The organism is Buchnera aphidicola (Cinara piceae) (assembly GCF_900699035.1).
Taxonomy (GTDB): Bacteria; Pseudomonadota; Gammaproteobacteria; order Enterobacterales; family Enterobacteriaceae; genus Buchnera_F; species Buchnera_F aphidicola_AV.
Map to the genome: position 1 here is coordinate 1 of NZ_LR217739.1, position 57,671 is coordinate 57,671.

Sequence of the window (57,671 nt, forward strand, 5' to 3'; positions counted from 1 at the left end):
TAAATATATAAATATATATATAAATATATAAATATAAAAAAAATAGTTTAATAGGAAAAAAAGAAATGGTTTTTTGTAAAAAATTTGATATTATTGTAGTTGGAGCTGGACATGCTGGTACAGAAGCAGCGTCTGCTTCATCGAGAATGGGTCAAAACACTTTATTGTTGACACAAAATATTAATACGATTGGTGCTTTATCTTGTAATCCAGCAATTGGGGGTTTAGGTAAAAGTCAATTAGTAAAAGAAATTGATGCTATGGGTGGTTTAATGGCTAGAGTAATTGATTATTCTGGTATTCAATTTAAGATATTAAATTCTAAAAAAGGGCCCGCTGTACGATCTACGCGAGCACAGGCTGATAGAATTTTATATCAAAAAAAAATGCAATATTTTTTAAAAAATCAGAATAATTTGATTATTCTTGAAAAAGAAGTATCAAATTTAGTTATTAAAAATAATCAAGTATACGGGGTTTTAACTTGTGATGGTGATTATTTTAAAAGTTTTGTTGTAATATTAACTACAGGAACATTTTTAAATGGAAAAATGTATGTAGGTTCAGATATTTCATCCGGAGGTCGACGCAATGATCCTGCTTCATCGATATTAGCGAAGAATTTAAAAAATTTTCCTTTTCGAATAGGACGTTTAAAAACTGGAACTCCACCTAGATTAAGTTTAAAAACTATTAATCTTGATATTTTAGAAAAACAATTTGGTGATACACCAACTCCTGTTTTTTCTTTTTTAGGTTGTACTTCACAACACCCAAATCAAGTGCCATGTTATATAACATATACAAATTTAAATACACATGAAATTATTAAAAATAACTTAAGTAGTAGTCCATTATATAGTGGAGTTATTACGGGTATAGGTCCACGATATTGCCCTTCTATTGAAGATAAAATAGTTCGATTTCCAGATAAACATCGTCATCAAATATTTTTAGAGCCTGAAGGTATAAATAATAATGTAATTTATCCTAATGGAATTTCAACTAGTTTACCTTTTTCTGTTCAAAAAAAAATGATTTATTCAATTAAAGGATTAGAACAAGCATCTATTATTTACCCGGGATATGCAGTTGAATATGATTATTTTGATCCTAGAGATTTAAATATGACACTAGAATCCAAGATTATTAAAAATTTTTTTTTAGCTGGACAGATCAATGGAACTACAGGATATGAAGAAGCTGCAGCCCAGGGTTTAATTGCAGGGATTAATGCTGCATTACTTGTTCAAGGTAAAGAATGTTGGTTCCCAAAACGAAATCAAGCATATATAGGTGTTTTAATAGATGATTTATGTAATAAAGGTACTGCTGAACCATATCGTATGTTTACTTCAAGAGCTGAATATAGGTTGTTATTGAGAGAAAATAATGCTGATGAACGTTTAACAGAAATTGCTTATAATTTTGGTTTAATTTGTAAAAAACAATGGAAAATTTTTTCTAAAAAAAAATATGTTATCCAAAATGAATATCATCGTTTAAAAAATATTATTATAAAATCTAAATCCGTAAATTATTTTTTTAAAAATAAGAATATTAATATTAGTTTAAAAAAAAATTGTACTGCTTTTGATTTTTTACGGAGACCAGATATTACATATGATATTTTGATGGATTTTTTAAATAATTATATACCTAATAATTTTGTTTTAACAGACCACTCAGTTATAGAAGAAATTGAAACAAAAAGTAAATATTATGGATATATTCAACGTCAGGAAGACGAAGTAAAAAAATGTATGCGCAATGAAAATACTAGTTTAGTATTAATTAGTGATTATAATAATGTTATAGGTTTATCAAATGAAGTAATAAATAAATTAAATAAATATCGCCCTAATTCTATAGGACAAGCGTCTCGTATTTCAGGAATTACACCTGTAGCAATTTCTATATTATTAATTTTTTTAAAAAAAATGAAGTATTAATTAATTTTTTTGTAATTTTAAAAAATTATTAATATATTTTGGCAGGGTAATGAGATATATTTCCTGCCGAAATTAATGTTTATATAAAGAAAAAACGGATATTTTTATATTTTTTAAAAAGTTTAAATATCGATATTTTTTGCATATAAAGCATTTTTTTTAATAAATTTCCTTCTAGGTTTTACAGAATCCCCCATTAATGTACTGAACATTTCATTTGCTGCGCTTGCATCGTTCATAGTTACTTGTAACATTTTTCTTGTTTCTGGGTTCATTGTTGTTGTCCATAATTGTTCAGGATTCATTTCTCCTAATCCTTTATATCTTTGTATAGTAATAAATTTTCTTGTTTCTTTAATTAAAAGATTAATTATCTTGTCTAAATTATTGAATTTAAATTCTGTTTTATTAAATTGAATGTAAGCATGATTTAAAATCATATAATTAATTTTTTTAATGAAATTAAGAATTTTTTTATATTTTTTTGTTAAAAAAAAATTATTTTTTAAGTGATATGAATTAAAATTATTTTTGTTGCTAATGTTTAATATAGGCTCATAACAATTATTATTATTTTTTATATAATAAGAGTATATATTTTTTTTCTTTAGATATTTTTGTTTTTGTAGATTTTGTATTAAATCTTTTATCCAGATTTTTACTTTTTTTTTGTTTTTTAGATTTTTTAGCGGAATGATATAAATCATCATTTTGTAAATAAATAATGGAATTTTTTTATTTATTAAAAGAAACATTTTATTAATTTTTTTATATTCATTTAAAATTTTAGTAAATTTTTTTTGATTATTTTTTTTTTTGTTTTTTATTTTATAATGTATATAACTGTTTTTTTTGATTAATTGATATTGATATGTATATAATGATTTTGTATCTGTGAGATATTTTTCTTTTTTTCCTTTTTGTATTTTATATAATGGTGGTTGAGCAATATATATATGTCCTTGTTCTATAATTTCTGGCATTTGTCGAAAAAAAAATGTCAATAATAATGTTCTAATGTGTAATCCATCTACGTCAGCATCAGTCATTATGATAACATAATGATATCTTAATTTTTTAGGATTATATTCTTCTTTCCCGAAACCACAACCTAAAGCTGTAATTAATGTAATTAATTCTGGTGAATTTATTATTTTTTCAATTCGTGCTTTTTCTATATTTAGTATTTTACCTTTAAGCGGTAATATTGCTTGATTTTTTCTATTTCTTCCTTGTTTTGCAGATCCACCAGCTGAATCACCTTCTACTAAATATATTTCTGAAAATAAAGGGTCTTTTTCTTGACAATCAGATAATTTTCCAGGAAGATTTGTATTTTCTAATGCTCCTTTTTTTCTTGTAATCTCTCTTGCTTTTTTTGCTGCTTCTCTAGATCTTGCAGATTGCATTATTTTAGTAATAATAATTTTTGAATCTCTTGGATTTTCTAATAAAAAATCCATTAAATGTTCGTTTAACAGTGTTTCAACAACAGATTTTACTTCTGAAGATACTAATTTTTCTTTTGTTTGTGAAGAAAATTTGGGATTAAACATTTTAATTGAAATTAATGCAGTTAAACCTTCCCGAGTATCATCACCAGTAATTGTAATTTTATTTTTTTTATTTGCTCTTTCTCGATCAGAAAAATAATTTAATGTTCTTGTTAATGATGCTCGTAATCCCGATAAATGACTTCCACCATCTTGTTGTGGTATATTATTAGTAAAACAAAGTATTTTTTCTTGAAATGTTGAATTCCATTGCATAGCAATATTTACTTCAATATTTTTTTTTTGTTTTTTAAATATAAAAATTTTATTATGAATAGGTTTTCTATTTCGATTCATATCTTTTATAAAAGATTTAATTCCTCCTTTATGAAAATATTTAAATTTTTTTTTATTTCTTAAATCTTTTAATTTTATCAATAAACTAGAATTTAAAAAAGATAATTCTTGTAGTCTTTTTTGTAAAATATCGCATTGAAAAATATTTTGATTAGTAAAAATTTTTTTATTTGGCCAAAACCGAATTTTTGTTCCTCTTTTTTTTGTTTTTCCTATTTTTAATAAAGGTTTTTGAGGATTTCCATTAAAATATATTTGTTGATATTTTTTTTTATCACGATAGATATATAATTTTAGTTTTTCTGATAAAGCATTTACTACGGATATACCTACTCCATGTAACCCGCCTGATACTTTATATGAATTTTCATCAAATTTTCCTCCAGCATGTAAAACGGTCATAATTACTTCTGCCGCAGAAACCCCTACTTCTGGATGAATATCAACTGGTATTCCTCTTCCATTATCTCTTATTGATACAGAATTATCTTTGTATATAACAATATTAATTAAATCGCAATATCCCGCTAAAGCTTCATCTATTGAATTGTCTACTACTTCAAATACCATATGATGTAATCCTGTACCATCATCGGTATCTCCAATATACATACCTGGTCTTTTTCGAACTGCGTCTAATCCTTTTAATATTTTAATATTGGATGAGGTATATAAATTTGACATATCATATCCTATTTTGAGGTAATATTTTTTTTTATTTTATATTTTTATATAGATAATTAATTTTTTTGAAAATTTTTTATTAAAATATAAATAATATTTTTTATAAAAATTTTTATAAGAATCTAAAAATATTATTTGGTATAACAGATATTGTTATAATTTTAAAGGCATAATAATATATGTTATTTCTGTTTGTAAATTAGATTGAATTTGAATACTTGAAATTGGATTATTAAATGAAATAATAATTTTATTATTATTTATCGCATTAATAACATCAAGTAAATAAAAAACGTTTATAGAAAATGAGATATTTTCATATATATAATAAATAGAAAATGAATCATAAGATTTTTCATTTTCTTGATTACTTGATGTTATTTTTAGTAAATTTTTTGAAAAATTTAAACAAACACCTTTAAAAGTGGTATTGCATAAAATAGATGTTTTTAATAATGATTCTTTTAATTTATTTTTTGATATTGATATACAATATTGATATTTTTTTAAGACAATATCGCTATAGTTTGGAAAATCACTATTTATTAATTTTGTTATTAACAATATTTCATTTATTTTAAAAGATATATTATGATTACTAATTTTAACTTGTATTAAATCTAAATCTGAGAATAATATTCTAGATAATTCTAGTATACTTTTTCTGTTTATAATTATAGAAAATATAGATGTATTTAAATTTAAAGAAATTTTATACATAGATAACCTATGTCCATCTGTTGTGACTCCATATAAACAGTTATCTTTATATTCTAATAATATTCCATTCAAAGAAGCTCTAATATCGTTACGTGCTATTGAAAAATGTGTTAATTCAATCATATTTTTTAATATTTTTTGCGGGATAAAAAATTTTCTTAAATGTGTTATATTTTGAAATATTGGAAAATTTATATGTGAAATTACATTTAGTGTAAATAAACTACTAGATATTTTAATATGCATTTTTTTATTAATTAATTGAAAATGTAATTCTTTATTCTTTGATATGTTTCGACAAATATTTAATATTTTTTTACCGGAAATTGTAATACAACCTTCTTTATAAAAAAGAAAGTATTTTTTGTCTATATATGTATTTATTTCTATTTCTAAATTAGAACTAGTTAATTGTAATGTATTTTGATTAACTTTTATAATTATATTTTCTAGTATTGGAAATATCGGATTTTTTGTAATAATTCTATTATTTTTTTTAAATGAATTTAAAAAATCATCTTTTTTTATTTTGAATTCCATTTTTTATGAATTTAGTTGATTAAATAAATATAAAAAATCATAGTAAATTTGATTTTTTGTTTTTTTAAATTGGTTAATTTTTTTGCAAGCATGTAGTACGGTAGTATGATCTTTTTTTCCAAATGCAATTCCTATATCTGAAAAACTATAATTAGTTAGTTTTTTTATTAACATCATTGCAACCTGTCTAGATTGAACAATCGATCGTGATCTTTTTTTTGAAATCATATCTGATATTGTGATATTAAAGTATTCAGAAACAGTTTTCTGAATTGATGATATATCTATATTTTTTTTTTTATATTTCATTAATTTATTTAAAGTTTTTTTAGCTAAATCAATTGTTATTTTTTGTTTATGAAATAAAGAAGTAATATGTATTTCTTTTAAAACACCTTCAAGTTCTCGTACATTAGAATGTAATTTTTTTGCAATAAATTTTGCTACTTTATATGTTAGATTAATTTTATTTTTAAGAGCTTTATATACTAGAATATTGATTCTAGTATTTAATTCAGGCGGATTTAGTGATATAGTTAAACCCCATTTAAATCTAGATTTTAGACATTCATTTATTCCATTAATATAACTTGGATAACAATTTGCTGTCATTACAATTTTTTTTTGTTTTTCAAATAAAGTATTTATTATATTAAATAATTCTTCTTGAGATCTTTTTTTATTAGAAAAAAAATGAATATCGTCTATTAATAATACATCAATAGAACGATAATAATTTTTAAATTTTTCAATTGAATTATTTTTTAATGAATTTATCATATTTTGAATAAAATTTTCTGAATGTACATAGATTACTTTTTTATGATTATTTTCTATTAAAATTTTATTACCAATAGCATGAAGTAAATGTGTTTTTCCTAGACCTGTGTTACCATATAAAAATAATAGATTATAAAAATTTTTTAAATTATTTATAAATTTATACGATGCATAATGAGCTAATTGATTTGATTTACCTTTAAAAAAATTATGAAATTGATATTGTTGATTAATTCCAGTATAATTAAATAATTTTATTTTTGATTTTTTTTTTTTTCTTTTTTTTTATATATATTTTGATGATATGATGATATATTTGGTTTTTTATTTAATAAATGTACCATAATAAATAGAGGTTTTGTATTATAAAATATATATAGCAATTTTTTAAAATTATTTATATACTATTTTTATACTCTTTTATATATAGAATTATTAGGAGTATATAAATTTATTATATTGTTTTTTTATTACAGTTTGTAAAATTACTATTTATATATGAAATTGTATTAGTAAATATTGTAATTCTAAGGATTGAAATTATTTTTTAAAATTGAAAATATTATATAATTGATTGCTAAAAAATATTAAATTATTTAAATATCAGAAATAAAAAAATAATTAAATTTATATTTTTCATTGAAAATAAAATATATTTTTTAAAAATTATGAATTATAATATTCTATTTGAAAATACAAAGATATTATATTTCAATATTTAAAATATGTTTATTCAAACGGGTTTAATAAAAATTATTTTATTATTTTAAAAAATTAATAATTGATTATAAAATATATAACTGATATTTTATTAGCTGTTATCTGTATATTTTATTATTTTTTATCAAGGAAATATTTATATGAAACGTACTTTCCAACCATCTGTTATTAAACGTAATCGTACTCATGGTTTTCGCGCTCGAATGTCTTCTAAAGGTGGTCGAGATATTTTATCACGTCGACGTTCTAAATTACGTTCAGTTTTATGTGTTTAGAATTTTTTATAAAAACATAAAAATATGTTTCAATTATCTTTTAAAAAGAAATTGCGTTTATTATCTAATATTCAATTTCAAAATGTTTATATTCAAAAAAAGAGAATTTATACTAAAAGATTTGTTATGTTTATATGTTTAAATCATGTTCACTTTCCGAGATTAGGTATTTCAATTTCCAAAAAAAATGTTTCATATGCACATGATCGTAATAGAATTAAGCGGCTTATTAAAGAAAGCTTTCGTTTAGTTCAAAATAATTTATTATTAATGGATTTTATTGTTATTGTAAAGAAAAATATACATTTATTGAGCAATAAAAGTATTTTTTATTTTTTACAAAAATTATGGATATATAAAAATTAATAATTTATTTTTTTTCTTTACTAGTATAAGTAGATTATACCATGAATTCTTGTATATAATAGATATGTTATATATTATTTTTTAATATTTAATAATGAGAAATTTTTATGATATATTTTAAACGTATTTTTTTTTTCATATCTTGTATTTTTTTTCCTTTTTTTTTATTAAATTTTTGGAATACATATTGTTTTATAAATCCAAATAGTTTCAAGGTAGATAATACAATAATTCAATTTTCTAATAAAATTTTTAATGATCACAAAAATCAATTAATTAATATACAAAATGATATGATTTCTACGGATATTAATTTATTAGGTAGTCATATTGAATATACAAATTTATTGACTTATAAAAGTCATGTAGATAGTTTTTCTCCATTTTTTTTATTTCAGAATAAAAAAAAATTTATTTGTTGCATTCTTGAGGGTTTTTTAAAAAAAGATAATACTGGTTTTTTTTCAAAAAAAAAACAACTTATATATAAAATAAAACCCATATTATATAAATTAAAATCAGAAAAAAAGACAATCATACATAATATTCGGGTCTGGATAGAAAGGTTGAAAAAATATTTTTTAAAACATTGTATTCCTAATTTTGTTAAAAGATATATAATATATTTTTATTATTTTAATGAACGTTTTACTCCTTGTTGTTCTTTAGAGAATGGTATTAAATCTAATTCTTTTTATCAGGTATCTTCTCATTTTGGGGTGAGATCTAAAGTAGATAATACATTATCTTATATTGCTCAATATTTAGGATTAACTGCTGATTGTAGTTTATTAGATATAATTGTTTTTCCTTTATTCAAATTACTAGTTTTTTTTTATAGTATATTTCATAATTGGGGTATTACAATTATTGTAACAACATGTTTAATAAGAATAATGATATATCCTGTAACAAGACTACAATATATATCTATGTTAAAAATGAAATATTTAAATGTAAAAATAAATAAAATAAAAAAAAAGTATCATGATGATTCTAAGAAACAAAATGAAAAAATTTTATCTTTATATAAATTAAATAAAATTAATTTTTTGAGTAATTTTTTTCCTTTTATTATACAAACTCCCATATTTTTTGCTTTTTATTATGTATTAAGATCTTCAATTGAATTACAATGTTCATCTTTTTTTTTATGGATTCATGATTTATCTAGTTATGATCCATATTATATATTGCCGTTTTTGATGGGATTTAGTATTTTACTTACTCAACTTGATAACTTTGATTACAAAAATTTAATGCAACAAAAAAATTTTTTTTATTTTATTCCAGTATTGAGTTCTGTTTTCTTTTTATGGTTTCCTTCGGGTTTAATTTTACACTATATTACTAATAATTTTATTACTTTTTTTCAACAGTGGTTTATACGTATGAATTTTATTGATGAAAATTTATAATATTAGTTAGATAATAAAAAAATAATTTTATTTAATAAAATTATTTTTTTATATACGGAATTAAAATAAAATATGATGTTTCATGAAACTATTGTAGCCCCTGCTACTGCTTTTGGTCGATCTAGTATTGGAGTTATACGAGTATCCGGATCTTCTGTTATAAAAATAATAAAAAAATTTCTGAAAATTTCAATGACAGAACGATTTGCACATTATGTATCTTTTTTTGATATTAATGGTAATATTCTTGATAAAGGAATTGCTTTATTTTTTCATGCTCCCAGATCTTTTACTGGAGAAGATGTATTAGAATTTCATGGTCATGGAAATCCGTTTTTATTAGATATATTAATAAAAAATATATTATCATTTAATAATGTTCGTATGGCGAGACCTGGGGAATTTTCAGAAAGAGCTTTTTTAAATAAAAAAATAGATTTAGTTCAATCTGAAGCAGTATGTGATTTAATTAACGCTCAATCTGAGCTTGCTATTAAAGCAGCCTCATGTTCTTTATCTGGTTATTTTTCTAAAAAAATACTATATATTATAGAACAATTAAAATTATTATATTCTAGAATTGAAGCGGTTGTTAATTTTCCGGATGAAATAAATGAATTAGATTTATTTAAAAATATAAAAATAAATTTAATTGCAGTGATTAAGTTAATTCAAAATTTAATTGATATTTCATATCAAGGTAATATTTTAAAAAAAGGTATTAAAATTGTTATTTCAGGAGCTCCTAATGTAGGTAAATCTAGTTTATTTAATTATTTATCTAATGAACAATCTTCAATTGTTACTAATATTCCAGGTACAACTCGTGATATAATTTGTAAAGATATCTGGATAAATGGCATATCTTGTGAATTAATGGATACTGCAGGGTTACATAAAAGTAAAGATATTATTGAGCAAATTGGAATTAAATTAGCAAAAAAAAAACTGCATACTTGTGATCATATATTTTTAGTGCTAGATGTTACAAACAATCACTTGTTTAATGACAAATTGATTAATAAAAATATTAATCAATTAAAATTGAATCAAAATATTACTTTTATTTTTAATAAAATAGATCTTGTTAATCAAAGACCATGTTTAAAATTTATTGATAAAAAATTTAAATGTATTTATTTATCAATTAAATATAAAATTGGATTGGATTTTTTAAAAAATAGAATTAATGAAATATCTAGTTCATTAAATAATGTTGAAGGTGTTTTTTTGGCGAGACGTAGGCATTTATCAGAATTAGAAAAGGCATTGAAATATTTAATTAATGGAAAAAAATATTGGTTGAAAAATAAATATATTGAATTATTATCAGATAATATACGTTTATCTATAGATTGTTTATTAAAAATTACTGGAAATTTCAGTAATAATGATTTGTTAAATAAAATATTTTCTGAATTTTGTATTGGAAAATAAAATAATTATATCGATAAATAAATATTATTTTTTTTGATAAATATGCCCGGAGGCGGAATTGAACCACCGACACGGGGATTTTCAGTCCCCTGCTCTACCGACTGAGCTATCCGGGCATTTAAAAAATATTAAACATGAAAATACTAGTTTTGTCAATATTTTTATTAAATAAAATTTTTTTTATTTTTTTTATATAAATTTTTTATTTTTTTGAGTATATATTTTTATTTTTAAAAAATTTTAATATTTAAAAAATTAAATAAAAATTTAAATACCCCTTGAAATTCTTTGTTAAGGTCCATATATTCTTAAAATATAAGAGTTCATTATTATAAATATTATTTATTTTTTAAAAATATATAATATTAAATTGATTAAAGGGGATCTATAAATATGAAGCTTCGTCCATTGCATGATAGAGTGATTATTAAACGCAATGAAGCAGAATCAAAATCAGCAGGTGGTATTGTTTTAACTGGTTCTGCAGCTGGAAAATCTACTCGTGGGATAGTTTTATCTGTGGGTAAAGGCCGTATGTTAGATAACGGTAATATTAAGAAATTAGATGTAAAAGTTGGTGATATTGTAATTTTTAATGAAGGTTATGGAGCAAAAACTGAAACTATTGATAATGAAGAAGTGTTAATTCTTACAGAGAGTGATATTTTAGCAATTATAGATAAATAATATTATTATATTGACTTTCAATTTAAAATTTTAAGGAGACATTTCATAATGGCGGCAAAAGATGTAAAATTCGGTAATGAAGCTCGAATTAAAATGCTTCGAGGAGTTAATGTTTTAGCTGATGCTGTAAAAGTAACGCTTGGACCTAAAGGAAGAAATGTTGTTTTAGATAAATCTTTTGGTCCACCAAGTATTACTAAAGATGGTGTTTCTGTAGCTCGAGAAATTGAATTAGAAGATAAATTTGAAAACATGGGCGCACAGATGGTAAAAGAGGTTGCATCCAAAGCTAATGATGCAGCTGGTGATGGAACAACAACAGCAACGTTATTAGCTCAATCAATAGTAAATGAAGGTTTAAAAGCTGTAGCTGCAGGTATGAATCCTATGGATTTAAAAAGAGGAATTGATAAAGCAGTTATTAGTGCTGTTGATGAGTTAAAAAAATTGTCTGTTCCATGCGCTGATTCTAAAGCTATTACTCAAGTTGGTACTATTTCTGCAAATGCAGACGAAAAAGTTGGTAGTTTAATAGCAGAAGCTATGGAAAAAGTGGGCAATGATGGTGTAATTACTGTAGAAGAAGGTACAGGATTACAAAATGAATTAGAAGTAGTAAAAGGTATGCAATTTGATCGTGGTTATTTATCTCCATATTTTATTAATCAACCTGAAACAGGTTTAGTAGAATTAGATAATCCTTATATTTTAATGGCGGATAAAAAAATTTCTAATATTCGTGAACTTCTACCAATATTAGAAGCTGTTGCTAAATCTAGTAAACCTTTATTAATTATTTCAGAGGATTTAGAAGGTGAAGCTTTAGCAACTCTTGTAGTTAACTCTATGAGAGGAATTGTTAAGGTTTCTGCTGTTAAAGCTCCTGGTTTCGGTGACCGTCGAAAAGAAATGTTACAGGATATTTCTATTCTGACTGGCGGTTCTGTAATATCAGAAGAATTAGCTATGGAAATAGAAAAATCTTCTTTAGAAGATTTAGGACAAGCAAAACGCGTAGTAATTAGTAAAGATGCAACTACAATTATTGATGGTAATGGTAATAAAAATGCCATTAAAAGTCGTATTAATCAAATCAGACAAGAAATAAATGAAGCAACTTCTGATTATGACAAAGAAAAATTAAATGAACGTTTAGCAAAACTTTCTGGCGGTGTTGCTGTATTAAAAGTTGGAGCAGCAACAGAAGTGGAAATGAAAGAGAAGAAAGCTCGTGTTGAAGATGCTTTACATGCAACTAGAGCTGCAGTAGAAGAAGGTGTAGTACCTGGTGGAGGTGTTGCTTTAGTTCGAGTAGCAGAAAAAATTTCTCGTATTAATGGTCAGAATGAAGATCAAAATGTGGGAATACGTGTTGCTTTACGTGCTATGGAAGCTCCTTTACGTCAGATTGTCGCAAATTCTGGTGAAGAACCATCTGTTGTAACTAATAATGTAAAAGATGGACGTGGTAATTATGGTTATAATGCAGCTACTGATGAATATGGAGATATGATATCTTTTGGTATATTAGATCCTACTAAAGTCACTCGTTCTGCATTACAGTACGCAGCTTCTGTAGCTGGTTTAATGATTACAACAGAATGCATGGTAACTGATTTACCTAAAGATGAAAAATCTTCATCTGATTTAAGTACGCCTCCAGGAAGTGGTATGGGTGGTGGTATGGGCGGAATGATGTAATTGTTTTTTTTATGAAATTTTTTGTTATCCTTTTATAAAGAAAATAAAAATTATTTAGTATTACAAATTTTAATGATCTTCTTGTTCTCAGGTACTCTTGTTGTGGGAACAAGGGGTATTTTATTTTATTGATTATTTATATATTTTGAGATATATATTATGACAGCATATAGTGGTAATTCTTTAAAATCTGGATTAAAAATTTTAATAAAAAATAAACCATATGAAGTTCAATATAGTGAATTTATTAAACCTGGAAAAGGGCAAGCATTTGTTAGAATTAAATTAAAAGAATTATTAACTAATAAGATACTCAATCAAACATTTAAAGCAACTGATGTTTTTTATTCTACTGATGTTATAGAAATTGATTCTTTATATTTATATAATACAGGATATATATGGGTATTTATGAATAAAAAAAATTTTGAACACATTCATGTTTTAAAAAAGTTTTTATTTGGTTCTGAGAAATGGTTAACTAATATTTCTATTTGTAAAATTACTTTATGGAATAATTCTCCTATTGCTGTATATATAGATAATTTTATTAATTTAAAAGTTAAAGATACAGATATAGCAATACAAGGTGATACAATTAATCTATCAACGAAATTAGTTAAGTTGGAAACAGGAGTTACTGTGCGTGTACCTTTATTTATTAAAAAAGGTGATTTAATACGAATTGATACTCGTATTGGAAAATATATATCTCGTATAGTCAAATAATTAATATTTTTTTTAAAAAAAATATTATCGTTCATTTCCATTAATATTTTTACGATAACTATCCCAATCAAATGTTAACCATAAACTATTTCCTAATCTCATTCTATCCATTACTCTTTCTCCTAATAAATTATTCATATTTGTATAATTTAAATTGGATAACATTCCTGTAGATTTTTTAGATGATGAACGTCTATCTATAATTTGATTAATAATTATTTTTTCATATCGTGATTCTGTTTGCATTCCAATTTCATCAATCATTAATAAATCTACCATACATAAATTATGTAATAATTTTTCTTCTGTCATTTCTATAGAAGATTTATTAAATGTTCCTTTTAAATGTGACATAAGATCTGCAATAGTAATAATTAGTACACTATTTCCATTTAAAATTAAGTAATTCCCTATTGCAGCAGCTAAGTGATTTTTTCCTGTCCCAGGTCGACCAGAAAAAATAAAATTGGCAATATTATTTTGAAAATTTTTAGCATATTTACGAGTGGCAAAGAGTACTTTTTTATGGCCTTCATGGTTGATATGGTAATTTTCAAATGAACAGTGCATATATAATTCTTTTATCCCGGATCTACCTAATATTCTTTGTATTTTCATTGCTCTATTTTTACGAATAATCGATTGAGAGTATTTTTTTCCTTGTTCTTGGTTCCAAATTAAAAGTTCTTTATCATTATAAAATTTTGGTTGTATATATTTAGGCATTATTTTTTTTAATTTTGTTAAAAGGTTTTTCATTTATATTATTTTTTCTTTTAAATTGATTTTTATAGGTAAAAATACATACAATAGTGAAATTAAGAAAGTTTTATATATTTATTTGTATTATTTTTTATATTAAAATTAATAATAAAAATATATATTGTATATTGTAATTTGTTGTAGTTTATGTAAAAATAGATTTTATTATATATAATAATATTATATTGTATTTTAAATATTATTGTTAGTGTATATTTTATCTTTCATTTGGTAGTCATTAAATATAAAATTATTTAAATATTTTTTATAGATATTTATTTTTTTTAAAAATTATTTTTTTTATAAAATAATGATAATAATACTATTCCAATTTTTTTTTTTTTCATTAATTTCCAATTACTAGGTATGTATATATTATTATCTGTATGTTCAATATATATTATGGAATATTTTTTTGTCCAGCTATATTTCTCTAAATACATTATAGCCTGATTTAATAAATATTTATTATTAAATGGTGGATCTAAGTAAATAATATCGTACGGATCACCTTTTTTTTTTAACCATTTTTGTGTTTTTACATGCAAAATAGATATATTATTAATTAAAAATTTTTTTAATGTTTCTTTTATTTTTTTTACTAAAATATAGTTTTTTTCTAATGCTGTAACTGATTTAGCGGATCGTGATATTGATTCTATACTTAAACTACCACTTCCAGCAAAACAGTCTAAACAAATTGAATTTTTAATGTCTTTTTGTAACCAATTAAAAATTACCTGTTTAATACAGTTTCTAGTAGGACGTATATTTGTATGATGAAGAGAATGTATTATTCGTCCTTTAAATAATCCACCAGTGATACGAATTTTTTTTTGTTTTTTTTTTTTCATATTTATTTTTAGTATCATAGTTATGATAATGAAATTTTATTTTTTATATTAATAAAAAAAATATTGAGGTTTTTATGTGTAATAAAAAAAAAGTTTTTTTTCCAAGTTAAATGTTTTTTCTAAAAAAAAGATATCAATTACATCTACATATCAAGATAAAAATTGTTTAATTAATTCTAATAAAGTTACATCAAAGAATCAATTTTTTTCTTTTTTTAAGAATTCTTTACAGACGGCAAAAGATTTTTTTACGTGTGGTATAAAAAATATTTTTTCTGAAAACAAATTAGATAAACGTATTTTTATAGAATTAGAAAATTTATTATTATTATCTGATTTTGGAATTAATTCCACAGAAAAAATTTTATTGATGTTTAAAAGAGCGATTAAAAAAAAAAATATTACAGAATCGGCTATAGCTATAAAAATATTTAAAAAACAGTTATTAAAAATGTTAAAAATAACTCAAAAAACAGATCGATGTATTCACCCCAATATGCCATTTGTTATTTTAGTTATCGGTATTAATGGTGTAGGAAAAACAACTACTATTGTAAAATTAGCTAAGTATTATCAAAAATTAGGAAAATCTGTTATTTTATCTGCCGCAGATACTTTTAGATCAGCTGCAATTGATCAATTAGTAGAATTAGGTAAAATACATAATATTTCAGTTGTTTGTAAATCGCTAGGTTCTGATCCCGCTTCTGTTGTATTTGATTCAATTCAAGAAGCCATAAAAAAAAAAATAGATATTTTAATTATTGATACTGCTGGTCGTTTACATAATAAAAATCATTTAATTCAAGAATTACAAAAAATTAATCGAGTAATTAAAAAATTTTATTTAACCTCATTTTATGAAATATTTTTAGTTTTAGATGCTGGAATCGGTCAAAATTCAGTGCAGCAAGCTAAAATTTTTTCTGCTAATTTAAACATTACTGGAGCTATTATAACTAAATTAGATGGAACGGCAAAAGGTGGTGTTATTTTTTCTATTTTTCACGATTTAATGATTCCAGTTTATTATATTTGTACTGGAGAAAAAATAACAGATTTTAAAATATTTAATAAAAAAAAATTTATTGATAGTTTTCTTAATATTTATTAAACAGTATATATTTATGTACATATGTTATTCTTAATTGACATATTACTATATGTATTATGTGTTCTATTTTTAGGATAAAATGAAAAAAATAAAAAATCAAACTAATACAATTAGTTTTTTTAATGTTGGTAGTTTAGATGCTTATATTCGTATGGCAAATTCTTTTTCTATATTGTCTTCAGAAAAAGAAAAGTTATTAGCAAAAAAGTTATTTTTTTATGGTGATATAAAATCAGCAAAATTATTAATTTTATCAAATTTACGATTTGTTGTTCATGTTGCAAAAAATTATTCGGGATATGGTTTATCACAAGCGGATTTAATTCAAGAAGGAAATATTGGATTAATGAAAGCTATTAGGCGATTTAATCCTGATATTAATGTTAGGTTAGTATCTTTTGCTGTACATTGGATAAAATCTGAAATTCATGAATATGTTTTAAAAAATTGGAGAATAGTAAAAGTTGCAACAACAAAAGCTCAACGAAAATTATTTTTTAATTTAAGAAAATCAAAAAAAAGACTAGGTTGGTTTAATCATAAAGAAATAGAAATTGTTGCTCGTGAGTTAGGAGTTAGCAAACAGGAAGTTAAAGAAATGGAAGCACGAATGTCAGCTCAAGATATTACTTTTGATATTACACCAAAAGATTCTTACACGGATTATTCGATAAATAATTTACGTTCTTCTTTTTATTTAGAAGATAAAAAATCCAATTTTGCAGTGAAAGTAGAAAGAGAAAATTGGGCATCTCATGCTACTAATAAGTTGAGTAATGCTTTATTAGTTTTAGATGAAAGAAGTCAACAAATTATTAAACGACGTTGGTTAGATCATAATAATACTAAAATTACATTACAAGCAATTGCTCAAGATTATGGTATTTCAGCTGAACGAGTGAGACAATTAGAAAAAAATGCAATGAAAAAATTAAAAATTGCTATTGAAGCGTAATTGTTTTAAAAAAATATAAATATTTATAAGAATATGTTTTTATTAAATTTTTTTAACAATTTATGTTTTAATTATTAAATAATAATATTTTAATACAGATGTTAATATGTAGTAATTATAAATAATTTTCACGATATATAAAAAATTTTAATTTTATTAATAACTTATATTAAAAAGATACTTTTATATATAAAAATAAATAATTTATTTTTATAAATCAATATATGATATTATTTAAAGAAAATACTTAATTTTATTCATTTTATACTTGTTTAAATTTTTATAAATCATGTATAATAAATTTTTTTTAATATTCAAAAATTTTTTTATATATTTATGTATTTATTTGTTTTAAATAAATAAAAATATATTTTTTAATTTTTTAACATTTATTTATCATATATTTCATATATTTATAATATTATTATATATATAATGTTTATTTGTTTTTTATAAAAATATAAATATTTAATTTTTAAATTAAATAAATTATTTTTATTTAAAATTTTTATAATTATTAATATTTAATAATATATTTATTATTTAATAAATTAAAAATTTTTTAAAATAAGAATAGGAAAAAATATGTATGGCAATAAAGAATCATATACTAGGATTTCCTAGAATTGGTTTACATCGTGAATTAAAAATTGCTCAAGAAAACTATTGGCTTAAGAAAATTACATTAAATGAATTACTAGCAGTTGGAAGAAAAATTAGAAAAAAAAATTGGAAAATTCAAATTGAAAGTGGTTTAGATTATGTAACGGTCGGTGATTTTGCTTGGTATGATCATGTTTTAAACATTAGTATGATGATTAATAATATACCCAAGCGTCATTGTATTAATGAAAAAAAATTAAATTTAGATACTTTATTTCGTATAGCACGAGGATCTAAATTAACTGATAAAAATTGTTCAGCTTCAGAGATGACAAAGTGGTTTAATACCAATTATCATTATATTGTTCCAGAATTTACTTGTGATCAAAATTTTTGTTTTTCTTGGAAGCAAATTATTGAAGAAGTTGATGAAGCTTTATCATTAGGTTATCCAGTTAAACCGGTTTTATTAGGCCCTTTGACTTACTTATGGTTAGGTAAAATAAAGGGAATTTATTTTAATAAATTAGATCTTTTAAAAAAAATATTATCTGTTTATCAAGAAGTATTATTAGAGTTAAGTTTGAGAAAGATTAAATGGATACAAATTGATGAACCTATTCTAGTTTTAGATCTTCCTGAAGATTGGAAGAAAGCATTTAACTATTCCTATAAAGTATTAAATAACAATAAAATAAAAATTTTATTAGCTACATATTTTGGTGATATACATCATAATTTAGAGATAATTAATAATTTATCTGTTAATGGTTTACATATTGATTTAATTGCTGGAAAATATAATTTATCTCAATTACATAAGAATTTAAATGATAAATTATTATTATCATTAGGTGTTATTAATGGAAGAAATATTTGGAAAGCAAATATTCTTAAATGGTTTCATAAATTACAATCCTTTATGAAGATAAAAAATACATTTTGGATTAGTTCTTCTTGCTCTTTATTGCATGTTCCTTTAGATATATCTATAGAAGATAATTTAACAGATTTTGTAAAATCATGGTTTTCTTTTGGTGTTCAAAAATGTTTAGAATTATCTATTTTATCTCGCGCATTAAATAAAAAATTAGATATACAAGAATTAGATAATTGGATAAAACCAATTGATGAATATAAATCTTCTAATATTGTTAATAATACAGTGGTTCAAGAACGCGTTTCAAAAATTTCTTTTGATCAAATTAAAAGAAAAAATAATTTTATTATACGTTCTAAAATTCAGAAAAATGAGTTAAATTTACCAATTTTACCAACAACTACAATCGGTTCTTTTCCTCAAACTAAAGAAATTCGAAAACTACGTTTAGATTACAAGAATAGAGTAATTAATCAGAAAGATTATGAAAAAGAAATTAAAATACATATTAAGAATAATATAATTCAACAGGAAAAATTAGGTTTAGATGTATTAGTGCACGGTGAACCTGAACGTAATGATATGGTAGAATACTTTAGTGAATATTTAGAGGGTTTTGTATTTACTAAGTATGGTTGGGTGCAAAGTTATGGTTCACGATGTGTAAAACCACCAATTATTGTAGGAGATATTAGTCGTATTACTCCAATTACAGTTAAATGGTCTAAGTTTGCTCAATCTTTAACAAAAAAACCAGTAAAAGCTATGTTAACGGGACCAGTAACAATTTTATGTTGGTCATTTCCCCGTGAAGATATTTCTAAAGAAAATATTTCGAATCAAATTGCTTTAGCATTACGAGATGAAGTATTAGATTTAGAGAATTCCGGTATTAATATAATTCAAATAGATGAACCGGCTTTAAGAGAAGGATTACCATTACGTAAAAAAGAATGGACTAATTATTTATCTTGGTCTGTAAAATCGTTTAAACTATGTTCATCCGGTGTTAAAGATAGCACTCAAATTCATACTCATATGTGTTATTGTGAATTTAATGATATTATGCCTTCGATTGTAGATTTAGATGCTGACGTTATTACGATTGAAACTTCTCGGTCAGATATGGAATTATTAGAATTTTTTAAAACATTTAAATATCCGAATGATATTGGTCCCGGAGTTTATGATATTCATTCTCCAAATATACCTACTATAAAATGGATAGAAAAATTATTAATTAAAGCTTTACAATATATTTCACCGGAACGATTATGGGTTAATCCTGACTGTGGTTTAAAAACTCGTAATTGGATAGAAACATCATTAGCATTACAAAATATGATACAAGCTACTATAAATATTCGAAAAAATTTTTTAAAAAAATAAATTTGAATTTTTTATTCCACTGAATACAATCACTTAGTTATTGATTGTATTTGGTGGTTAGTTGAAAAATATTAAATATTTATTATTTTATAAAATCTTATTGTTAATAATTTTGATTTTAAAATATTGTAAGTATATTTTTTAATTTTTTGTAAAAAATATATGAATTTATTGGTAATATTAGATCAAATATTTTATATTCGATTATTTATACTTTCTGTAGAATTTAATAATTCAGATAAATTTGCAGCAGCTTCTTCTGCGCTAATTGAAGTATTATTATTTTTTTTCATAGATGAGTTTTTTGTTCTATTTTTCAATCTCTTTTTATGATATTTATATCCTGTTCCAGCAGGGATTAATCGTCCAACAATAACATTTTCTTTTAATCCACGTAATTTATCTTTTTTACCGGCAACAGCTGATTCTGTTAATACTCGAGTAGTTTCTTGAAAAGATGCCGCTGAAATAAAGGATTCAGTAGCTAATGATGCTTTAGTAATTCCTAATAAATCTCGAGAAAATGTTGCTATTCTTTTTTTATTTTTATTTATTTTCTTATTTTCTAACATAATACGTGAATATTCTATTTGTTCACCTTGTAAAAATGGAGAATCACCAGAATTTACAATTGTTGCTTTTCTTAACATTTGTCTAATTATGACTTCAATATGTTTATCATTAATCTTAACGCCTTGTAATCTGTAAACTTCTTGTACTTCATTTACGATATAATTTGTAACAGCTTGTATTCCTCTTAATCTTAAAATATCATGAGGTGATTCAGGTCCATCTGAAATAATATCTCCTTTTTCTACTCTTTCTCCTTCAAAAACATTAAGCTGTCTCCACTTAGGAATCATTTCTTCATAAGTATTGTTTCCATTTGGAGGAGTCAGAATTAATCTTCTTTTTCCTTTTGTTTCTTTTCCAAATGAAACGATTCCATTAATTTCAGCTAAAATGGCTAGTTCTTTTGGTTTTCTTGCTTCAAATAAATCTGCAACTCTAGGTAACCCACCAGTAATATCTTTTGTTCCTACGGATTCTTGAGGTACTCTAGCTAATGTATCTCCTGAAGATATTTTTATCCCATCATCTAATTGTATAATAGATTTTCCTGGTAAAAAATATTGAGCTGGCATTTCAGTTCCTGGTATAAATATATCCAAACCATTTTTATCTATAATTTTTAGTGAAGGTTTTAAATCTTTTCCTTGTATATTTCTTTCAGATTGATCTAAAATGACTATAGAAGATAAACCTGTTAATTCGTCATTTTGTTTAAAAATACTTTGTCCGTCAATCATATCAACAAATTTAATATATCCACTAACCTCTGTAATAACTGGAATAGTATGAGGATCCCATGTAGCAATTATTTCACCCGCATGAACTTTTTTTCCTTCTCCTTTAGCTAAAATAGATCCATAGGGTATTTTATAACTTTCCTGTGTTTTTCCTGACTTATCTAGCATTTTTAATTCAACATTTCTTGATATAATGACAATTTTTTTATTGGAGTTAATAACTGATTTTGCTTGATTTAAATGAATAATCCCGTCCTTTCGAATTCTAATACTAGATTCAGAGGCTACTTTTGAAGCCGCACCACCTATATGGAATGTTCGCATAGTTAATTGTGTTCCTGGTTCACCAATAGATTGTGCTGCAATTACTCCTATTGCTTCACCTTTATTAACTAGTTTTCCTCTGGCTAAATCACGTCCATAACAATATGCACATACTCCGAAACTTGTTTCACAATGTACTACTGATCTTACTTTAACTGTATCAATAGAATTTTTTTCTAATAGATTACACAATGATTCATTTAATAATGTATTACATGGAATCATAATTTTAGCAGAATCGATATAGAAAATATTTTCTATAGTAATTCGACCTAATACTCTTTCTTTTAATGATTCTTTTACATCCCCTCCTTCGATCAAAGAACTCATTAATATTCCTTTGCGAGTTTTACAATCTTTTTCTGTAACAACTAAATCTTGCGCTACATCCACTAATCTTCTAGTTAAATAACCTGAATTTGCTGTTTTTAATGCGGTATCAGCCAATCCTTTTCTTGCACCATGTGTAGAAATAAAATATTGTAATACATTCAATCCTTCTCTAAAATTTGCTGTTATAGGTGTTTCTATAATCGATCCATCAGGTTTCGCCATTAAACCTCGCATACCTGCTAATTGTCTTATTTGCGCAGCAGATCCTCTAGCACCTGAATCAGCCATAATGAAAATGTTATTAAAAGATTTTTGTGTTACTTTGTTTTGATGACAATCATATAAAATATCATGTGATAGATTTTTCATCATAGCTTTAGCAATATTTTCATTTGCTACCGCCCAAATATCTATTACTTTATTATATCGTTCATTCTCAGTAACTAATCCTGTTTGAAATTGTTTATATATTTCTGATACTTCTTTTTCTGCTTCATGAATAATATTGTTTTTTTCTTTTGGTATGATAATATCATTTATACCTACAGATACACCAGATTTTGCTGCATATGAAAATCCAATATACATAATTTGATCAGCTAAATTGACTGTATCTTTTAATCCTAAGATTCTATAACAAGTATTTAGAATTTTAGATATATCTGTTTTTTTTAATGTTTTATTAATCATATTAAAAGGTAAACCACGTGGTATGATTGTCCAAAAAATTACTCTTCCTATAGTGGTTTTTATTATTTTTTTTTGTTCTATGAAATTATTTTTTTTATCTTTTGTATATTCGTATATACGAACATTAACAATAGAATGTAAATCTACAGCTCCTAAAGCATACATTCGTTCAGCTTCTTTAGAAGAAGACAATAACATATTTTCGCCTTTTCCATTATATTTTTTTCTCGTCATATAATATATACCTAAAATTACATCTTGAGAAGGAACAATAATAGGTTCTCCATTTGCAGGTGAAAGTATATTTTTTGTTGACATCATTAATGACTTAGCTTCTATTTGAGCGGATTTTGTTAGTGGAATATGAATAGCCATCTGATCACCATCAAAATCAGCGTTATAAGCAGCACATACTAAAGGATGTAATTGTATTGCTTTTCCTTCTATTAATATTGGTTCGAATGCTTGTATCCCTAATCGATGTAATGTTGGCGCTCTATTTAATAAAATTGGATGTTTACAAATAATTTCATCTAGTATATCCCATACAATAGGTTCCTCTTGTTCTACCATTTTTTTTGCAGATTTTATAGTAGTTGCTAAATTGTTTTGTTCTAATTTTCCATATATAAAAGGCTTGAAAAGTTCTAATGCCATTTTTTTAGGTATTCCACATTGATTTAAATGTAAATATGGGCCTACCGTAATTACAGATCTACCTGAATAGTCTACTCTTTTTCCTAACAAATTCTGTCTAAATCTACCTTGCTTTCCTTTAATCATATCCGCTAAAGATTTTAGTGGCCGTTTATTTGAACCAGTTATTGATCTTCCACGTCTTCCATTATCTAATAATGCATCAATTGCTTCTTGTAACATTCTTTTTTCGTTTTTAACAATAATATCAGGAGCTGAAAGTTCTAATAACCGTTTTAATCGGTTATTTCTATTAATTACTCTTCTATATAAATCATTTAAATCTGATGTAGCAAATCTACCCCCGTCTAATGGAACTAGTGGTCTAAGATCTGGAGGTAATATTGGAAGTACAGTTAGGATCATCCATTCCGGTTTATTTTTAGAAGATAGAAGTGATTCAATTAATTTGATTCTTTTTGTTATTTTCTTTTTTTTTGTTTCTGAATTTATTTTTAATATTTCTTTTTTTAAAAGAATACATGTATTTTTTAAGTCCATTTTTATTAAAAGTTTTTGTATGGCTTCCGCTCCCATTTTAGCTTCAAATTCATCTCCAAATTCATCAATAGCATTTATATATTGATCTTCTGTTAATACTTGATATTTTTCTAAATTGGTCATTCCGGGTTCTATAATGACATATGATTCAAAATATAGTACTCTTTCTATGTCTCTTAAAGGCATATCAATCAGCAAACCAATTCGTGAAGGTAATGATTTTAAAAACCATATATGAGCTATAGGTGTAGCTAATTCAATATGACCCATTCTCTCTCTTCGTACTTTGCTTTGAGTAACTTCAACGCCGCATTTTTCACATACAACTCCTCTATGTTTTAAACGTTTATACTTGCCACATAAACATTCATAATCTTTAATAGGTCCAAATATACGAGCGCAAAATAATCCATCACGTTCTGGTTTAAAGGTTCGATAGTTTATTGTTTCTGGTTTTTTAACTTCTCCAAAAGACCATGATCGTATAATTTCAGGTGAAGCTAATGAAATTTTAATAGAATCGAATTCTTCATGTTTTGTATTTTTTTTAAAAATTTTTAATATATCTTTCATGGATTATTCTTATAAATATATGAATGGTTAATATAGTAGGTTCTTGATAAAGTTTATTTTTTAATAATTTATTCTTTTATAAGTGGTTTAATCACTATTTAACTCAATGTTTATTCCTAGGGAACGTATTTCTTTTATTAAAACATTAAATGATTCAGGCATTCCTGGTTCCATTTTATAGTTTCCACTAACTATATTTTTGTACATTTTAGTTCTACCGGTAACATCATCTGATTTTACTGTTAACATTTCTTGTAATATATGTGAAGCTCCATATGCTTCTAATGCCCATACTTCCATTTCCCCAAATCTTTGTCCTCCAAATTGGGCCTTTCCACCTAGAGGTTGTTGAGTAATTAAACTATATGATCCTGTAGATCTAGCATGCATTTTATCATCTACTAAATGATTTAGTTTTAACATATACATATATCCAACTGTTATTTTTCTTTCAAATTTTTCTCCAGTTCGTCCATCAAACAATGTCATTTGCCCGGAAGTAGAGAAATTACCCATTTTTAATAGTTTTTGAACTTCTCTTTCATTTACTCCATCAAAAACCGGTGTTGCAATCGGCATTCCATTACGTAAATTTTTTGCCAGTTGTAATATTTCTTCATCAGAAAAATTATTTAATTTAATTTTTTGATATGTATTTTCTCCAAGATTATATGCTTTTTGTAAAAATTGACGAATTTTATATATTTTTTTATGTTGTTTTAACATTCTATTTATAATATCTCCAATTCCTTTTGCTGCTAGTCCTAAGTGTGTTTCAAGAATTTGACCTAAATTCATACGTGATGGTACACCTAAGGGATTTAATACGATATCTACTGGAATACCTTGCTTATCATATGGCATATCTTCAACTGGATTAATTTTTGATATAACTCCTTTATTCCCGTGTCTTCCTGCCATTTTATCGCCTGGTTGAATTTTTCTCTTTACTGCTAAATATACTTTAACAATTTTTAAAATCCCAGGAGATAATTCATCACCTTTTTTTATTTTTTTATTTGTTTCTTCTATTTTTTTTGTAAATTTATTTTTTAGTTTTTTATATTGTTTTTCTAATTCTTTTATTTCTTTTGTTATATGATCAGATTTTTGAGAATAATTTTTAAAATAATGATCTAAAGATTTAATATTTATTTCATTTTCTTTAATACCTGATTGTATTAATATTTTTTTTATTCGCATGATAATATTGATTTCAAAAATTTTTAATTCTTCCATTAATTCTTTTTCTGCTTTTTTTAATAACATTTCTTCTATTTCTAATGTTCGCTTATCTTTTTTCACTCCATCTCTAGTAAATATTTGGACATCAATTACAGTTCCATGCACTCCGTTAGGAACACGTAATGATGAATCTTTAACATCTGAAGCTTTTTCTCCAAAGATAGCTCTTAATAATTTTTCTTCAGGTGTTAATTGTGTTTCTCCTTTGGGTGTTACTTTTCCTACTAGAACGGTTCCACTAGATACATCCGCTCCTATATATACAATGCCTGAAGAATCTAGTTTTGATAATGCTGATTCACCTACGTTAGGTATGTCAGCAGTTATTTCTTCTAAACCTAATTTTGTATCTCGGCAAATACATAATAGTTCTTGGATATGAATAGTAGTAAACCGATCTTCTTTTACGACTTTTTCTGAAATAAGAATTGAATCTTCAAAGTTATATCCATTCCAAGGCATAAAAGCTACACGCATATTTTGTCCTAACGCTAATTCCCCCAGGTCAGTAGATGGCCCGTCTGCTAATACATCGCCTTTTTTAATTTTATCGTTTAGATGAACACAGGGTATTTGATTAATACAAGTATTTTGGTTAGATCGAAGATATTTTGTTAAGTGATATATATCTATACCTGATTGATATGCATTAATTTTTGCTTCATTTACATGTATAACAATTTTTGATGCATCAACATATTGTATAGTTCCACTTCTTTTAGCGATAATAGTTACACCTGAATCAATTGCTACTGATCTTTCCATTCCTGTTCCCACTAATGGTTTTTCTGGTTTTATTGTAGGAACTGCTTGTCTTTGCATATTAGCACCCATAAGTGCTCTATTAGCATCATTATGTTCTAAGAATGGAATTAATGATGCCCCCACTGAAACAATTTGTTGTGTTGATACATCCATATAGTGTATTTTTTTTTTATCAAATAAACCAAATTCTCCTTTATATCTACACGTGACAAAATTTTCATAAAACTGACCTTTTTTATTGATTTTTGTATTAGCTTGTGCAATAATATAATTTCCTTCTTCAATAGCAGATAAATATTGAATATCATTTGTAACAATATTATTTATAATTTTTCTATATGGTGTTTCTAAAAAACCATATTGATTTGTTCTTGCATATATTGATAAGGAATTAATCAATCCTATATTAGGCCCTTCTGGTGTTTCTACTGGACAGACTCTGCCATAATGTGTAGGGTGTACATCCCTTACTTCAAAACCAGCCCTTTCCCTTGTTAATCCTCCAATTCCTAATGCAGAAATTCTTCGTTTATGTGTAATTTCTGATAAAGGATTATTTTGATCCATAAATTGAGACAATTGACTGGATCCAAAAAATTCTTTTATTGCAGAAGATATAGGTTTTGCGTTAATAATATCTTGAGGCATTAATGTATCTAAATCACTTAACGATAATCTTTCTCTTACTGCTCGCTCTACTCTAATTAATCCAATTCTGAATTGGTTTTCTACCATTTCTCCAACTGATCGTACACGACGATTTCCTAAATGATCGATATCATCTGTTTCTCCTTTTCCATTACGAATATTAATTAATTTTTTTATGACGCTAATAATATCATCTTTATGTAAAGTTCTAGATCCATTGTTTTCTTTTCGATTTAAAGATCGATTAAATTTCATTCGACCTACTGGTGATAAATCATATCTTTCTTGAGAAAAAAAAAGATTGTTAAATAAATTTTCAGCTGCTTCTTTTGTTGGTGGTTCACCGGGTCTCATCATTCTGTATATTTCTATTAAGGCAGTAGATTTATTTTTTGTAGTATCTATTCGTAATGTATCTGAAATATATGGTCCATGATCAAGATCATTTGTAAATAAAACATATATTTTTTTATATCCGAATTTTTTAATTTTTTTAAAATCTTCTTTTATTAATTTTGTATTTGCTTTAATAAATATTACACCTGTTTTAGGGTCAATATAATTTTTACTAATTATTTTTCCATAAATATACTCTTTTGGTACACTAATCGACGTAATTCCATCTTTTTCCAATTCATGAATATGTTGTATTGTTATTCTTTTTCCTTTTTTTAAATATATTTTTTTATTTTTAATAATATTAAACGGTATAATTTCTCCACGTAATCTTTTAGGAATTAAATCCATTGTAATAGAATTTTTTTCTATATGAAAAGTATCATTTTTAAAAAATATTTTAAGTATATCTTCTGTACTAAAATTTAGAGCTCTTAATATAACTGTAATTGGAATTTTTCTTCGACGATCTATTCGCGCAAATAAATAATCTTTAGGATCAAATTCAAAATCTAACCATGATCCTCTATAAGGTATAATTCTTGCATTATATAATATCTTTCCTGATGAATGTGATTTCCCTTTATCACTATCAAAAAATACACCTGGACTTCTGTGTAATTGTGAAACAACCACTCTCTCTGTGCCATTTATAATAAATGTACCGTTGTTTGTCATTAATGGTAGTTCACCCATATATACTTCTTGTTCTTTAATGTTTTTAACAATAGTATTATTTGAATCTTTTTCATACACAATTAATTGTAATTTTACTCTCAAGGGAACTGAATATGTTGTACCTCTAATTTGTGATTCTTGTACATTAAATGTTTTTTTACCTAAAGTATATGAGATATATTGTAACTCAGCGCATCCATTATAACTGCGAATAGGAAAAATTGATTGAAACGCAGATTCTAGTCCTTCATGATTATTTTGATTAGATTGGATAAAATTTTTAAATGAATTTATTTGAATAGATAATAGATAAGGAATATCTAAAATTTTTTTTTGTTTACCAAAATTTTTTCGAATACGTTTTTTTTCAGTATGAGAGTAAACCATTGTTTCCTTAGTATATTATGATAATTATAAATAATTTTTTATGTAATTATTTTATATAAATATTTATTTTATTTAAAAATAAATATTTTTGATTTAGATTTTATTTAATTTGTATTACTTTTATTAAATAAGTTATACTATATTATAGTAATTATAAGAACTGGTGACTGATACATCACCAGTTATTAGTGTATATACATTAGTATAAATTGGAAATAATTTGATTTTATGTAATTTCCGCTGTAGCACCAGAATCTATTAGATTTTTTTGTAAAATTTCTGCATTTTCTTTTGTTATATTTTCTTTAATAATCGTAGGCGCTGATTCTACAAGATCTTTTGATTCTTTTAAACCCAGTCCAGTAGTACTACGTATTATTTTAATAATTGAGACTTTATTACTTCCTATTGCTGTGAGCTTTACATTAAATAAAACTTTTTTTTCTGTTTTTGTCGTTGTAGAATCTGGTTTAGCATCTAATGGAATATTTGATGATATATCAAATTTTTTTTCTATTGCAGAAATTAATTGCATAATTTCTTTTACTGACATTTCAGAAATAGTATTTAAAATTTCTTCTTTAGTAATTGACATAATTATTATCTCCAAATCAGTTAAGAATATATGTAAAAAAAATTAGATTTTTTATATTGATTTATGAGCAATGTGATGAAGTAATCGTAGTAATTTTCCTAGTGATATTTCTTTTAATAATAATGTAAATTTAAGAATAGATTCTATATATGTTGGTAGTGTTGCCAGATCATTGATTTCTTTTAAATCAAGTATTTTATTTTCATAAATTGCGTTTTTTATTTTGAAATTTATATTTTTTTTATTAAATTTTATAAATAATCTACTTGCACTCCCAGGATGTTGAAGAGAAAATGCAATTAAATTTGGTCCTTTTAGGATTTTAATTAGTTTAGAGAAATGGGTTTTTTTTAAAGATTTTTTAAGTAGAGTGTTTCTTATTATATAAATTTTTACATGAATTTTTTTAGCTTTTTTACGTAGTATATTGATTTTATTAACTTCAATTTTTGATGGATTTGCTGTAATAACAGATAATGCTTTTATTGCAATTGTATTAATTTTTTTGATTATATCTTTTTTTTTATTTCGATTTAATGCCATTGTTTTTATCCTATTTGTTATGATGTTTATAAACAATTATAAATAATTTATATTATAAATTTAAGGATAGGAGGCGTTTAAATTGTGTATGAAATATTCATATATCATTGATTATTTTTTTAAAAAAATATATTTTATAGAACGTATAATTAATTTAATTAATAATATGATTTTATAAGGAAAGATGATCAATATTTATTCCTAAACCCATAGTAGTAGATATACTAATTTTTTTATAATAAATTCCTTTTAATTGGGTAGGTTTAGATTGTCTAATAGAATTGTATAGTGCTAAAAAATTTGCATATAAGTGTTTATGAGAGAAATTTATTTTTCCAAAATTGCTATGTATAATTCCATTTTTATCATTTTTATAGTTTATTTTTCCTTTTCGTGCATCTTGAATTGATTTTTCTATATTATTTGTTACAGTTCCAAATTTTGGATTAGGCATAATACCTCTCGGTCCTAATATTGGTCCTAATTTTCCAACTAATTCCATGGATTCAGGTGAAGCAATGATTAAGTCAAATTTAATTTTTTGTTTTTTTATAATGTTTGCTAAATCTTCCATTCCTACAAAATCAGCGCCACATGATTGAGCAATCTTTACATTTTTTCCAGTAGTGAAGACTGCTATTTTTATTTTTTTACCAGTTCCGTGAGGTAATATAACAGACCCACGGATGTTTTGTTCAGATTTTTTAGTATTAATATTTAAGTTAAATGCTGCATCTATACTTTCGATAAAATTAGCGTGTTTCATGCTTTTTAATATTTTTATTGCTTTTTCTATCTTATAGTTTTTTTTATTTTTTTTTTTTTTTTGATTGAATTGCATTTTTTTTGATTTTTTTTGCATTTTTATTCCTTTATTACTGTAATTCCCATAGAACGAGCAGTTCCTTCAATAGTTTTTTCTATTTGATTTATATCCGATCCCGTCATATCTACCATTTTTTGTTTAGCAATTTGATTGATTTGTTTTTTTGTAACATGACCGATGATATCGTGTTTAGGTTTTTTAGATCCACTTTTAATATTTAAGCATCTTTTTAATAATATTGAGGCAGGGGGTGTTTTGATAATAAAAGTAAATGATTTATCAGAATAAACAGTTACAATAACTGGAGTAGGAATACCTTTTTCTAATTTAGATGTTTGTAAATTAAAACTTTTACAGAACTCCATAATATTTACTCCCTTTTGCCCTAAAGCCGGCCCCACTGGAGGGCTAGGATTAGCCATTCCAGATGGTACTTGTAATTTTATATAAGCTGTAATTTTTTTATTCATAATTCTTCTTGTAATTAAGTAAACAACTTTATAAAAATAAAAATTTTTTTTACTGGATCTTGATATTTAATATTTTTCCACTTGTCTGAAATCTAATTCGACAGGTGTTGATCGTCCAAATATTGACACAGATACTTTTAACCTGTTCTTCTCGTAGTCAACGGTTTCGACAATGCCATTAAAATCTGAAAAGGGGCCATCATTAACACGGATATTTTCTCCTGGTTCAAATATTTTTTTTGGTCGAGGTTTATCGCCAATTTTTTTTAGTTTTTTTAAAATAATTGTTATTTCATTATCATTAATAGGTGTTGGTTTTTCAGAAGTATTACCTATAAAACCTAATACTTTAGGTAAACTTTTTATTAAATGCCAACTATAGTTGTTCATAATCATTTCAATTAAAATATATCCTGGAAAAAATTTATAATCACTTTTTTTTCTTTTTCCTTTTCGAATTTCTATAACTTCTTCAGATGGAACAATTACTTGCCCGAATATATCTTTCATATTTTTTATTTTTTCATGATTTAATATAGATTGTGCCACTCTATTTTCAAATCCTGAAAAAGATTGAAGAACATACCATTTTTTTTTATCTTCAGACAATTTCTATAACCTCGGAGCAAGTATACAGGACATTACACGTAGTATAATTCCATCTAGTATCCATAAAAATACGGATGTTAAGATTATTAATAATATAACAATTCCTGTAATTTGTGAAGTTTCTTTATATGAAGGCCAAACAATATTTGATAATTCTAATTTTATTTCATTTATAAAAATAAATATTTTTTTACTTATAATTGTACGAATAAATATATTTATTAATAATATTAATAATGTACTAAAAAATAGTATTTTGAATATTTGTGATGATTTGTTTAGAAAAAAAATATAATTTAAAATTATTGATAAAATTATTGTAATTATGCAAAACCATTTTATTTTTTCTGTATGGTTCATATATATTTTATATATGTTATGAAGATGCATAATTATAGTTCTCTTTTAAAAGGTAAATGTTTTTTTAAAAAATTATTTATAATATTATAATATTATTATTATAATAAATAAATTATTTTTTTTTAAAAAAATAATAATTAAATATTTCTGATTTTTTAATTAAAAAAAATAACTATATTTAATAAATATATTGAATATTTGGAAAATAATTAAAATATATTTATTTTTTAAATAGAACGATTTTTTTAGTATTTATAATAAAAATTTTTTTTGCTGATACCTAGATTTGAACTAGGGACCTCATTCATACCAAGAATGTGCTCTACCAAGCTAAGCTATACCAGCTTTATTGATATCATTTATTTTTATGTAAATTTTTTATAGCGGTCAGCGGGAATTGAACCCGCATCATCAGCTTGGAAGGCTGAGGTAATGTCCTTTATACGATGTCCGCTTTTATTTTTGGTGGGGGAAGGATTCGAACCTTCGAAGTCAATGACGTCAGATTTACAGTCTGCTCCCTTTAACCACTCGGGAACCCCACCTAAATTTTTGCCGGCTACCGGAATTGAACTGGTGACCTACTGATTACAAGTCAGTTGCTCTACCTGCTGAGCTAAGCCGGCTAGAAAATAATATTATAATATTTTAATTAAAAATATTAAACAACTTTTTATAAAAAACTTAATTATATTTTTTTTTAGATATAAAAGATTATATCTTTTATTGAAAAAAAATTAATAATTACTTTAATTATATAATATTTTTTTAAAAAAAAAATAAATATTTTTTTTATTTTTTTAATTGTAACATATTTTTTATAAATATAAAATATTTTATTATAATATAAATATTTATTTTTAATAAATATATATAAGATATATTTTAAAGTATTTTATAAATTTAATAAATGTTATAATTATTTAAAAAAAATAATTTTTAGATTATAAAAAAAATTTTCTATTTTATTCATGTTTATTAAATTTTATTTTTTTAAAATTATTAAATGTATTTTTTATATAAAAAATTATATATTTAAGAATTAATTATTTCTTTATATATATGATTTTATTTTTATAAATAATCGATATACTTCATAACTATATGTTTATAATATTTTATATATTTATTTTTTTTTAGGATAAAATCAAGAGTTAAATTATTTTTTCATTTATTTATAAATATCAATAAATATTTAAAGAAATTTGATAATGTATATTTATTTTAAATAAAAAAAATTTATATTTAATAGATATGTATGTATTACATTAAATATATATTTGATATATATTTTAAGTTTTAATAACATAAATATTAATAATTACAATTAGGATGAAGATATGATAACTATCTTTAAAGATAAAAAAAAAAAATATAATTATGAATCATTTGATTTAAAAAATAAGATTAAAATTTCTTTTGAGGTATTTCCTCCCAAGAATATTTTTTTAGAAAATCAATTATTTCATTCAATTAATATATTAAATAAATGTCATCCAGAATTTTTTTCAGTAACAAATAGTGTATGTATAAATATGCGTGATAAAACTTTTTCTGTTTTAAAAAAAATGTTTTCGTTAACTAATGTAAAATTATTTGCTCATTTTACTACAATAGGATTAAATGAATCTTTAATAAAAGATATTGCATATAAATATTGGAATTATGGAATTAAAAATATTATTGCTTTAAGAGGCGATTTACCCTCTAAATACTCTGAAAAAATAATATATGCTGTTGATTTAATTAAATTATTAAAATCTGTAAATGATTTTGAAATATTAGTAGCAGCATATCCTGAGTTACATCCTGAATCTCATAGTTTACAAGAGGATTTAATAAATTTAAAAAATAAAGTAGATTTAGGTGTTAATACAGCTATTACACAGTTTTTTTTTAGTGTTGATAAATTTTTAAAGTTTCGTGATTCTTGTTTAAGAATAGGACTAAAAATCGATTTAATACCTGGCATATTACCTATATTAAATATTAATCAATTAAAAAAATTTATTAATATGACAAATGTTTATGTTCCGAATTGGATTTTGGATTCTTTTTATCAGAATTCAGAAAATATAAATAAATGTATTGATTTAAGTGTAAATATTGCTGTAGATTTGATAATTAATTTATATCATGAAGGTATCAAGAATTTTCATTTATATACATTAAATCAATCCGATTTAAGTTTTAAAATTTGCCGTAAGTTAGGTTTAATTTAGTTTTTTTAATAAATATTAGTTTATAAATTTAATTTATGATTATGTTGTCTAGTTAATAAAATTATTTCATCATATTTTATTCAATATAAAATTTATTTATTTTAATTAAATAAATTTTTATCCTTGATTAATTAAGGGTATATTGTTTATATTAAAAATTGTATTTAAATTTTTATTTTAATTATTATGTTTATAAGAAATTTTATAGAATCAAATAATTAAATATTTAATATAAGGTTTTGATAATGGAAGGTCCTTTAGTAGTAAAAATAGGCGGTATATTATTACATAGCAATAATGCTATAAAACGTTTATTTAAAGAAATGTATAGTTTTTATAAGTTAAAAAAACAAGAAATTATTTTAGTTAATGGTGGTAATTTTTTTAATAGAACACTTCTTCAAAAATTCAATTTTTTTTCTCCTAAGAACAATTTTTGTTCAATTAAAAAATTAAATACTATGAATATTCTTAATTCTACAGTTCCTAATTTTGTTAATATATATTTATTAGCTTGGTCTAAAAGATATAAAATTAAAGGGCAAAGTATATTGTTACCAGATTTTTTTAATGAATTAATGATGAAATCTATTTCTTTAACTAAAGTTAATATTTTTTTAAAAAAAAATAAAAAAAAAATATTAGAATATAAAAAAATTATTCAGATATTTTTAAACAAAAATATCATTCCGTTTATTTGTTCAATCGGATTAGATTTAGAAGGCAATATTTTTAATATTAATTCCGACATCGTGGCTATGATATTAACAATTATATTAAATGGAAATTTAATTATATTAACTGATGTAAATGCAGTTTTAGATAGTAAAGGTCAGCGTATTAAAGAAATTTCTCATCATGAAGTAAATCATTTATTTGATTCTGGTTCCATAAATAATGGAATGGTTGTTAAAATAAAATCTGCATTAATAGCATCAAAAATTTTAAAAAAATCAGTTGAAATAACAAGTTGGCATAATTTAAATGATTTAGTAGATATATTTACAGGAAAATCTATCGGCACTAAAATTATAGAATAAAATAAAATAGGTTTATAAAAAATATGAAAAACGGAAGTATAAAAAATACAATAGTATTAGCATATTCAGGCGGGTTAGATACTTCAGCAATTATACCTTGGATAAAAGATAATTATAAATTTAATGTTGTTGCTTTTGTTGCAGATATTGGTCAATCAAATGTAGATTTAAAAGTTATTCGAGAAAAAGCTATGATGTCTGGAGCTTCAGATTGTTATATTGCTGATTTAAAAAATGATTTTGTAAATCATTACATATTTCCTATGTTAAAAATTGGAGCAATATATGAAGGACAATATCTATTAGGAACAGCAATTGCTAGACCTTTAATTGCTAAAGCTCAAGTAGATTATGCTCATAAAATTAATGCAATTGGTGTAAGTCATGGAGCAACAGGAAAAGGAAATGATCAAGTACGTTTTGAATTAGCGTATGCTGCTTTAGATCCCTCATTAATCGTTATAGCTCCTTGGAGAGAATGGAAATTTAAATCTAGAGAAGAATTATTAGAATATTTATGTCAAAAAAATATTCATACTAATGTAACTCAAGAAAAGATTTACAGTAGAGATGAAAATATTTTTCATGTATCAACTGAGGGAGGAGTTTTAGAAAATACTTGGAATGCTCCAAATAATGATTGTTGGGTATGGACTACAAATCCTTGTGATGCTCCAAATCAATCTGAAAAAATACATTTAAAAGTAAAGAAGGGTTGCGTTGTAGCAGTAAATCACTCATTTTTGAATGCATACGAATGTTTAAATATCTTAAATAAGATAGGAAGTAAACATTCTATTGGTCGTGTTGATATTGTAGAAAACCGTCTTATTGGTATAAAATCAAGAGGTTGTTATGAAACCCCAGGTGGAACAATTATATATCATGCATTAAGAAGTTTAGAGCAGTTAATATTTGACAGAGATAGTATGTATTGGAAAAATAAAATTGCATTAGATATGTCATTCATAATATATGATGGTAAATGGTTTACCCCAATAAGAAAATCACTTCAAAAATCTTCAGAAATTTTATCAAATAGTATTTCCGGGGAAGTAATAGTAGAATTATATAAAGGGTCCGTAAATATTATACAAAAGAAATCATTAAACACATTATATTCAGAAGAATATGCTACTTTTAGTAAAGATAATGTATATAGTCAATTAGATGCTCAAGGTTTTATTCGTTTATTTTCATTGTCATCACGTATTCGTTCATTAAATCGTAAAAAATAGTATGTAATATTTTTTTACAATTTTGAGGTAAAAATATGTCTCTTTGGGGTGGTAGGTTTAGAAAGGTATCTGATATACAGTTTAAAAAATTTAATAACTCCTTAAGTGTAGATTATAGATTAATAAAAGATGATATTAAATCTTCTATAGCATGGTCAAAAATATTACTTGATATTAAAATATTAACAAATAATGAACAAAAATTAATAGAAAAAACTTTAAAGTGGATTTTAAAAAAATATATATATGATTTTAATAAAATTTTATCTTCAGATTCTGAGGATATTCATAGTTGGATAGAATCAATTTTAGTAAATAAAATTGGTGAATTAGGAAAAAAATTATATACAGGTAGAAGCCGTAATGATCAAATTGCTACTAATTTAAAATTATGGTGTAAAAGAAAATCAACTTGTATTTTAAAAGCAATTGTTAAATTACAACGTAGTTTTTTTAATCATGCTTCTTTACAACAGAATACTATTATTCCCGGTTATACGCATTTACAGAGAGCACAACCCATCACATTTTCATATTGGTGTTTAGCATATATTGAGATGTTTGAAAGAGATCGATTACGAATATTAGATGTAATTAACCGTTTAGATTTTTCTCCTTTAGGGTCCGGAGCTATAGCAGGTACTTCATGGAATATCGATAGAAAAAAATTAGCGAAGCTTATGGGTTTTTCAGATTGCACTACTAATGCTTTAGATAGTGTTTCTGATAGAGATTTTATTTTAGATATTTTATCTGCAGCTTCTATTAGTATGATGCATTTATCTCGTTTTTCTGAAGATTTAATATTTTATAATTCCGGAGAAGCAAATTTTATTGAGTTATCTGATGCAATAACTTCAGGTTCTTCATTAATGCCTCAAAAAAAAAATCCAGATATTTTAGAATTAATAAGAGGAAAGTGTAGTGGAGTATATGGTTCTTTGATTTCTATGTTTACTTTATTAAAAGGATTACCATTATCTTATAATAAAGATTTTCAAGAAGATAAAAAATATTTATTTCAAGGTTTAGATATTTGGGAAGAATGCTTGAATATGAGTAGTTTAGTTTTAAATAACATGAAATTGAATGATATACATTGTAAAAAAACAGCTCAGGAAGGTTATAGCAATGCTACAGAATTGGCTGATTACTTAGTAAGTAAAGGAATATCATTTAGAGATGCTCATCATATTTCAGGAAATATTGTTATAGAAGCGATTAGCCAAAAAAAATATCTTGAAGAATTAAATCTTTTAGTTTTAAAAAAATATTGTTCAGTTATTGAAAAGGATATATATCAATATTTAACATTAGAATCTTGTTTAGAAAAAAAGAACGCTATTGGTGGGGTGTCTAAAAAACAAACCAAAATAGCATTACATAATGTAGAAAACCGTTTGCTTCTTCTTGAAAAATAAAATTTATTTTTATGTTGTATAAAATAATATGATAAAAATATTTTATCAATCACGCGATATTCTTTATATCGCGTGATATTAAGAAAAGCATGTAAATGGATTGAAATTTAAAGAACAATACAGATTGTATAATTGGTTTTTAATTCTATTATTTTATAGGATTATGGATTTTAAATTCAAATGTATATAAATAAATTATTATATATTTTTTTACAATTTTTTGTAGAAATTTTTATTTTTTAAAAATTGAATAAAATATATCTATTTCTTATTGAAATATAATGTAATTTGTATTACATAAATTATTTTTTAAGAGTATAAAAAAAATTATATTTTTATATTATACAAGATATAATATTTAATTATTAAATTTTAAATAATATTATAATATGTCATTTTATATATTTTTTAGTATATTTTTTATATATAAAATTTATGGAAAAAATATTTTTATATTATATTTGATTTATTTATTATTTTTGAATTTATTTGTTTTAAATTAAGAATTGTCTAAAAAACTTTTTAATATTTCTGATCTACTGGGATGTCTTAATTTTCTTAGTGCTTTTGCTTCAATTTGACGTATTCTTTCACGTGTCACATCAAATTGTTTTCCTACTTCTTCTAATGTATGATCTGTATTCATATCAATTCCAAATCTCATTCTTAACACTTTTGCTTCTCTTTCAGTTAAACCGGATAAAACATCATTTGTAATTGTTTTTAAACTTTCGGAAGTAGCAGATTCTAAAGGTAACTCTAAGTTTGTATCTTCAATAAAATCACCTAAATGTGCATCATCATCTTCTCCTACGGGAGTTTCCATGGAAATAGGTTCTTTAGCAATTTTTAAAACTTTTCTGATTTTTTCTTCTGGAATTAACATTTTTTTAGATAATTCTTCTGGAGTTGGTTCTCTTCCGATTTCTTGTAGCATTTGTCTAGAAATTCTATTTAATTTATTAATTGTTTCAATCATATGTACTGGAATACGTATTGTTCTTGCTTGATCTGCTATTGATCGGGTAATAGCTTGACGTATCCACCATGTTGCATAAGTAGAAAATTTATATCCTCGACGATATTCAAATTTATCAACAGCCTTCATTAATCCTATGTTACCTTCTTGAATTAGATCTAAAAACTGTAATCCTCTATTAGTATATTTTTTAGCAATAGAAATTACTAATCTTAAATTTGCTTCAACCATTTCTTTTTTTGCTCTTTTTGCTTTTGCTTCCCCTAATAATATACGTTTATTAATATTTTTTACTTGTTTAATAGTTAATCCGGTTTTTTTTTCAATAATTAGTAATTTTTTAATGCTTTTATTTATATCCTTTTGTACTAAATATAATTTATATGACCATGGTTTTTTTTTATTTAAAGCGATATTATACCATTTAAAATTTGTTTCTTTTCCTTTAAATAATTGTATAAAATTTTTTTTAGGCATTTTACAGTTTTCTATACATAATTTCATAATTGTTCTTTCTTGTAATCTAACTTTTTGAATCATTTTTCTCATATTTTTTACTAAATAGTTAAATTGCTTAGGAACTAATCGAAATTGTTTAAATATTTCAGATAGTTCATGGATAGCATGTATGGAATCTTTATGATTTCTTTTTTTTATTTTTATAATATTATGGGTAATATTGTATTGTTTTTCTAATTGTAAAAATTTCTTTTTTGCTAAAATTGGATCAATATGATTATAATCTTCTTCTATTTCTTCTTCAGGTTCTATGTTTAGTTTTTTTTTTATTGTACTATTTTCTGTAGTATTCAGTATATCTTCGGGAGGATGAGATAAATTTGTTTCTGAATTTGGATCTATGAATCCTGTAATTAATTCTGATAACCGAATATTTCCTGATTTAACTCGATTATATTGTTTTAATAAATATAAAATAGCATCAGGATATTCAGAAACAGAACATTGTACTTGGTTTATTCCTTCTTCAATACGTTTTGCAATATTGATTTCACCTTCTCTAGTAAGAAGTTCTACGGTTCCCATTTCTCTCATATACATTCTAACTGGGTCTGTTGTACGACCAATTTCTGTTTCAACATTAGATAATACTTGAGCTGCAGCTTCTACTGTATCTTCATCTGTATCTGCTGGGGTTTCATTGATTATTAGTTCACCTATTTCTCTAGCTTCTTCTACCACTTGAATACCTAGATCTTTTATCATTTGTATGATATTTTTTATTTGATCTGAATCAATTATTTCATCAGGAAGATGATCGTGTACTTCTGAATATGTTAAGTATCCTTGTTCTTTTCCATGTGAAACAAGTAATTTTAATTGTGATTTTGGTTTTTTTTTCATAAGACGATATCCATTTATATTAATTAGTTTATTTTTATAAAAAATATATATATTTATTTATATATGAAATTTATTTAATTGTACTGTTTTTTTATATATATAAATATATTTATATTGTATATAAATAAACTATAATTCATCTTATAGTATGAACTTTTTAATAAAATAAAATAAATTTTTTAGTATTTATTAAAAATTAATATTTTATATTTTTAATATTTATTATTTTTTTATTTATTGCCCATAACTCATTTTTTTCTTCATTATTAAGGCCATTTTTTCTTTCTAAAGTAATTAATTTATTATATTTATATTCTAGATGTTGTATTAACAGTTTGTTAACTAATTCTTTAGTTATAGAATGTATTTTATTCTTTGCAATCATATGGTCCCAAGTACTTAAATATTTAAAAGTTTTTTCTAATTTTGTATATCTATAAAATTCTAATAAGTGTCCAGTTTTAAAAATTTTATTTTTAATAATTAATTGTATTAATTCAATAAGAATATTTTTTCCTATTATTTTTAATTGTTTAATTTTTTCTATTTTTTTTATTTTTTTTACTAATTTTGGATTTTGAATAATTAAACTAATTAATAATCTCATTGTAGTGATTTTAATTGGTATAATGGTTTTTTTATAAGTTTTTTTTATTGGTACAGTAATTAGTTTTTTTAGTTGATATGTGTCTAATATTCCTATTTTATTTCCTAGAATTTTTATTAAATAAATTCTTATTATTTTACTAGGAATTTTCTTAATTAATGGAATAGTTAATACACTTAATTTTATACAATCATTAATACAACTTAAATTCATTTTATCAGAAATTTTTCTAAAAAAAAATGAATATAATGTTTCAGATTTTTGGATTCTTTCTTCAAATTTTTTTTTTCCTTCCTTAATGATTAAACTGCTTGGATCTTCATTTTTTGGCAGTAATAGAAAATTTATTGTACAATTATCATTTAAGGAAGATAATGATAATTGTAATGAAGTCCAATTTGCTTTTCTACCTGCTTTATCTCCATCGAAACAAAAAATAATATTTTTACTAATTTTAAACAGTATTTGTATTTGATATTTTGTAATTATTGTTCCCAGTAAAGCAACTGAATAATTAATATTAAATTGGTTTAATGAAATAACATCTAAATATCCTTCTACTACTAATATTTTTGTAGGTTTAGGGTTATATAAATTTAATTCATATATTCCATAAAGATTTTTTTTTTTATAAAATGTTATTGTTTCAGGAGAATTTAAGTATTTTGGTTTGATATTTTTTTTTAATACTCTTCCTCCAAATCCTTGAATTTGCCCGTATTTATTTTTAATAGGAAAAATGATTCTTTCTTTAAATCGATCATATTTTATTTTTTTGGTATTCTGGAGACTTAATCCACAATCTTTAATAATTGATTTATTTGTATATTTTTTTTTAATATAATTAGTGATTTGGTAATTATGTGATATTGCAAATCCTAATGAAAATTTTTTCATTGTTTTTTTTTCAATACCACGTTTTATAAGATATTCATACGCTAAATTTGGTAAAAAAAATAAATTTTTTGTATATATTTTTGATATTTTTTTTAAAATTGTATATATTTCTTGTTTATAAGAATATTTTTTGTTAAAGGTATAATTATTATTGATATAAGGAATATTAATTCCATGTAATGTTGTTAATTCTACAATGCTACTTAAAAAGTCTAATTTTTCATATTGCATTAAAAAATCTATTACATTGCCATGTATTCCACAACCAAAACAATAAAAAAATTGTTTTTGTTGATTTACAATAAAAGAAGGTGTTTTTTCATTATGAAAAGGACATAAAGTTTTGTAATTATCACCTGATTTTGTTAATGTAATATATTTATTAATTAATTCAATAATATCTGTTTTTTCTATTAATTCATGAATAAATTTCTGAGGAATTTTTTTTTTTTTTTTTTTAATTATCATATATTTATTTTTAATTTTTGACCGTTACTATATAAAATAGACGGTCATAATACTTCAGAATATAATAATATTTATTGTTAATACATTCGGATACGTCTTGCATTCTCACGTGCTAACTTTTTTGCTAATCTCTTTATTGCTGACGCTTTTGCGCGTTTTTTTTCTGTTGTAGGTTTCTCATAAAATTCTCTTCTGCGCATTTCAGAGAGTATTCCAGCTTTTTCACAAGATCGTTTAAATCGTCTTAATGCAACATCAAAAGGTTCATTATCTCTTATTTTAATAATTGGCATTATAATTTCCGTAAAATTTATTTATTTAATAAATAAATGAATATTAACACAGTAAAAATTAATAGAATATGATTTTCTTATATAAATTCTGTGAATTGTAGAAATATAATATATACAGAATAATATTTGTATTTATAATACATATTATATCATAATATGTAATATAGATTTTTAGATAGATAGTTTATATTTAATCAATTTTATTTATAAAAAATTTTTAGGATAATTATGCGAATATTAGGAATAGAAACATCATGTGATGATACTTCAGTTGCTATTTATGATGAAAAAATAGGATTAATTTTTCATTCAACACTTAATCAAAATAAAATTCATTCTAAATTTAACGGTATAGTACCTGAATTAGCTGCAAGATCTCATTTAAGTCAATTGATTTTTTTAATTAAAAAGATTTTTTCTAAATATTTAATTAATATGAATGTTACTTTTAAAAAAAATATTTTTGATGCAATTGCATATACTGTTGGTCCCGGTTTTTCAGGATCTCTTTTAGTTGGTGCAACTATTGCTTTTTCTTTATCATTATCCCTTGATATTCCCATAATTCCAGTAAATCACTTAGAAGGTCATTTATTTTCAGTTATGTTAAATCGTACAAATCAAATATTTCCTTTTTTAGCATTACTAGTTTCGGGCGCTAATACACAATTAATTAGTGCATATAGTTTTGGTCGATATACTATATTAGGTAAAACTTTAGATGATTCAGTGGGACATGTATTTGATTACATAGCAAAGTTATTAGGATTAGGATATCCTGGCGGTAAAAAATTATCTGATTTAGCAAAATACGGTCAATCAGGAAAATATGTTTTCCCGCGTCCTATGACTAGACATGCAAATTTAGATTTTAGTTTTTCTGGTTTAAAAACACATGTAAAAAATATTATTTTGAATAATTCCGATTTATATCAAGAAAAATGTAATATCGCTAAAGCTTTTGAAGAGGCGATAATAGATACTTTATTAATAAAATGTAAACTCGCTATTCAAAAAACTAATTTTAAAAATTTTTTAGTATGCGGTGGTGTTAGTGCTAATGATTTATTAAGGAAAAAATTGAAAAATTTAGTTGAATCTAATCAAGGAAAATGTTTTTTTCCTGAAAAAGTTTTTTGTACAGATAATGCAGCTATGATTGCATATGTAGGTTTTTTAAAATATAATTTAGGTTTATTTTCTTTCCATAAATCTATTAAAGTATATCCAGATTTATTAATTAATGATAATATTAATTAATTTTATTAGTATTATATTTTAATCAATAAATTTTAGTAGTTTAGATTGTATATAAATAATAATTATTGTTGTATAAAGAAAATTTTTTTCTTTAATTTTTTATATATTTAATTTTATTAAACTTTTATTTGGACATTGTATTGAAAATTTATTTGGTTGGTGGGTCTATTCGAGACCGTTTATTAGGTTTTCCAGTTCATGATCGTGATTGGGTAGTAGTTGGTTCTACTCCAGAAAAGATGTTACAAAAAAAATATCAACAAGTAGGACGAGATTTCCCGGTTTTTATACATCCTATAACACATGAAGAATATGCTTTAGCTAGAACAGAAAAAAAAAATGGAGTTGGATATTCAGGTTTTTTATTTGATTTTTCTCCTCATATTACCTTAAAAGATGATTTAATTAGACGTGATTTAACAATTAATTCAATGGCACAAGATAATTTTGGAAATATTATTGATTTTTTTAACGGAAAAAGCGATCTTAAAAAAAGAGTTTTAAGACATGTTTCATCTTCTTTTCAGGAAGATCCGTTGAGAGTATTAAGAGTGGCTCGATTTGCTGCTCAATTATCTCATTTAGGTTTTTATATTGCAAAAAAAACTTTATTTTTAATGAAATTAATTTGTAATCGAAAAGAATTACTATATTTAACCCCTGAAAGAGTTTGGAATGAAACTAAAAAAGGTTTATGTTCACCTAGTCCCCATGTTTATTTTCAGGTATTACATAGTTGTAATGCATTAATTTATTTATTTCCAGAAATTAATTTTTTTTATAAACAAGCTTTTGTATATCATTTTTTTATGAATAAAGATAATTTTTTGCGTTATAGTTTGATTGAATTATCTCGTATTTCTAAAATTACAAATAAACTAGATATAAGGTTTGCTTATTTTTTACAATTTATGAGTCAAATGTATTCTATTTCTATTATTAATATAAAAAATTATTTTTTTTATGAACAACCTGTTTTATTAATAAAAAGTTTATGTAAACGATTAAAAGTTCCAAGAGAGACTGAAAAAATTACAATTTTTTTATGTGGATTTCATAATTTTTTACAAACAATTGCATCACAAAGTTCTGAATTAATTGTTAATTTTTTTAATATTATCGATGTATGGAGAAAACCGGGAAGATTAAATAAATTAATATATTTAAATTTTTATTATTCAAATAATTTAACAAATTTAAAAAAAAATATTACATTAGGTAATTTATTAAAATCTATGTTTTTAGTTATTAATAGTATAACAATTAATTCGTTTATAAATAAAAATTTATTTCACGGTGTTGAAATAAAAAATGAATTATATCGATTGAGAGTAAATGCATTAAATGTTTGGAGAAATAAATTATTTAATAAATAAAATATTTTTTTATCCATATAAATTATAATATAAAATATTATAATTTATTAGAATTATTTATTAGTAACTGTTTTTAAAAAAAATAATTTTTTATTTAAAAAAAATTTTAATTTATATATGTTAATATTGTAATCCCTGCTTTGACTTTATATAAAGAATTTTTTATTTTTTTCATTTTTTGATTACATGAAATTTCAATTGTTGTTTGAACATACATAGATTTATTTTTTTTTGTTAACTCATTTATTATAAAAATAATTTCTCCAGAGCATATTTTTGTAGATTTTTTTTTCATAGAAAAAAAATTATTTTTTTTTTTATTTTTTAAAATATATTTATTTTTTATATATATATTTATATTAGAATTAGATTGAATTATAAAATTCTTTTTTTTAGGAAAATAATTTTTAATAATTCCATCGCAAGGAGAAACAATTATTTTTTTAGTTGAATGAATTATTATTTTTTTTGTGTAATTTAAAAAATCTTTTGTTTCATAAATATTTTGCACGATACCAGATATTGGTGAAAAAATATATTTTTTATTATTCATTTTTATGGTGATATATGTATGTTTAATTAAGTTAAATATATATTTATATTTATTTTTATTAAAAAGTAATATCAGTATATATAATATTTTTTTAATTTATTAGTAAATCTTTATTTAATGGTGTTTTTATGAATAAATTAATTTATGATAAAATTATAGAATTACGATTAAAGTTAAGATATCATAACTACATGTATTATACTTTAGATTCTCCAATCATATCGGATTCTATTTATGATCAATTACGTATGCAGTTAATTCAATTAGAAAAAGAATATAGACAAACAAATTCTCTGGATATATCAGATCATATTTTAAATCAAATTGGTGGGAAAAAATTATATGTTTTTTCTGAATATATTCATAAAACACCAATGCTATCATTAAATAGTACAAATAATATTTCTGATATTATCTATTTTGACAAAAAAATAAAAAAGTATATAAAAAATACAGATAATATTAAATATTATTGTGATTTAAAATTCGATGGATTGGCAGTTAGTTTATTTTATGAAAATGGTTTATTAATCTCGGCTTCTACGCGAGGAGACGGTAGAATTGGAGAAGATATTACAAAAAATATTTTTACAATCTCTTCTATACCTAAAAAAATAAAAGGGAATGATATTCCTAAAAAAATAGAAATACGTGGAGAAGTATTTATGAAAAAATCTGATTTTTTTGTTTTAAATCAATCTCGTATTTCTAATAATAAAAAGATATTCTCAAACCCTCGTAATGCTGCAGCTGGTTCTTTACGTCAATTAGATCATACAGTTACTAAACAGAGAAAGTTAATGTTTTTTGTATATGGCTATGGTTTATTTAATTATAATAAAACAATTAATAGTCATTATGAACGATTGATAAAAATAAAAGAATGGGGATTTCCATTAAATAAAAATTTTCTATTATCTGATTGTATCAGTAATATTATAAAATTTTATAATTCTGTTAATATTTATAGACCTAAATTAAATTTTGAAATTGATGGAATTGTTATAAAAGTTGATTCTATTATTTTACAAAAAAAATTAGGTTATGTAGAAAAATATCCTAGATGGTCTATTGCTTTAAAGTTCCCATCTTTTGATGTTGAAACAAGAATTATAGATATATCTTTTCAAATAGGTCGAACTGGTGTAATTACACCTGTTGCTCATTTTATACCTGTAAATATTTGCGGAGTTATAGTTAGTAAAGCATCTGTATATAATATTGGTATGATTAAAGCGTTAGATTTACATATTAATGATTATATTATTGTATATCGTGCTGGAGAAGTAATTCCTAAAATTAGAAAGGTTTTAGTAAATAAAAGGGATAAATCAATTAAAAAGATTATTTTTCCACTTAATTGTTTATCATGTGGTACAAAATTATTATATTCTACTAATTTGGTTTCTTATTATTGTCCTCATGATTTTTTATGTCCTGATCAGAATTTAAAAAGATTAATTTATTTTTCTTCAAAACACGGTTTAAAAATTAAAGGATTAGGTCAAAAAAATATTATTAAATTAATAAGTTATGGTTATTTAAATACACCTGTAGATTTTTTTAATTTAAATACTCATCATTTACTGAAAATACCAGGAGTAGGTAAAAAACTATCTAATAAAATTATTCAAAATATCCATTTTTCTAAAAATGTTAGTTTAGATAAGTTTATTTCCGCTTTAGGAATCTTGTATGTTGGATCTTCTTCTGCTAAACGTTTATCAAATTATTATATGTCTATAACAAAATTTTTATATACAGATTATTTAACATTATTAAAAATAAAGGGTATTGGATTAAATATTGCAAATTCAATTATTAAATTTATACAAAAAAAGAATAATAAAATAATTATTTTAAAGTTAATTAAGATATTAAATATTTTTTTTATATCGAAATAAAATAAAAAATTAATTAAATATTTTTGGGTCGTGCAGGATTTGAACCTGCGACCAATTGATTAAAAGTCAACTGCTCTACCGACTGAGCTAACGACCCTTTTTATTTTTTGTGGGTGATGACGGATTTGAACCGCCGGCCTTCTCCGTGTAAAGGAGAAGCTCTACCAACTGAGCTAATCACCCTTGTTCTATTGTTTATTGTAGAGCAGATATATTATGAGTCAATATATATTTTGCATATATTTGTTTGTTTGGTTAAAAAATATACAATTATTATAGTATATTTATTATTATGAACATTTATAGTAATTTTTATTTGAAAAATTGAGTGCATTTATGAAAATTAAAACTAGATTCTCCCCCAGTCCAACAGGTCAATTACATATTGGTAGCTTACGTACTGCTTTATATTCTTGGTTATTTGCGCGTAAAAATAATGGATCATTTATTCTTCGTATTGAAGATACTGACATTAAAAGAGTAAATAATGATTCTATTAAAGATATTTTGTATGGATTAAATTATTTAGGTTTATTTTGGGATGAAGGACCTTTTTATCAAAGTAATCGATTAAAGATATATAAAGATATAATCTTATTTATGTTAAAAAAAAATATTGCATATAAATGTTATTGTTCACAAGAGCGATTAGATAAGTTAAGAAAAAATCAAATTTTAAATAAAGAAAAGCCGAAATATGATAGAAAATGTCGATATAAAAATTTTCTTATTAAAAAATCTAATATTCCATATGTTGTTCGTTTTAAAAATCCTACTTCAGGACTTGTTGAATTTACAGATATGGTTCGAGGTAAAATATGTGTTTCGAATAATGAATTGGATGATTTAATTCTTCAGAGATCTAATGGTATGCCAACATATAATTTTTGTGTAGTTATTGATGATTGGAAAATGGATATAACACATGTTATTCGAGGCGAAGATCATATTAATAATACTCCTAGACAAATTAATTTATTTAATGCATTAAATGCAAGAATTCCAGTATATGCTCATGTATCAATGATTTTAGATATTCAGGGAAAAAAATTATCTAAACGAAATCATTCAATGAGTATTAATAATTATATTCATAAAGGTTTTATACCAGAAGCAATATTAAATTATATTTTGAGATTGGGTTGGTCGTATAAAGATAAAGAAATTTTTACAATTAGTGAAATGAAAAATTTATTTAATTTTCAATCTCTTAGTAAATCATCTAGTATAATCAACGATCAAAAACTTTTATGGTTAAATCATTATCATTTAAATAATCTTCCTTTTGAAAAAGTTTATCAATATTTTATGATGTATATTCAAATAAAGAAAATTTCGTTAGATAAAAATATTAATATAAAAGGTTTAATAAAAGATTTTGTATGTCATCATAAGACATTTGATGAATTTGCTTTATCATATAGTTATTTTTATCAGGATATTAATATACCCAAAATAATTGATATACATTTATATTGTAATGATTGTAATATAAAAATATTAAATTTTTTATATAAAAAATTTTTTTTATTAACGCAATGGAATATATCAAATATTCTTTCTTTAATAAAAGAATCTGTATTAAAATTTAATGTATCTTTTAAACATATAGCAGTTTTAATTAGAATTGGTATTGCGGGTAAAAAAAATACACCAAATATTTCTTCTATAATTTTATATATTGGAAAAAATAAATTTTTATCTAGAATAAATAACTTAATAAAATATATGAAATTAAAAATACCAGAATAATGGTTGATATACAAATAAATTTAATAAATATTAAAAATAATATTTTTTTTAAAAAATATATTATATGTTTATTTATCAAATAATTATAATATATAATATTCTTATTTTATTATATTAAATGGTATTAAACATATAATACATCTAAAAAATATTTTATATAATATAAATTATATTTATAATTGCACTTAATTAAATATTTAATTAAATATATTTAATATTTTTTTAAATATAATTAAATTGGCATATTCATTATTTCTTCATATGTTTGTATTATTTTATTATTAATTTGTATTAATAGTTGTATTTGTTTTTTTTTTAGTTCTGTGTTTTTTAAATTTATTTTATTTGGAATAATAATATTATTATTTTTTTTTTGTATATTTTGATATGTATTAAATGATTTTTTTAATATACTTTTCCATATTTTTAAAAATGTTTTATTTTCTTGTTGATTATTTTTTTTTATAGGTTCTATAAGTTTTGTTTTTTTTGTTTCTATATGATTTATTTTCATAATATTTTCTCTATATTAATATTTTATATTATATAATATAATTTTTATATTATCATATATAATATATTATATACTTAAATTTTTAGATAATTAAAAATATTTTTTTGTAAAATATAATTTTTAATAAATTATTTAATATATTATAATTATTTTTAGGGAAAAATTATGAATTTTATTAGTATGTTTTTTTTAAATATGAAAAAAAAATGGAACAATTTTTTAATTTATTTTTTTAATAAAATAAAATTTTTTATTTTTATTTTGTTTTGTAGTTTTTGTATTTTTTTTTCTGTTTTTTTTTGGTCAAGAAAAGTTAATTATGTTGTTTTATATACAAATCTTTCTGATGCAGATGGTAGATGGGTTATATCTAAATTAAAAAATATGCATATTTCATATCAGTTTTATAATTCTTCTAGAACATTATTAGTACCTGAAGATAAATTAAGTGAATTACGTTTTTCTTTATTAAAGAATAATATTATAAAAAAAAATCATGGTTTTGAATTATTAGATAAAGAAAAGTTTGGTATTAGTCAATTTCATGAACATATTAATTATCATAGAGGATTAGAGGGTGAATTATCTCAAACATTAGAGCGTATTTTTCCTATCCAACACGCTAGAGTTCACCTGGTTTGTACAAAAGATACTGATTTTTTTCGAGACGAACAAGTTCCTTCGGCTTCAATAGTTGTGACTTTATTTCCTAATACTAGTTTAACACAAGAACAAATTGATGCTATTATATTATTAATATCAGGAAGTGTACCTAATTTATCTCCTAATCATATTGTTTTAGTTGATCAGTTTGGAAACATTTTAAATAAATTTAATTTAAATAATACAAAATTTTTTAATCATAAACAATATAAAAATATTAGTATTTTAGAAGAGTATTATCGTGATCGCATTAATAAAATTTTAATTCCAATATATGGATTAAAAAATTTTGTTGTACATGTTAAAATTAATAGAGAATATAAAAATATCCCCGTTAATGATTCTCCAATAAAGAATATAAATATATTAAAACCTAAATTAAAAAAATCACTAAATAATGTTTCGAATATTTTATCATATCAATATAACCGTAATAATAAATTTATCATGAAAAATGATTTTCTTTCTAAATTATTTTTGATGAATTATATTCATAATATTTTATTAAATCAAAATAATTTGTCTTCTAATTTAAAAAATAATAAATTAGATCTTAATCTAGTATATAGAGATGATAATATATCTTTTTTAGGTTTTAAAAAATCAGATATTAAAAATTTAACAATAACTATTTTGATAAATTATAAAAAAAATAGTTCTGGTATATTATTACCTTTATCTAAAGCAGAATTAAAGGATGTAGAGAAAATAATTAAATTAGCAATAGATTTTTCAAGCAATAGAGGCGATCATATTAAAATAATGAATTATATATTTTCTGATTCTTCTGATGCTTTAAATTTTCAAAATAATTTTATATATAAAAATTTTAATCAATATTATAAAATATATATTTTTTTTGGAATATTAATTACTATTTTATTTTTTTGTTTTTTATTTATAAAAAAAATATTTATTAGTAATAAAAAAGATTTTTTAAATTCCTCCAATAGTATTAGTAAATGTAAAAAAAATAATTTTCAGAATCATACTAATATATCTGATCTTGATAAATCTAATGATCAAAATAAAAATGATTTTTTTGTAAAAAAAGATATTCTTCAAAAAAATCCAAAAATTATTGAAAAAGTTATACGTTATTGGATAAATAAAAAATGATGCATTTAAGTGGTATACAAAAAAGTGCTTTATTGTTAATATCTATGGATATAAAAGATTCAGTGAGAGTTTTAAAGTGTTTTTCTGAATTAGAAATTAAAATGTTTATTGATGTTATCATATCATTTGATATAAAAATTATAAAATATTTTGATAGTGTTATTTATGAATTTTATGATGTTTTAAAAAAAAAAAATATTTTTAATTTCGATTTTAAGACATATTTATTAAAAATGTTAGATAAAACTATAGATACTGATAAGTCTTATAAATTATTCAAAAATAGTTTAATTAAGAGTTCTTTTTTACAAAATGTTTCTAATTTAGAGAAATTAGGTTCCAAAAAGATTTTTATATTAATTAAAAAAGAAAATATAAATATTATTGCAGCTTTATTAATATATTTTAATACTCAATTATCTATACAAATATTATTATTATTTAATATAATAAAAAGATCAGATATCTTAACAAAAATGATTAATTTTTCAGGTTTAAATAGTATTGGATTTATTGAATTAAATAAAATAATTCATTCTTATTTAAATATACATAATAATCTTCTTTTAGAAGAAGAAAGAATTAATAAAATAATAAAGATTATCTCTTCCTTTAGAGATGATAATATTATTCAATTAGTCAGAAAAATAAATACTCCATATATTGATATTTTAAATAAAATAATTAGTAAATATTTTAAATTTAAAAATATAATTAATATTGAAGATAGTAGTATTAAATTCATTATTAATAATACAAATATAGATAATTTGTGTATTATTTTAGAATATGTAGATATATTAATAAAAGATAAATTTATTTCTAATATGTCATATGAAGAATATGAATATTTTAAAAAGTATATTTTAAAAAAAAAATTCATTTCTTTTGAAACCATCTATTTAAAAAAAAATTTATTACTAAAAAATATTAAAAAATTTATACAAGATAATAAAATTATTATCAAAGAATAATAGGTCGTAGTATATGAAAAATATTTTAAAAAATAATTTATGGAAAAAATGGAAACCTAAAAATTTAAATAAAACCTTTGATTTAGTTACTACATCAAATTATACAAAATATAAAGATATATCATTTATTGAAATTACTAAAAAAAAAGAAAATAATACATTATATTCTGATATATATCAAAAAGGATATAAAAATGGATTAATTAAAGGATATCAAAAAGGGTATATAGCCGGATGGTTACAAGGATGTTCTTATTTAAATAATTATTTTTTAAAGAGCATAGATAAGTGTGTGGAAATGCAATATGCAGATTTATTAAAAAAATTTCGAATTGCTATATATCAATTTAATAGTAGTTTTTCAAAACGTTTGATACGAATTGTATTACATATATCAAAAATTTTAGTAGATGATATTTTTTTAGTTAATAAAAATTATATAATAGAAAAAATTAATAAATTAATTCAAAAATCACAATATATATTTAATAAATTACAATTACATGTTCATCCAGATAATTATAATATTATAATAAAGAGATTTGGAATATTAATGAATACATATGGATGGACTGTTATTAAGAATAAAAAAATGGATATTAATAGTTATCGTATTATTACATCAGAAGGAGAAGTAGATTCTACAATTCAGTCTTTCTGGGATAGAATTTATAAAGCCGCTAATTTACTGGATTAATAAATATGAATGATGTATTAAATAAATGGTTTAATGAAATTGATAAATTTGAAAAAAATATATCAATTTTTTCTCATGAATTATCTTTTGGTCGAGTAATTAGTGTAAACAATTTAATTATTGAAGCTACTGGTGTGTATCTTCCTATAGGAAATTTTTGTTGGGTAGAATGTATATCTAACAATAAATTGACTACTATTGCATGCAAAATATTAGGTTTTAAAAAAAAAATAGTTTTTTTAATACCTATTCAAAAATTAGATGGTATTTTTCCTGGCGCAAAAGTTTTTTCGCAATGCAATTTTGATAAGCAAATAAATACATATTTAAAATTTCCATTTGGATTTGAATTACTTGGAAGAGTGCTTGACGGTTTTGGTAATCCTTTAGATAATTTAGGTAACATTAAATCAAAAAAAATGTTATTTGATTTTTTTAAATCATCTATTAATCCATTAAAAAGAACTTTAATTACTGAAGTCTTAGATACAGGTGTACGTGCTATCAATAGCTTATTGACTGTAGGTAGAGGTCAAAGAATGGGTATATTTTCTCAAGCTGGAATAGGAAAAAGTATGCTTTTAGGAATGATATCACGTCACACTAATGCAGATGTAATTATCATTTCTTTAGTAGGTGAGAGAGGAAGAGAGGTAAGAGAGTTTATTAACAATATATTAGGAGTTGAAAGTTTAAAAAAATCAGTGGTTATTGTATCCCCAGCAGATGTTTCCCCGATGTTTAAAATTCAATCGGTTCAATATGCAACATCAGTTGCAGAATATTTTTGTAAACATAATAAACATGTTTTATTAATTGTAGATTCACTTACACGATATGCTATGGCTTATAGAGAAATATCTAATTCTATGCATGAAGTACCAGTGTTGAAAGGTTATCCAGCTTCTATTTTTTCTGATATACCATATTTAATTGAACGTACGGGTAATATTAATAGTGAGGGATTTGGTTCAATTACTTCTTTTTATACTATTTTAACTGAAGGTGATGAATATAATGATCCAATATTAGATATAGCAAAATCTGTTTTAGATGGTCATATCATGCTATCTAATGTTTTATCAAAATCTGGTCATTATCCTTCTATTGATATCGAAAAATCAATTAGTAGATCTATGCATTCTATTATTGATTATAATCATCAAAAACAATCTATTTATATTAAAAAATTAATTTCATGCTACTATCATCATAGTGATGTAGTTAATTTAGGGATTTATTCTTCAGGTAATAATAAATTACTAGATGATTCAATCAAGATTTGGCCTTTTTTAGAAAAATTTTTACAACAAAAATTTTTGGAACGCTGTACATATAATCAATCTATTTTAGAATTAACAGAATTATTAAAACGAATTTAATATATTAAGGATTATACATATGAAATTTAATATTTCTTATATACACATATTTAAAAAAAAATAAAATTAGATATTAAAAAAAATATTTGTTCTATGGAAAATTATAAAAATAAAAAAATAGAAATAAAAAAATATTTATTACAATTAGAAAAATACTATTATCAATATAATTTATTTTTATATAAAAAGTTTCTTTATGGTATTTTACAGTATATAATTCAATTATATATAAATTTTTTATTAATGTTACAAAAATTAATGATTCAACAAAATATTTTAATAAATTATTTACAAAAACAGATTCAAAAAAGAATTTTAGTACATAAAAAATTATATATTAAACTAGAACAATGGAAAAAACTAGAAAAACGATTAAAAAATCGTAAAAATAAACAAAAAAAAATAATAGAACAACGTGAAGATAATATTATTTGTTTAAATATTTATAATTATTTATTAAAATAATAAAAAAATAATTAATATTCATGTATTTACTTTTATTATTTATGATATTATATGTGAAAATAATATGTTATTAAAAAAATATATACCGGCTTATATTTATATAAAAAATAGAAAATCACATTTTATATCTTTAAAATCTGATTTTTTATTTAAGTTTTCAAAAGAAAAGACATTAAATCGTATAAATTTTTTAAATTTGATTTTCAAAAAAAAGAAGTTTTTTTTTAAAATTTTTTTTAATGATTTTTGTGTTTTATTTAAAAAAGAATTTAGAAAATTTTTTTCTTTTTATGTTGATTTAGATTTTTTAGAAAGTTATATTGAATATAATGATAAAAATATGAATTATATATATGCTAATTATATAGGAAAACAGTTTTGTTTGAATAATTATACAGATAAATGTTTATTTCTTTTAAAAAGTAACTTTTTTTCTATTTTTATAAATTATTTTTTTGGTAACTATACATGTAATTTATATAAAAATGATAAAAATATCAATTTAAATAAAAATGAAATAAATATTGTAAATATTTTGTTTGAAAGAATTTTTTTAATATTCAATAAAACTTTTTTAAAAAATATTTCAACATCTGTGATTAACAATTTTAAATATATTACAATAAATAATTGTTTATGTAGCCATTTTTTTAATTTGTCTTATGTTTCTTTTGTTTTTCAAATAAATTTAAATAAAGTAATTAGTATATTAAAAATTTATATACCTATTAATATTGTAGAAAAATTTATAAATTAAAAAATTTAATAGAATATATTGATATATTTATTAATTTTTAAAATAATATTTTTTTTATGAATTGAGATATTATATATAATATTTAAATTATTATGAAAATGATCATTTACTCTTATAGAGAATAATATTATGCAAAAAAAAAATGAAAATTTTAAAAAAAATAATGTACAATTAGTTTTAAATAAAATCAATTCAGATGATAATATAAATAATGCTAATGATAATAGTGTGATAAAAAAAGAATTAAAAAATACAGATTTAAGTGATAAAATAATTGATAATTTATCATTATATCATTCATCAATCATATCCACCCCTGTTTCTATTACAATAGAATTAGGTAAAAAAAAAATTACTATTAAAGAATTATTACAGTTATCACAAGATTCTATTATAGAATTAGAGGATAAAGTAGACGAACCATTAAATATTTATGTAAATAATCATCTTATTGCTTTAGGAGAATTAGTTGTTCATAATGAAAAATATGGAGTTCGAATAATAAAATTGTTATAAAATTAATTTTAATATATTATTTAATAATATGGATATTTTATGGAATTATATAGTTATATTCAATTTAGTAAAAACTATAATATACAAGATAAAATATGGAATCAGTATAATTATATTAGTATGTTTGGAAAGAAATATATTTATTTTTTTTTATTCTTATATTTATTATTTTTGTTAATAACCAAATGTCAATTATTTTGCAAAAAAAATAATTGTATTGATAAAATATATATGATAGATAAAATTTATTTAAGTCCTACACAATATATTGGCATATTATATGTTAATGACAATAAATTTTTATTAGGTATCACAACTAATTCAATTAATTTAATAAAAGAATTACCTCCAAATAAAATAAATTTTTTAAAAAAACAAAAAAAATATTCACTTTATACTTTTTTTTTAAATATATTTCAATTTTTTTTTAATCGGTTTAAGTGAGGTGAAATGATGTATCAATGTACAAGATTTTTTTTATCTATTTTTCCTGTTTTTTTATTAAAAAATGTATCTACTGATTCAGTGCATAATTTAATTTTTAACGGATCTGATATATTAAATCTTTCTATTCAATCATCAATGATATTAACTTTGCTTAGTTTTATTCCTGCTTTTTTTTTGATGATGACATGTTTTACTCGTATTATTATTGTGTTGGGTTTATTAAGAAGTGCTATTGGAACCCCTTATTCCCCACCTAATCAAGTATTAATTGGATTATCTTTGTTTTTAACTTTTTTTATTATGTCTCCAATATTAGATAACATTTATAATAAAGCGATTGTTCCTTTATATAAAAATGAGATTAATGTTGATACTGCTGTAAATAATATTATAAAACCGT

47 protein-coding genes and 7 tRNA genes (1 of these 54 running past the window's edge) are annotated in these 57,671 nt (G+C 22.6%); 28 read left to right on the plus strand and 26 right to left on the minus strand.

Translation table 11 applies throughout. The features are described from left to right. Positions 1-65 precede the first annotated feature (65 nt). Entirely contained in the window at positions 66-1,952 is a 1,887-nt protein-coding gene (gene mnmG / locus BUCIPICE3303_RS00005) for a tRNA uridine-5-carboxymethylaminomethyl(34) synthesis enzyme MnmG (RefSeq protein WP_154049085.1), read from the plus strand. A gap of 122 nt (positions 1,953-2,074) precedes the next feature. Here the strand turns inward: mnmG and gyrB are convergent, their stop codons facing one another. The 3 genes from gyrB to dnaA all read right to left on the minus strand — a co-directional run bounded on the left by gyrB (position 2,075) and on the right by dnaA (position 6,784). Continuing rightward, entirely contained in the window at positions 2,075-4,486 is a 2,412-nt protein-coding gene (gene gyrB, locus BUCIPICE3303_RS00010; RefSeq protein WP_154049086.1) for a DNA topoisomerase (ATP-hydrolyzing) subunit B, read from the minus strand. Positions 4,487-4,639: 153 nt separating this feature from the next. Then, positions 4,640-5,746: a DNA polymerase III subunit beta gene (dnaN, locus tag BUCIPICE3303_RS00015; protein ID WP_154049087.1), complete on the minus strand. Its 1,107-nt coding sequence runs from the start codon at positions 5,744-5,746 to the stop codon at positions 4,640-4,642. A 3-nt stretch (positions 5,747-5,749) separates the two neighbouring features. Further along, the gene (dnaA, locus tag BUCIPICE3303_RS00020; RefSeq protein WP_420093656.1) at positions 5,750-6,784 is read right to left on the minus strand and encodes a chromosomal replication initiator protein DnaA; all 1,035 of its coding nucleotides are present in this window, start codon (positions 6,782-6,784) and stop codon (positions 5,750-5,752) included. Positions 6,785-7,386: 602 nt separating this feature from the next. Between dnaA and rpmH the strand changes: the two genes are divergently transcribed. The 4 genes from rpmH to mnmE all read left to right on the plus strand — a co-directional run bounded on the left by rpmH (position 7,387) and on the right by mnmE (position 10,742). Then, positions 7,387-7,521, plus strand: coding sequence for a 50S ribosomal protein L34 (gene rpmH / locus BUCIPICE3303_RS00025; protein WP_154049088.1), 135 nt, complete (start codon positions 7,387-7,389; stop codon positions 7,519-7,521). Between the two features lie 24 nt (positions 7,522-7,545). Beyond that, positions 7,546-7,887 carry a ribonuclease P protein component gene (gene rnpA, locus BUCIPICE3303_RS00030; protein ID WP_154049089.1) on the plus strand — a complete coding sequence of 114 codons (342 nt, stop codon included), beginning with the start codon at positions 7,546-7,548 and terminating at the stop codon, positions 7,885-7,887. A 107-nt stretch (positions 7,888-7,994) separates the two neighbouring features. Beyond that, positions 7,995-9,305 carry a membrane protein insertase YidC gene (yidC, locus tag BUCIPICE3303_RS00035; protein ID WP_154049090.1) on the plus strand — a complete coding sequence of 437 codons (1,311 nt, stop codon included), beginning with the start codon at positions 7,995-7,997 and terminating at the stop codon, positions 9,303-9,305. A gap of 72 nt (positions 9,306-9,377) precedes the next feature. Further along, the gene (mnmE, locus tag BUCIPICE3303_RS00040) at positions 9,378-10,742 is read left to right on the plus strand and encodes a tRNA uridine-5-carboxymethylaminomethyl(34) synthesis GTPase MnmE (RefSeq protein ID WP_154049091.1); all 1,365 of its coding nucleotides are present in this window, start codon (positions 9,378-9,380) and stop codon (positions 10,740-10,742) included. 43 nt (positions 10,743-10,785) lie between these two features. On the opposite strand, the gene BUCIPICE3303_RS00045 is transcribed toward mnmE, so the two are convergent. Next, positions 10,786-10,858 (minus strand) — tRNA-Phe (locus BUCIPICE3303_RS00045). Positions 10,859-11,135: 277 nt separating this feature from the next. Between BUCIPICE3303_RS00045 and BUCIPICE3303_RS00050 the strand changes: the two genes are divergently transcribed. The 3 genes from BUCIPICE3303_RS00050 to efp all read left to right on the plus strand — a co-directional run bounded on the left by BUCIPICE3303_RS00050 (position 11,136) and on the right by efp (position 13,859). Next, a complete protein-coding gene (locus tag BUCIPICE3303_RS00050) occupies positions 11,136-11,429 on the plus strand; it encodes a co-chaperone GroES (RefSeq protein WP_154049092.1) in 294 nt (97 codons plus the stop codon). Between the two features lie 48 nt (positions 11,430-11,477). Continuing rightward, a complete protein-coding gene (gene groL, locus BUCIPICE3303_RS00055) occupies positions 11,478-13,130 on the plus strand; it encodes a chaperonin GroEL (protein WP_154049093.1) in 1,653 nt (550 codons plus the stop codon). A 159-nt stretch (positions 13,131-13,289) separates the two neighbouring features. Then, positions 13,290-13,859: an elongation factor P gene (gene efp / locus BUCIPICE3303_RS00060; protein WP_172598697.1), complete on the plus strand. Its 570-nt coding sequence runs from the start codon at positions 13,290-13,292 to the stop codon at positions 13,857-13,859. A 24-nt stretch (positions 13,860-13,883) separates the two neighbouring features. Here the strand turns inward: efp and dnaC are convergent, their stop codons facing one another. From dnaC to BUCIPICE3303_RS02085, 3 genes are all read right to left on the minus strand, one after another. Continuing rightward, positions 13,884-14,618 (minus strand): DNA replication protein DnaC, encoded by a 735-nt coding sequence (gene dnaC, locus BUCIPICE3303_RS00065; RefSeq protein ID WP_154049095.1) that lies wholly within the window; start codon positions 14,616-14,618, stop codon positions 13,884-13,886. Between the two features lie 287 nt (positions 14,619-14,905). Next, on the minus strand, positions 14,906-15,475 hold the full coding sequence (gene rsmD / locus BUCIPICE3303_RS00070) for a 16S rRNA (guanine(966)-N(2))-methyltransferase RsmD (protein ID WP_154049096.1): 570 nt from the start codon (positions 15,473-15,475) through the stop codon (positions 14,906-14,908). A 198-nt stretch (positions 15,476-15,673) separates the two neighbouring features. Beyond that, a complete protein-coding gene (locus tag BUCIPICE3303_RS02085) occupies positions 15,674-15,829 on the minus strand; it encodes a hypothetical protein (protein ID WP_232512950.1) in 156 nt (51 codons plus the stop codon). On the opposite strand from BUCIPICE3303_RS02085, the gene ftsY reads away from it, so the two are divergent. The 3 genes from ftsY (at position 15,780) to metE (ending at position 20,416) form a co-directional block, all read left to right on the plus strand. Beyond that, on the plus strand, positions 15,780-16,589 hold the full coding sequence (gene ftsY, locus BUCIPICE3303_RS00075) for a signal recognition particle-docking protein FtsY (protein WP_232512965.1): 810 nt from the start codon (positions 15,780-15,782) through the stop codon (positions 16,587-16,589). The genes BUCIPICE3303_RS02085 and ftsY overlap by 50 nt on opposite strands. Before the next feature lie 88 nt (positions 16,590-16,677). Beyond that, entirely contained in the window at positions 16,678-17,544 is an 867-nt protein-coding gene (gene rpoH / locus BUCIPICE3303_RS00080; protein WP_420093657.1) for an RNA polymerase sigma factor RpoH, read from the plus strand. A 589-nt stretch (positions 17,545-18,133) separates the two neighbouring features. Next, complete coding sequence (metE, locus tag BUCIPICE3303_RS00085; RefSeq protein WP_154049099.1) at positions 18,134-20,416, plus strand: 5-methyltetrahydropteroyltriglutamate--homocysteine S-methyltransferase; 2,283 nt, start codon at positions 18,134-18,136, stop codon at positions 20,414-20,416. A 194-nt stretch (positions 20,417-20,610) separates the two neighbouring features. Here the strand turns inward: metE and rpoC are convergent, their stop codons facing one another. From rpoC to BUCIPICE3303_RS00145, 12 genes are all read right to left on the minus strand, one after another. Beyond that, on the minus strand, positions 20,611-24,843 hold the full coding sequence (rpoC, locus tag BUCIPICE3303_RS00090) for a DNA-directed RNA polymerase subunit beta' (protein WP_154049100.1): 4,233 nt from the start codon (positions 24,841-24,843) through the stop codon (positions 20,611-20,613). 87 nt (positions 24,844-24,930) lie between these two features. Beyond that, entirely contained in the window at positions 24,931-28,962 is a 4,032-nt protein-coding gene (gene rpoB / locus BUCIPICE3303_RS00095; protein ID WP_154049101.1) for a DNA-directed RNA polymerase subunit beta, read from the minus strand. Positions 28,963-29,188: 226 nt separating this feature from the next. Continuing rightward, on the minus strand, positions 29,189-29,557 hold the full coding sequence (gene rplL, locus BUCIPICE3303_RS00100; RefSeq protein WP_154049102.1) for a 50S ribosomal protein L7/L12: 369 nt from the start codon (positions 29,555-29,557) through the stop codon (positions 29,189-29,191). A 51-nt stretch (positions 29,558-29,608) separates the two neighbouring features. After that, complete coding sequence (rplJ, locus tag BUCIPICE3303_RS00105; protein WP_154049103.1) at positions 29,609-30,100, minus strand: 50S ribosomal protein L10; 492 nt, start codon at positions 30,098-30,100, stop codon at positions 29,609-29,611. Positions 30,101-30,272: 172 nt separating this feature from the next. Further along, entirely contained in the window at positions 30,273-30,962 is a 690-nt protein-coding gene (gene rplA / locus BUCIPICE3303_RS00110; protein WP_154049104.1) for a 50S ribosomal protein L1, read from the minus strand. Positions 30,963-30,964: 2 nt separating this feature from the next. Further along, positions 30,965-31,396, minus strand: coding sequence for a 50S ribosomal protein L11 (gene rplK, locus BUCIPICE3303_RS00115; RefSeq protein WP_154049105.1), 432 nt, complete (start codon positions 31,394-31,396; stop codon positions 30,965-30,967). A gap of 66 nt (positions 31,397-31,462) precedes the next feature. Beyond that, the gene (gene nusG / locus BUCIPICE3303_RS00120; RefSeq protein ID WP_154049106.1) at positions 31,463-32,005 is read right to left on the minus strand and encodes a transcription termination/antitermination protein NusG; all 543 of its coding nucleotides are present in this window, start codon (positions 32,003-32,005) and stop codon (positions 31,463-31,465) included. Positions 32,006-32,008: 3 nt separating this feature from the next. After that, entirely contained in the window at positions 32,009-32,395 is a 387-nt protein-coding gene (gene secE, locus BUCIPICE3303_RS00125) for a preprotein translocase subunit SecE (RefSeq protein WP_154049107.1), read from the minus strand. Positions 32,396-32,636: 241 nt separating this feature from the next. Beyond that, positions 32,637-32,710: transfer RNA gene (locus BUCIPICE3303_RS00130), tRNA-Thr, on the minus strand. Between the two features lie 37 nt (positions 32,711-32,747). After that, positions 32,748-32,819, minus strand: a tRNA-Gly gene (locus BUCIPICE3303_RS00135). A 9-nt stretch (positions 32,820-32,828) separates the two neighbouring features. After that, positions 32,829-32,910, minus strand: a tRNA-Tyr gene (locus BUCIPICE3303_RS00140). Between the two features lie 8 nt (positions 32,911-32,918). Further along, positions 32,919-32,991 (minus strand) — tRNA-Thr (locus BUCIPICE3303_RS00145). A 714-nt stretch (positions 32,992-33,705) separates the two neighbouring features. On the opposite strand from BUCIPICE3303_RS00145, the gene BUCIPICE3303_RS00150 reads away from it, so the two are divergent. The 4 genes from BUCIPICE3303_RS00150 (at position 33,706) to argH (ending at position 38,286) form a co-directional block, all read left to right on the plus strand. After that, positions 33,706-34,587 (plus strand): methylenetetrahydrofolate reductase, encoded by an 882-nt coding sequence (locus tag BUCIPICE3303_RS00150; RefSeq protein WP_154049108.1) that lies wholly within the window; start codon positions 33,706-33,708, stop codon positions 34,585-34,587. 245 nt (positions 34,588-34,832) lie between these two features. Then, positions 34,833-35,627, plus strand: coding sequence for a hypothetical protein (locus BUCIPICE3303_RS00155; protein ID WP_154049109.1), 795 nt, complete (start codon positions 34,833-34,835; stop codon positions 35,625-35,627). Positions 35,628-35,650: 23 nt separating this feature from the next. Then, positions 35,651-36,865, plus strand: a complete 1,215-nt coding sequence (locus BUCIPICE3303_RS00160; RefSeq protein WP_154049110.1) for an argininosuccinate synthase — start codon at positions 35,651-35,653, stop codon at positions 36,863-36,865. A gap of 35 nt (positions 36,866-36,900) precedes the next feature. Beyond that, entirely contained in the window at positions 36,901-38,286 is a 1,386-nt protein-coding gene (gene argH, locus BUCIPICE3303_RS00165) for an argininosuccinate lyase (protein ID WP_154049111.1), read from the plus strand. Positions 38,287-38,785: 499 nt separating this feature from the next. Here argH and rpoD read toward each other — a convergent pair whose 3' ends face one another. The 3 genes from rpoD to rpsU form a co-directional block, all read right to left on the minus strand. After that, on the minus strand, positions 38,786-40,627 hold the full coding sequence (rpoD, locus tag BUCIPICE3303_RS00170) for an RNA polymerase sigma factor RpoD (RefSeq protein ID WP_154049112.1): 1,842 nt from the start codon (positions 40,625-40,627) through the stop codon (positions 38,786-38,788). Positions 40,628-40,823: 196 nt separating this feature from the next. Then, a complete protein-coding gene (gene dnaG / locus BUCIPICE3303_RS00175; protein ID WP_232512951.1) occupies positions 40,824-42,599 on the minus strand; it encodes a DNA primase in 1,776 nt (591 codons plus the stop codon). Positions 42,600-42,676: 77 nt separating this feature from the next. Then, complete coding sequence (rpsU, locus tag BUCIPICE3303_RS00180; protein ID WP_154049113.1) at positions 42,677-42,892, minus strand: 30S ribosomal protein S21; 216 nt, start codon at positions 42,890-42,892, stop codon at positions 42,677-42,679. Between the two features lie 228 nt (positions 42,893-43,120). On the opposite strand from rpsU, the gene tsaD reads away from it, so the two are divergent. After that, positions 43,121-44,152: a tRNA (adenosine(37)-N6)-threonylcarbamoyltransferase complex transferase subunit TsaD gene (tsaD, locus tag BUCIPICE3303_RS00185; protein ID WP_154049114.1), complete on the plus strand. Its 1,032-nt coding sequence runs from the start codon at positions 43,121-43,123 to the stop codon at positions 44,150-44,152. A gap of 140 nt (positions 44,153-44,292) precedes the next feature. Further along, on the plus strand, positions 44,293-45,528 hold the full coding sequence (locus BUCIPICE3303_RS00190) for a CCA-adding protein (protein WP_154049115.1): 1,236 nt from the start codon (positions 44,293-44,295) through the stop codon (positions 45,526-45,528). Positions 45,529-45,634: 106 nt separating this feature from the next. Here the strand turns inward: BUCIPICE3303_RS00190 and BUCIPICE3303_RS00195 are convergent, their stop codons facing one another. Next, positions 45,635-46,081: a PTS glucose transporter subunit IIA gene (locus BUCIPICE3303_RS00195; RefSeq protein ID WP_154049116.1), complete on the minus strand. Its 447-nt coding sequence runs from the start codon at positions 46,079-46,081 to the stop codon at positions 45,635-45,637. 128 nt (positions 46,082-46,209) lie between these two features. On the opposite strand from BUCIPICE3303_RS00195, the gene ligA reads away from it, so the two are divergent. After that, a complete protein-coding gene (gene ligA, locus BUCIPICE3303_RS00200) occupies positions 46,210-47,985 on the plus strand; it encodes an NAD-dependent DNA ligase LigA (protein WP_154049117.1) in 1,776 nt (591 codons plus the stop codon). Positions 47,986-48,009: 24 nt separating this feature from the next. Here ligA and BUCIPICE3303_RS00205 read toward each other — a convergent pair. Both BUCIPICE3303_RS00205 and BUCIPICE3303_RS00210 read right to left on the minus strand, forming a co-directional pair. Continuing rightward, a tRNA-Lys gene (locus BUCIPICE3303_RS00205) sits at positions 48,010-48,082 on the minus strand. A gap of 13 nt (positions 48,083-48,095) precedes the next feature. Beyond that, positions 48,096-48,168 (minus strand) — tRNA-Val (locus BUCIPICE3303_RS00210). Positions 48,169-48,321: 153 nt separating this feature from the next. Here BUCIPICE3303_RS00210 and gltX point away from each other — a divergent pair. Further along, positions 48,322-49,737, plus strand: a complete 1,416-nt coding sequence (gene gltX, locus BUCIPICE3303_RS00215) for a glutamate--tRNA ligase (RefSeq protein ID WP_154049118.1) — start codon at positions 48,322-48,324, stop codon at positions 49,735-49,737. 232 nt (positions 49,738-49,969) lie between these two features. On the opposite strand, the gene BUCIPICE3303_RS00220 is transcribed toward gltX, so the two are convergent. Further along, positions 49,970-50,251 (minus strand): flagellar hook-basal body complex protein FliE, encoded by a 282-nt coding sequence (locus BUCIPICE3303_RS00220; RefSeq protein WP_154049119.1) that lies wholly within the window; start codon positions 50,249-50,251, stop codon positions 49,970-49,972. Positions 50,252-50,416: 165 nt separating this feature from the next. Between BUCIPICE3303_RS00220 and fliF the strand changes: the two genes are divergently transcribed. From fliF to fliP, 9 genes are all read left to right on the plus strand, one after another. Next, positions 50,417-52,033, plus strand: coding sequence for a flagellar basal-body MS-ring/collar protein FliF (fliF, locus tag BUCIPICE3303_RS00225; protein WP_154049120.1), 1,617 nt, complete (start codon positions 50,417-50,419; stop codon positions 52,031-52,033). Continuing rightward, entirely contained in the window at positions 52,030-53,007 is a 978-nt protein-coding gene (locus BUCIPICE3303_RS00230; protein ID WP_154049121.1) for a FliG C-terminal domain-containing protein, read from the plus strand. The genes fliF and BUCIPICE3303_RS00230 overlap by 4 nt, the downstream gene beginning before the upstream one ends. Before the next feature lie 13 nt (positions 53,008-53,020). Then, positions 53,021-53,704: a FliH/SctL family protein gene (locus BUCIPICE3303_RS00235; protein ID WP_154049122.1), complete on the plus strand. Its 684-nt coding sequence runs from the start codon at positions 53,021-53,023 to the stop codon at positions 53,702-53,704. 5 nt (positions 53,705-53,709) lie between these two features. Beyond that, the gene (locus BUCIPICE3303_RS00240; protein WP_154049123.1) at positions 53,710-55,086 is read left to right on the plus strand and encodes a FliI/YscN family ATPase; all 1,377 of its coding nucleotides are present in this window, start codon (positions 53,710-53,712) and stop codon (positions 55,084-55,086) included. 93 nt (positions 55,087-55,179) lie between these two features. Continuing rightward, positions 55,180-55,551 carry a hypothetical protein gene (locus BUCIPICE3303_RS00245; RefSeq protein WP_154049124.1) on the plus strand — a complete coding sequence of 124 codons (372 nt, stop codon included), beginning with the start codon at positions 55,180-55,182 and terminating at the stop codon, positions 55,549-55,551. A 64-nt stretch (positions 55,552-55,615) separates the two neighbouring features. After that, complete coding sequence (locus BUCIPICE3303_RS00250) at positions 55,616-56,308, plus strand: hypothetical protein (RefSeq protein ID WP_154049125.1); 693 nt, start codon at positions 55,616-55,618, stop codon at positions 56,306-56,308. 129 nt (positions 56,309-56,437) lie between these two features. Continuing rightward, complete coding sequence (gene fliN / locus BUCIPICE3303_RS00255; protein WP_154049126.1) at positions 56,438-56,824, plus strand: flagellar motor switch protein FliN; 387 nt, start codon at positions 56,438-56,440, stop codon at positions 56,822-56,824. A 39-nt stretch (positions 56,825-56,863) separates the two neighbouring features. Further along, the gene (locus tag BUCIPICE3303_RS00260) at positions 56,864-57,268 is read left to right on the plus strand and encodes a flagellar biosynthetic protein FliO (protein ID WP_154049127.1); all 405 of its coding nucleotides are present in this window, start codon (positions 56,864-56,866) and stop codon (positions 57,266-57,268) included. Positions 57,269-57,277: 9 nt separating this feature from the next. Then, positions 57,278-57,671, plus strand: partial view of a flagellar type III secretion system pore protein FliP gene (gene fliP, locus BUCIPICE3303_RS00265; protein WP_154049128.1) — the 5' portion only. The gene runs 338 nt beyond the window's last position; the window shows 394 of its 732 coding nt (coding positions 1-394); its start codon is at positions 57,278-57,280; its stop codon lies off the right edge, out of view.

Bases quoted from the DNA above. Each gene is read 5' to 3' on its own strand.
- mnmG (WP_154049085.1), top strand. From the start codon at position 66: ATGGTTTTTTGTAAAAAATTTGATATTATTGTAGTTGGAGCTGGACAT.
- gyrB (WP_154049086.1), bottom strand. From the start codon at position 4,486: ATGTCAAATTTATATACCTCATCCAATATTAAAATATTAAAAGGATTA.
- dnaN (WP_154049087.1), bottom strand. From the start codon at position 5,746: ATGGAATTCAAAATAAAAAAAGATGATTTTTTAAATTCATTTAAAAAA.
- rpmH (WP_154049088.1), top strand. From the start codon at position 7,387: ATGAAACGTACTTTCCAACCATCTGTTATTAAACGTAATCGTACTCAT.
- rnpA (WP_154049089.1), top strand. From the start codon at position 7,546: ATGTTTCAATTATCTTTTAAAAAGAAATTGCGTTTATTATCTAATATT.
- yidC (WP_154049090.1), top strand. From the start codon at position 7,995: ATGATATATTTTAAACGTATTTTTTTTTTCATATCTTGTATTTTTTTT.
- mnmE (WP_154049091.1), top strand. From the start codon at position 9,378: ATGATGTTTCATGAAACTATTGTAGCCCCTGCTACTGCTTTTGGTCGA.
- BUCIPICE3303_RS00050 (WP_154049092.1), top strand. From the start codon at position 11,136: ATGAAGCTTCGTCCATTGCATGATAGAGTGATTATTAAACGCAATGAA.
- groL (WP_154049093.1), top strand. From the start codon at position 11,478: ATGGCGGCAAAAGATGTAAAATTCGGTAATGAAGCTCGAATTAAAATG.
- efp (WP_172598697.1), top strand. From the start codon at position 13,290: ATGACAGCATATAGTGGTAATTCTTTAAAATCTGGATTAAAAATTTTA.
- dnaC (WP_154049095.1), bottom strand. From the start codon at position 14,618: ATGAAAAACCTTTTAACAAAATTAAAAAAAATAATGCCTAAATATATA.
- rsmD (WP_154049096.1), bottom strand. From the start codon at position 15,475: ATGAAAAAAAAAAAACAAAAAAAAATTCGTATCACTGGTGGATTATTT.
- metE (WP_154049099.1), top strand. From the start codon at position 18,134: ATGGCAATAAAGAATCATATACTAGGATTTCCTAGAATTGGTTTACAT.
- rpoC (WP_154049100.1), bottom strand. From the start codon at position 24,843: ATGAAAGATATATTAAAAATTTTTAAAAAAAATACAAAACATGAAGAA.
- rpoB (WP_154049101.1), bottom strand. From the start codon at position 28,962: ATGGTTTACTCTCATACTGAAAAAAAACGTATTCGAAAAAATTTTGGT.
- rplL (WP_154049102.1), bottom strand. From the start codon at position 29,557: ATGTCAATTACTAAAGAAGAAATTTTAAATACTATTTCTGAAATGTCA.
- rplJ (WP_154049103.1), bottom strand. From the start codon at position 30,100: ATGGCATTAAATCGAAATAAAAAAAAAGATATAATCAAAAAAATTAAT.
- rplA (WP_154049104.1), bottom strand. From the start codon at position 30,962: ATGCAAAAAAAATCAAAAAAAATGCAATTCAATCAAAAAAAAAAAAAA.
- rplK (WP_154049105.1), bottom strand. From the start codon at position 31,396: ATGAATAAAAAAATTACAGCTTATATAAAATTACAAGTACCATCTGGA.
- secE (WP_154049107.1), bottom strand. From the start codon at position 32,395: ATGCATCTTCATAACATATATAAAATATATATGAACCATACAGAAAAA.
- BUCIPICE3303_RS00150 (WP_154049108.1), top strand. From the start codon at position 33,706: ATGATAACTATCTTTAAAGATAAAAAAAAAAAATATAATTATGAATCA.
- BUCIPICE3303_RS00155 (WP_154049109.1), top strand. From the start codon at position 34,833: ATGGAAGGTCCTTTAGTAGTAAAAATAGGCGGTATATTATTACATAGC.
- BUCIPICE3303_RS00160 (WP_154049110.1), top strand. From the start codon at position 35,651: ATGAAAAACGGAAGTATAAAAAATACAATAGTATTAGCATATTCAGGC.
- argH (WP_154049111.1), top strand. From the start codon at position 36,901: ATGTCTCTTTGGGGTGGTAGGTTTAGAAAGGTATCTGATATACAGTTT.
- rpoD (WP_154049112.1), bottom strand. From the start codon at position 40,627: ATGAAAAAAAAACCAAAATCACAATTAAAATTACTTGTTTCACATGGA.
- dnaG (WP_232512951.1), bottom strand. From the start codon at position 42,599: ATGATAATTAAAAAAAAAAAAAAAAAAATTCCTCAGAAATTTATTCAT.
- rpsU (WP_154049113.1), bottom strand. From the start codon at position 42,892: ATGCCAATTATTAAAATAAGAGATAATGAACCTTTTGATGTTGCATTA.
- tsaD (WP_154049114.1), top strand. From the start codon at position 43,121: ATGCGAATATTAGGAATAGAAACATCATGTGATGATACTTCAGTTGCT.
- BUCIPICE3303_RS00195 (WP_154049116.1), bottom strand. From the start codon at position 46,081: ATGAATAATAAAAAATATATTTTTTCACCAATATCTGGTATCGTGCAA.
- ligA (WP_154049117.1), top strand. From the start codon at position 46,210: ATGAATAAATTAATTTATGATAAAATTATAGAATTACGATTAAAGTTA.
- gltX (WP_154049118.1), top strand. From the start codon at position 48,322: ATGAAAATTAAAACTAGATTCTCCCCCAGTCCAACAGGTCAATTACAT.
- BUCIPICE3303_RS00220 (WP_154049119.1), bottom strand. From the start codon at position 50,251: ATGAAAATAAATCATATAGAAACAAAAAAAACAAAACTTATAGAACCT.
- fliF (WP_154049120.1), top strand. From the start codon at position 50,417: ATGAATTTTATTAGTATGTTTTTTTTAAATATGAAAAAAAAATGGAAC.
- BUCIPICE3303_RS00230 (WP_154049121.1), top strand. From the start codon at position 52,030: ATGATGCATTTAAGTGGTATACAAAAAAGTGCTTTATTGTTAATATCT.
- BUCIPICE3303_RS00235 (WP_154049122.1), top strand. From the start codon at position 53,021: ATGAAAAATATTTTAAAAAATAATTTATGGAAAAAATGGAAACCTAAA.
- BUCIPICE3303_RS00240 (WP_154049123.1), top strand. From the start codon at position 53,710: ATGAATGATGTATTAAATAAATGGTTTAATGAAATTGATAAATTTGAA.
- BUCIPICE3303_RS00245 (WP_154049124.1), top strand. From the start codon at position 55,180: ATGGAAAATTATAAAAATAAAAAAATAGAAATAAAAAAATATTTATTA.
- BUCIPICE3303_RS00250 (WP_154049125.1), top strand. From the start codon at position 55,616: ATGTTATTAAAAAAATATATACCGGCTTATATTTATATAAAAAATAGA.
- fliN (WP_154049126.1), top strand. From the start codon at position 56,438: ATGCAAAAAAAAAATGAAAATTTTAAAAAAAATAATGTACAATTAGTT.
- BUCIPICE3303_RS00260 (WP_154049127.1), top strand. From the start codon at position 56,864: ATGGAATTATATAGTTATATTCAATTTAGTAAAAACTATAATATACAA.